Source organism: Segatella copri (assembly GCF_002224675.1).
Classification (GTDB): Bacteria; Bacteroidota; Bacteroidia; order Bacteroidales; family Bacteroidaceae; genus Prevotella; species Prevotella copri_U.
In genome coordinates, this window is record NZ_NMPZ01000001.1 from 115,343 (window position 1) to 173,013 (window position 57,671).

The 57,671-nt window shown below is 44.7% G+C and carries 53 protein-coding genes and 1 tRNA gene (2 of these 54 running past the window's edge); 34 read left to right on the forward strand and 20 right to left on the reverse strand.

Annotated features, from left to right (window positions below; all coding sequences use genetic code 11):
* The 7 genes from CFT61_RS00500 to CFT61_RS00530 all read left to right on the forward strand — a co-directional run.
* Positions 1-124, forward strand: the 3' end of a protein-coding gene (locus CFT61_RS00500) for a CatB-related O-acetyltransferase (RefSeq protein WP_142990518.1). It extends 548 nt beyond the left edge of the window; 124 of the gene's 672 nt are visible here — the last part of the coding sequence; its start codon lies off the left edge, out of view; its stop codon occupies positions 122-124.
* Between the two features lie 138 nt (positions 125-262).
* On the forward strand, positions 263-1,075 hold the full coding sequence (locus CFT61_RS00505) for a glycosyltransferase family 2 protein (RefSeq protein ID WP_089542543.1): 813 nt from the start codon (positions 263-265) through the stop codon (positions 1,073-1,075).
* Between the two features lie 6 nt (positions 1,076-1,081).
* The gene (locus CFT61_RS00510) at positions 1,082-2,230 is read left to right on the forward strand and encodes a polysaccharide pyruvyl transferase family protein (RefSeq protein WP_254918802.1); all 1,149 of its coding nucleotides are present in this window, start codon (positions 1,082-1,084) and stop codon (positions 2,228-2,230) included.
* 111 nt (positions 2,231-2,341) lie between these two features.
* Positions 2,342-3,430, forward strand: a complete 1,089-nt coding sequence (locus CFT61_RS00515) for a Coenzyme F420 hydrogenase/dehydrogenase, beta subunit C-terminal domain (protein WP_254918803.1) — start codon at positions 2,342-2,344, stop codon at positions 3,428-3,430.
* Between the two features lie 3 nt (positions 3,431-3,433).
* Entirely contained in the window at positions 3,434-4,429 is a 996-nt protein-coding gene (locus CFT61_RS00520) for a glycosyltransferase family 2 protein (protein ID WP_089542545.1), read from the forward strand.
* A gap of 15 nt (positions 4,430-4,444) precedes the next feature.
* Positions 4,445-5,734 carry a DegT/DnrJ/EryC1/StrS family aminotransferase gene (locus CFT61_RS00525; protein ID WP_089542546.1) on the forward strand — a complete coding sequence of 430 codons (1,290 nt, stop codon included), beginning with the start codon at positions 4,445-4,447 and terminating at the stop codon, positions 5,732-5,734.
* 6 nt (positions 5,735-5,740) lie between these two features.
* The gene (locus CFT61_RS00530; protein ID WP_089542547.1) at positions 5,741-6,331 is read left to right on the forward strand and encodes a sugar transferase; all 591 of its coding nucleotides are present in this window, start codon (positions 5,741-5,743) and stop codon (positions 6,329-6,331) included.
* A 56-nt stretch (positions 6,332-6,387) separates the two neighbouring features.
* Here CFT61_RS00530 and CFT61_RS00535 read toward each other — a convergent pair whose 3' ends face one another.
* Positions 6,388-6,594 (reverse strand): hypothetical protein, encoded by a 207-nt coding sequence (locus CFT61_RS00535; RefSeq protein WP_089542548.1) that lies wholly within the window; start codon positions 6,592-6,594, stop codon positions 6,388-6,390.
* A 359-nt stretch (positions 6,595-6,953) separates the two neighbouring features.
* Positions 6,954-7,208 (reverse strand): hypothetical protein, encoded by a 255-nt coding sequence (locus CFT61_RS00545; protein WP_089542550.1) that lies wholly within the window; start codon positions 7,206-7,208, stop codon positions 6,954-6,956.
* 363 nt (positions 7,209-7,571) lie between these two features.
* Between CFT61_RS00545 and CFT61_RS16730 the strand changes: the two genes are divergently transcribed.
* The 8 genes from CFT61_RS16730 (at position 7,572) to CFT61_RS00575 (ending at position 12,490) form a co-directional block, all read left to right on the forward strand.
* Positions 7,572-7,727 carry a hypothetical protein gene (locus CFT61_RS16730; RefSeq protein WP_176425456.1) on the forward strand — a complete coding sequence of 52 codons (156 nt, stop codon included), beginning with the start codon at positions 7,572-7,574 and terminating at the stop codon, positions 7,725-7,727.
* A 38-nt stretch (positions 7,728-7,765) separates the two neighbouring features.
* A complete protein-coding gene (locus CFT61_RS00550; protein WP_254918804.1) occupies positions 7,766-8,326 on the forward strand; it encodes a GNAT family N-acetyltransferase in 561 nt (186 codons plus the stop codon).
* A gap of 339 nt (positions 8,327-8,665) precedes the next feature.
* Positions 8,666-8,833 (forward strand): hypothetical protein, encoded by a 168-nt coding sequence (locus CFT61_RS16735; RefSeq protein ID WP_176425457.1) that lies wholly within the window; start codon positions 8,666-8,668, stop codon positions 8,831-8,833.
* Between the two features lie 626 nt (positions 8,834-9,459).
* A complete protein-coding gene (locus tag CFT61_RS00555) occupies positions 9,460-9,732 on the forward strand; it encodes a hypothetical protein (protein WP_089542552.1) in 273 nt (90 codons plus the stop codon).
* Position 9,733: 1 nt separating this feature from the next.
* Positions 9,734-10,132 (forward strand): type II toxin-antitoxin system VapC family toxin, encoded by a 399-nt coding sequence (locus tag CFT61_RS00560; RefSeq protein WP_089542553.1) that lies wholly within the window; start codon positions 9,734-9,736, stop codon positions 10,130-10,132.
* Positions 10,133-10,188: 56 nt separating this feature from the next.
* On the forward strand, positions 10,189-11,079 hold the full coding sequence (locus CFT61_RS00565; RefSeq protein WP_089542554.1) for a hypothetical protein: 891 nt from the start codon (positions 10,189-10,191) through the stop codon (positions 11,077-11,079).
* A gap of 355 nt (positions 11,080-11,434) precedes the next feature.
* Positions 11,435-12,010, forward strand: coding sequence for a Panacea domain-containing protein (locus tag CFT61_RS00570; protein WP_233905922.1), 576 nt, complete (start codon positions 11,435-11,437; stop codon positions 12,008-12,010).
* A gap of 3 nt (positions 12,011-12,013) precedes the next feature.
* Positions 12,014-12,490 carry a type II toxin-antitoxin system PemK/MazF family toxin gene (locus tag CFT61_RS00575; RefSeq protein WP_089542555.1) on the forward strand — a complete coding sequence of 159 codons (477 nt, stop codon included), beginning with the start codon at positions 12,014-12,016 and terminating at the stop codon, positions 12,488-12,490.
* A gap of 128 nt (positions 12,491-12,618) precedes the next feature.
* Here CFT61_RS00575 and CFT61_RS16740 read toward each other — a convergent pair whose 3' ends face one another.
* Entirely contained in the window at positions 12,619-12,855 is a 237-nt protein-coding gene (locus CFT61_RS16740; protein ID WP_089542556.1) for a hypothetical protein, read from the reverse strand.
* Positions 12,856-13,499: 644 nt separating this feature from the next.
* Between CFT61_RS16740 and CFT61_RS00585 the strand changes: the two genes are divergently transcribed.
* Positions 13,500-13,895: a pilus assembly protein HicB gene (locus CFT61_RS00585; RefSeq protein WP_089542557.1), complete on the forward strand. Its 396-nt coding sequence runs from the start codon at positions 13,500-13,502 to the stop codon at positions 13,893-13,895.
* A gap of 225 nt (positions 13,896-14,120) precedes the next feature.
* On the opposite strand, the gene CFT61_RS00590 is transcribed toward CFT61_RS00585, so the two are convergent.
* The 5 genes from CFT61_RS00590 to CFT61_RS00605 all read right to left on the reverse strand — a co-directional run bounded on the left by CFT61_RS00590 (position 14,121) and on the right by CFT61_RS00605 (position 18,336).
* The gene (locus CFT61_RS00590; RefSeq protein ID WP_089542558.1) at positions 14,121-14,555 is read right to left on the reverse strand and encodes an N-acetylmuramoyl-L-alanine amidase; all 435 of its coding nucleotides are present in this window, start codon (positions 14,553-14,555) and stop codon (positions 14,121-14,123) included.
* 79 nt (positions 14,556-14,634) lie between these two features.
* On the reverse strand, positions 14,635-14,733 hold the full coding sequence (locus CFT61_RS16745; protein WP_153089909.1) for a smalltalk protein: 99 nt from the start codon (positions 14,731-14,733) through the stop codon (positions 14,635-14,637).
* A gap of 213 nt (positions 14,734-14,946) precedes the next feature.
* The gene (locus tag CFT61_RS00595) at positions 14,947-15,558 is read right to left on the reverse strand and encodes a hypothetical protein (RefSeq protein WP_089542559.1); all 612 of its coding nucleotides are present in this window, start codon (positions 15,556-15,558) and stop codon (positions 14,947-14,949) included.
* A gap of 185 nt (positions 15,559-15,743) precedes the next feature.
* Positions 15,744-15,953: a DUF4248 domain-containing protein gene (locus CFT61_RS00600; protein WP_089542560.1), complete on the reverse strand. Its 210-nt coding sequence runs from the start codon at positions 15,951-15,953 to the stop codon at positions 15,744-15,746.
* Between the two features lie 262 nt (positions 15,954-16,215).
* Complete coding sequence (locus CFT61_RS00605; RefSeq protein ID WP_089542561.1) at positions 16,216-18,336, reverse strand: VapE domain-containing protein; 2,121 nt, start codon at positions 18,334-18,336, stop codon at positions 16,216-16,218.
* 840 nt (positions 18,337-19,176) lie between these two features.
* Between CFT61_RS00605 and CFT61_RS00610 the strand changes: the two genes are divergently transcribed.
* Positions 19,177-20,727 (forward strand): leucine-rich repeat domain-containing protein, encoded by a 1,551-nt coding sequence (locus tag CFT61_RS00610; protein ID WP_089542562.1) that lies wholly within the window; start codon positions 19,177-19,179, stop codon positions 20,725-20,727.
* 299 nt (positions 20,728-21,026) lie between these two features.
* Entirely contained in the window at positions 21,027-21,881 is an 855-nt protein-coding gene (locus CFT61_RS00615; protein ID WP_089542563.1) for an Rpn family recombination-promoting nuclease/putative transposase, read from the forward strand.
* A gap of 175 nt (positions 21,882-22,056) precedes the next feature.
* Here the strand turns inward: CFT61_RS00615 and CFT61_RS00620 are convergent, their stop codons facing one another.
* Positions 22,057-25,242 carry an efflux RND transporter permease subunit gene (locus tag CFT61_RS00620; protein WP_089542806.1) on the reverse strand — a complete coding sequence of 1,062 codons (3,186 nt, stop codon included), beginning with the start codon at positions 25,240-25,242 and terminating at the stop codon, positions 22,057-22,059.
* An 18-nt stretch (positions 25,243-25,260) separates the two neighbouring features.
* On the reverse strand, positions 25,261-26,358 hold the full coding sequence (locus CFT61_RS00625) for an efflux RND transporter periplasmic adaptor subunit (RefSeq protein WP_089542564.1): 1,098 nt from the start codon (positions 26,356-26,358) through the stop codon (positions 25,261-25,263).
* 162 nt (positions 26,359-26,520) lie between these two features.
* On the opposite strand from CFT61_RS00625, the gene CFT61_RS00630 reads away from it, so the two are divergent.
* Positions 26,521-27,741: a glycoside hydrolase family 27 protein gene (locus CFT61_RS00630; RefSeq protein ID WP_089542565.1), complete on the forward strand. Its 1,221-nt coding sequence runs from the start codon at positions 26,521-26,523 to the stop codon at positions 27,739-27,741.
* Positions 27,742-27,877: 136 nt separating this feature from the next.
* Here the strand turns inward: CFT61_RS00630 and CFT61_RS00635 are convergent, their stop codons facing one another.
* Complete coding sequence (locus tag CFT61_RS00635) at positions 27,878-29,320, reverse strand: alanine/glycine:cation symporter family protein (RefSeq protein WP_089542566.1); 1,443 nt, start codon at positions 29,318-29,320, stop codon at positions 27,878-27,880.
* A 260-nt stretch (positions 29,321-29,580) separates the two neighbouring features.
* Here CFT61_RS00635 and CFT61_RS00645 point away from each other — a divergent pair, with 260 nt between their 5' ends.
* A complete protein-coding gene (locus CFT61_RS00645; RefSeq protein WP_089542568.1) occupies positions 29,581-30,525 on the forward strand; it encodes a hypothetical protein in 945 nt (314 codons plus the stop codon).
* A 109-nt stretch (positions 30,526-30,634) separates the two neighbouring features.
* Here CFT61_RS00645 and CFT61_RS00650 read toward each other — a convergent pair whose 3' ends face one another.
* Genes CFT61_RS00650 through CFT61_RS00670 form a run of 5 tightly spaced genes read right to left on the reverse strand, consistent with a single transcriptional unit; the run spans position 30,635 to position 37,198 of the window.
* Positions 30,635-31,234, reverse strand: a complete 600-nt coding sequence (locus tag CFT61_RS00650; RefSeq protein ID WP_254918805.1) for an AbgT family transporter — start codon at positions 31,232-31,234, stop codon at positions 30,635-30,637.
* On the reverse strand, positions 31,224-31,949 hold the full coding sequence (locus tag CFT61_RS00655) for a DUF5932 domain-containing protein (RefSeq protein ID WP_089542569.1): 726 nt from the start codon (positions 31,947-31,949) through the stop codon (positions 31,224-31,226). The genes CFT61_RS00650 and CFT61_RS00655 overlap by 11 nt, the downstream gene beginning before the upstream one ends.
* A complete protein-coding gene (locus tag CFT61_RS00660) occupies positions 31,946-35,476 on the reverse strand; it encodes a sensor histidine kinase (RefSeq protein ID WP_254918806.1) in 3,531 nt (1,176 codons plus the stop codon). Before CFT61_RS00660 ends, CFT61_RS00655 begins: the two co-directional genes overlap by 4 nt.
* A gap of 5 nt (positions 35,477-35,481) precedes the next feature.
* Entirely contained in the window at positions 35,482-36,153 is a 672-nt protein-coding gene (locus CFT61_RS00665) for a bifunctional 4-hydroxy-2-oxoglutarate aldolase/2-dehydro-3-deoxy-phosphogluconate aldolase (RefSeq protein WP_089542570.1), read from the reverse strand.
* Between the two features lie 22 nt (positions 36,154-36,175).
* Complete coding sequence (locus CFT61_RS00670) at positions 36,176-37,198, reverse strand: sugar kinase (protein ID WP_089542571.1); 1,023 nt, start codon at positions 37,196-37,198, stop codon at positions 36,176-36,178.
* A gap of 385 nt (positions 37,199-37,583) precedes the next feature.
* Here CFT61_RS00670 and CFT61_RS00675 point away from each other — a divergent pair, with 385 nt between their 5' ends.
* From CFT61_RS00675 to CFT61_RS00695, 5 genes are all read left to right on the forward strand, one after another.
* The gene (locus tag CFT61_RS00675; RefSeq protein ID WP_089542572.1) at positions 37,584-38,648 is read left to right on the forward strand and encodes a LacI family DNA-binding transcriptional regulator; all 1,065 of its coding nucleotides are present in this window, start codon (positions 37,584-37,586) and stop codon (positions 38,646-38,648) included.
* A gap of 79 nt (positions 38,649-38,727) precedes the next feature.
* Positions 38,728-40,038, forward strand: coding sequence for a Na+/H+ antiporter NhaC family protein (locus CFT61_RS00680; RefSeq protein ID WP_089542573.1), 1,311 nt, complete (start codon positions 38,728-38,730; stop codon positions 40,036-40,038).
* A gap of 48 nt (positions 40,039-40,086) precedes the next feature.
* Positions 40,087-40,782, forward strand: coding sequence for a hypothetical protein (locus CFT61_RS00685; protein WP_089542574.1), 696 nt, complete (start codon positions 40,087-40,089; stop codon positions 40,780-40,782).
* A gap of 67 nt (positions 40,783-40,849) precedes the next feature.
* Positions 40,850-41,536 (forward strand): glycoside hydrolase family 25 protein, encoded by a 687-nt coding sequence (locus CFT61_RS00690; protein WP_089542575.1) that lies wholly within the window; start codon positions 40,850-40,852, stop codon positions 41,534-41,536.
* 117 nt (positions 41,537-41,653) lie between these two features.
* The gene (locus CFT61_RS00695) at positions 41,654-42,904 is read left to right on the forward strand and encodes a zinc ribbon domain-containing protein (protein ID WP_089542576.1); all 1,251 of its coding nucleotides are present in this window, start codon (positions 41,654-41,656) and stop codon (positions 42,902-42,904) included.
* 123 nt (positions 42,905-43,027) lie between these two features.
* Here the strand turns inward: CFT61_RS00695 and CFT61_RS00700 are convergent, their stop codons facing one another.
* Positions 43,028-43,807, reverse strand: coding sequence for a DnaJ domain-containing protein (locus tag CFT61_RS00700; protein ID WP_089542577.1), 780 nt, complete (start codon positions 43,805-43,807; stop codon positions 43,028-43,030).
* Positions 43,808-43,919: 112 nt separating this feature from the next.
* Between CFT61_RS00700 and CFT61_RS00705 the strand changes: the two genes are divergently transcribed.
* The 3 genes from CFT61_RS00705 (at position 43,920) to CFT61_RS00715 (ending at position 47,722) form a co-directional block, all read left to right on the forward strand.
* Complete coding sequence (locus CFT61_RS00705; protein WP_089542578.1) at positions 43,920-45,683, forward strand: bifunctional metallophosphatase/5'-nucleotidase; 1,764 nt, start codon at positions 43,920-43,922, stop codon at positions 45,681-45,683.
* A gap of 3 nt (positions 45,684-45,686) precedes the next feature.
* The gene (gene nudC, locus CFT61_RS00710; RefSeq protein ID WP_089542579.1) at positions 45,687-46,463 is read left to right on the forward strand and encodes an NAD(+) diphosphatase; all 777 of its coding nucleotides are present in this window, start codon (positions 45,687-45,689) and stop codon (positions 46,461-46,463) included.
* Positions 46,464-46,543: 80 nt separating this feature from the next.
* Positions 46,544-47,722, forward strand: coding sequence for an MFS transporter (locus CFT61_RS00715; protein WP_089542580.1), 1,179 nt, complete (start codon positions 46,544-46,546; stop codon positions 47,720-47,722).
* Between the two features lie 265 nt (positions 47,723-47,987).
* Here the strand turns inward: CFT61_RS00715 and CFT61_RS00720 are convergent, their stop codons facing one another.
* Positions 47,988-48,431: a DUF3127 domain-containing protein gene (locus tag CFT61_RS00720; protein ID WP_089542581.1), complete on the reverse strand. Its 444-nt coding sequence runs from the start codon at positions 48,429-48,431 to the stop codon at positions 47,988-47,990.
* Positions 48,432-48,738: 307 nt separating this feature from the next.
* Here CFT61_RS00720 and dnaN point away from each other — a divergent pair, with 307 nt between their 5' ends.
* The 6 genes from dnaN (at position 48,739) to CFT61_RS00755 (ending at position 56,370) form a co-directional block, all read left to right on the forward strand.
* Positions 48,739-49,860 carry a DNA polymerase III subunit beta gene (gene dnaN, locus CFT61_RS00730; RefSeq protein WP_089542583.1) on the forward strand — a complete coding sequence of 374 codons (1,122 nt, stop codon included), beginning with the start codon at positions 48,739-48,741 and terminating at the stop codon, positions 49,858-49,860.
* Positions 49,861-49,924: 64 nt separating this feature from the next.
* The gene (locus CFT61_RS00735) at positions 49,925-50,788 is read left to right on the forward strand and encodes a 3'-5' exonuclease (RefSeq protein ID WP_089542584.1); all 864 of its coding nucleotides are present in this window, start codon (positions 49,925-49,927) and stop codon (positions 50,786-50,788) included.
* 1 nt (position 50,789) lies between these two features.
* Complete coding sequence (gene coaBC / locus CFT61_RS00740) at positions 50,790-52,034, forward strand: bifunctional phosphopantothenoylcysteine decarboxylase/phosphopantothenate--cysteine ligase CoaBC (RefSeq protein ID WP_089542585.1); 1,245 nt, start codon at positions 50,790-50,792, stop codon at positions 52,032-52,034.
* The gene (locus tag CFT61_RS00745) at positions 51,970-52,935 is read left to right on the forward strand and encodes a DUF4835 family protein (RefSeq protein ID WP_089542586.1); all 966 of its coding nucleotides are present in this window, start codon (positions 51,970-51,972) and stop codon (positions 52,933-52,935) included. The genes coaBC and CFT61_RS00745 overlap by 65 nt, the downstream gene beginning before the upstream one ends.
* A gap of 130 nt (positions 52,936-53,065) precedes the next feature.
* Positions 53,066-54,724 (forward strand): DNA repair protein RecN, encoded by a 1,659-nt coding sequence (recN, locus tag CFT61_RS00750; RefSeq protein ID WP_089542587.1) that lies wholly within the window; start codon positions 53,066-53,068, stop codon positions 54,722-54,724.
* Positions 54,721-56,370 carry a tetratricopeptide repeat protein gene (locus CFT61_RS00755; RefSeq protein ID WP_089542588.1) on the forward strand — a complete coding sequence of 550 codons (1,650 nt, stop codon included), beginning with the start codon at positions 54,721-54,723 and terminating at the stop codon, positions 56,368-56,370. The genes recN and CFT61_RS00755 overlap by 4 nt, the downstream gene beginning before the upstream one ends.
* Positions 56,371-56,853: 483 nt before the next feature.
* Here CFT61_RS00755 and CFT61_RS00760 read toward each other — a convergent pair.
* Both CFT61_RS00760 and CFT61_RS00765 read right to left on the reverse strand, forming a co-directional pair.
* Positions 56,854-56,928, reverse strand: a tRNA-Arg gene (locus tag CFT61_RS00760).
* A 192-nt stretch (positions 56,929-57,120) separates the two neighbouring features.
* On the reverse strand, positions 57,121-57,671 hold the 3' end of the coding sequence (locus CFT61_RS00765) for a glycoside hydrolase family 2 TIM barrel-domain containing protein (protein WP_089542589.1). The gene runs 3,364 nt beyond the window's last position; only the last 551 of its 3,915 coding nucleotides appear in the window; its start codon lies off the right edge, out of view; it ends in the stop codon at positions 57,121-57,123.

Genomic DNA, 57,671 nt, shown 5'->3' on the forward strand with positions numbered 1-57,671 from the left:
CGAAATTTCTAAATTGCAGCAATTAAAATGGTGGTTTTGGTCGCAGGAAAAAATTAAAGAAAATCTGGAAAATTTTTCGAATATATTAGATTTTTTAGAAGTATATACAAAAAGTAATGCGTAGAGATCTGATATCGCAGTTAAAATATTGCCAGACTGCATTTCGACTATAAAAATTAATGAATCAACTGTTTCTTTGTGTTAATAATATTTTGTGTAAACAATTATATTATTACAAAATAAAAAATACAAACCAACAATTATGAATAATAAACCATTTTTTTCGATAATAACTGTATGCTTCAATAGTGCTACTACAATTGAGCGTACAATCAAATCCATTTTGAACCAAAACTTCTCCGATTATGAGTATATAATAGTAGATGGTGGTTCTACTGATGAAACTATTGGCATCATAAAAAAATATGAGCCTCTTTTTCAAGGACGCTTAAAATGGAAAAGTGAAAGTGATAAGGGTATTTATGATGCTATGAATAAGGGGATTCTTCGTTCGGAAGGAACAATAATTGGCATTGTGAATAGTGACGATTGGTTGGAGCCTGACACGCTTCAAACTGTATGGGAGGAGAATCGTTATTGTGAACATTCAAATAGAACTATTATAGCAGGTGAGATTTTATTTCACTATTCCACTGGCTTAACTCAGTTATATCCAATATCTCAAAAAATATATGAATCAAAATCCAGAAATTTTGAAATGGGATTAAATCATCCAGCAACTTTCGTTCCTAGATTAGTGTATGATACTGTTGGTCTATTTGATGTTAATTTTAAACTGAAAGCTGATGCGGATTTTATATTGAGATGCTATGAGAATAGAATACCAGTTCATTTTATCCCAAAAGTTCTCTCAAATATGTCTGATGGTGGTGCATCCAACAACAGATCAAAGAAGGAATTAACAGATACTGTATTGAAATATAAAAAACATATCAAGAGTAAGCCTTTATATTATATTTACTGTATTAAGAGTTTTGTCAATTGGTATGTTAAAGGGTTGGTTCCTATGTGTCTTGTCCGTTATTACAGAAATGTTCATAATAGAAAAAAGTAATCTTGTATGAATAAAAATATGCCTTTAAAGGATAATGTTTTATTGACGACACTCTTCTCTGGCTTTAATTTTGGTTCGAGTCTTCAGACTTTTGCAACGAAGGTCTTAGTTGAGAACTTGGGGTATAATTGTGAATTGATAGAACGTAAAAGCTTAGTAAAGGGTAGAGACGTTCGAATGGGCAAATTATTTACTATTTTGTTCCGCACGTTGCAAACCTTTGACACCAGGACTATTAAAGCTTATAGAAGTTCTTATCAAAAAAGTATATTCGGAGATTCTAAGTTAAGATTTGAAGAATTTACTGCACGATATTTGAACCCCCAATGCATGACATGGAAAGCTTTAAAGAAGGAGGCTAAGTCAGCAGTTGCTTCTATTGCTGGAAGTGACCAACTCTGGAATCCAACTTCTTTATATGTTGACCCTATGTATTATCTGCGATTTGCTCCCCAAAAGAAGCGTATTTCATTTGCAACTAGTTTAGGGCATGACTTTGTGGCAAAATATAATATAACAAAGTTGCGTAAATGGATTTCAGAAGTTAGATTTCTTTCTGTACGAGAAGATAGCGGCGTTAAATTAATACAGGAACTATGTGGGCGCAAGGCTTTGCACTTGTTGGATCCTACGCTTTTGCTTGATGGTGACACCTGGAGACATAAATTACAGATTCCTTCTCAGGAAGAAGTTTATATATTGGCATATTTTCTTGATTCTCCTTCGGAAAAGGCAAAGAGTTGTATTTCTTTATTGAAAGACAAATTGAATTGTAAGGTAATTGCTATACCTTATGAGCATGAAGATATGAACTATGCTGATATGATTGTTCCCGCAGGTCCTCTTGACTTTCTACGTTTAGTGGATAATGCTACTTATGTAGTAACAGATTCTTTCCATGGTACAGCATTCTCTATTAATCTTCATACTCCATTCTATGTCTTTGATAGAAATTATGGTTCTGCTCATTCTCAAAGTAGTCGTGTTGTATCATTGTTGAAGATGCTTCAACTATTAGAGCGATATGAGCCTGCTATGGAATCGATGTTAGATATAAATGTAGATTTTGAAAAATCAGATTTTATACTTAAATCAGAAAGAGAAGTAGCAAGGAAGTATTTAAAAGAATCTTTAGCTGCTTGTCAAATTGACTAATATAAATTGTACAACATGAGTTTTAGAAATAAAAGAGTTACTGATTTCGAGAGCAAAGATTGTTCTGGCTGTGCTCTGTGTGTTGCTTGTTGCCCAAAGAATTGCATTACAATGCAATCCGATGATTTAGGCTATATGCGTCCTGTAATTGATGATTCATTATGCATTGATTGTGGGCTTTGTACTAAAAAATGCATTATAGAAAATCCTGAAGCCTTGTCTCATCCTATTTTGACAGCTGCAGCGATACGTTCTGATGAAGAAAAGTTAATACTATCTTCTTCTGGAGGTGTGTTTGCTGCAATTGCAGAGCAACTTATTTCAAAAGGATGGATGGTAGCAGGTTGCATTATGGATGAACAACTTACTCCCCGTCATGTTCTTACTTCAAATATTCAAGTAGTAAAACAAATGTATGGTTCTAAATATGTCCAAAGTAACACCGAGGGTGTGTATAAGGATGTTGCAGAAGTTTTACAGAAAGGTAAGAAAGTCCTATTTTCCGGTACACCTTGTCAAGTCGCAGCGGTAAAACGTTTCACAAAAAATAATGAGAATCTTCTTACGGTTGAGGTAATATGTCATGGTGTACCTAATGTAGAAATGTTGCATTCTTATTTAGATCTTCACTCTAGAGCTTCAATAAAGAAAATGATCTTTAGAGATAAAAGACAAGGGTGGACATTTAATAATCTTCTTGAATTAAATAATGGTAAGACGAAAAAAATCAATCACCGTTTATCGTCTTATATGACATATTTCTTGGAGGGAGAAACGTACCGAGAATCTTGTTATGTATGCCCTTATGCAAAACCAGAACGTGTTGCTGATATTACTATTGGTGATTTTTGGGGTGTTGTGAATAGAAGACCAGACCTAAAAAACTTGATTGATATAGAAAAAGGTGTTTCTTGTCTCATCATCAATAATGAAAAAGGTAAAAGCATAGTAGATAATTGCAAAATCGAAAAATATCAGGTGTCTTATGAGGATATAAAAGATGGTAATGAACCTTTAAATCATCCTTCAAGGCATACTGAAAAGCGAACTGCAATTTTAGCAGAGTGGGCGAAAAATAAAAACTGGGCTGATGTTGATAATTATTGGAAGAAACATGACTTTAAATTTTCTTATCTAATTTGGAGTCGGGTTCCAACTAGTCTACAGCATAAAATTAGAATATTATTAGGAAAACGTTAGAATATGGAATACAAAGTCGCGGTAATCATCCCAACTCTTAACGAGGAAAAATTTATAGCTCGTTGTTTAGATTCCGTTATTGAACAATCTTATCCATTTAGAGATATGGATGTGATGGTTGTTGATGGCGGAAGTAATGATCGAACACGAGAGATAGTTGAAGAGTATGGAAGAAAATATATAAATATTCGTTTTATCCATAACCCGGGACGCATTCAGTCTATTGCGTTTAATATAGGTGTGGAAAATTCGGATGCTCCTTATATAGTTCGTTTAGATGCTCATGCTTTGTACAAGCCTTATTATATTGAAGGATGTATAAAGGGTTTAGAAGGTGATTCTAAAAGAGGCAATGTTGGAGGACAATGGGATATACAACCACAAAATGATTCGTTATGGGCAATAACTAATGCGATACTCAATTATTCAAAATTTGGAATAGGTGGTGCTTCATATCGTATAGGGGCAAAAGCTGGAGATGTCGACACGGTACCTTTTGGTTCTTTTCCTCGTACTATGATTGAAAAAATTGGTGGTATGCGTGATGATTTGCCTAGAGGTGAGGATAATGAGTTTAATTCTCGCATAAAAAGAGCTGGGTATAGCATTTATTTTGATCCGGCGATTGAGTGTATCTATTATGCTCGTCCAACATTGAAGGCATCATGTCGGCAGATGTACGCTAATGGGGAATCAATTGGGCATTTGTTCTATGTTGATAGGGATTCAATTGGTCTTCGCCATATGATACCATTGATCTTTGTTGTAGGAATTATAGGTGGAACCTTTTTGTCTTTAGTGTTCTTTCCTTTCGTTTATCTGCTATTAGCAGGATTATGCTTATATTTTCTATGTGATTTTGTTGCTTCTTTGCTAGCGGCAAAAGAGCATGGTTGGAAGTTCATGCTTCCACTCTTTGTTATGTTCTTCTGTGTCCATTTTTCATATGGTTGGGGAACCATTGTTGGTTTCTTTACTGGAAGAAAGTTGAAAAAATAAAAAAAATCAAATATTATGAGTACAGATTTGAAAAGAAGAAATGTGCCTTTCTCTCCACCTGATATGACGGAGGCAGAGGCTAGTGAGGTGCGTGATGCCATTTTGAGTGGATGGATTACTACGGGTCCTCGTACTAAGAAATTGGAAAAGGAAGTGGCTGAGTTTGTTGGTGTAGAGAAGGCTGCATGCCTTAACTCGCAGACTGCTTGTGCTGAGATGGCTCTCAGATTGCTCGGCGTAGGCGAGGGGGATGAAGTTGTCGTTCCTGCTTATACTTATACAGCGAGTGCTTCTGTAGTGGAGCACGTGGGTGCAACTGTCGTCTTCGTAGATGTACAGAAGGATTGCCTTGAAATGGATTATGAGGCTTTGGAGAAGGCCATCACTCCTAAAACCAAGGCAGTGATTCCTGTAGATCTCGGTGGTATCCCTTGCGATTATGACCGCATCTTCGCTATCGTAGAAAGCAAGAAGGAGATGTTTACTCCTAAGACTGATCTTCAGAAGATGATTGGTCGTATCGCTGTTTGCTGTGATGCAGCCCATGCCTTCGGTGCTTCACGTCATGGAAAGATGGTGGGTAGCATCGCTGACTTCTCTTCATTCAGTTTCCATGCTGTCAAGAACTTCACCACAGCTGAGGGCGGTGCTTTGTCTTGGAATCTTCCTTTCGGTAATGAGAAGGTGGTGAAGGATTTGGATAAGAATCCTGAGAATACCTTCAGCGGTGTGCCTGAGATTGAGGGAGAGACCTGGAACGAGAACTTGTATCGCAAGGCTCAGCTGTTGAGTTTGCATGGTCAGAACAAGGATGCCTTGGCTAAGACTAAGTTGGGCGCCTGGGAGTATGACATTATCGGTACTTGGTATAAGTGTAACATGACAGATGTTGTGGCTGCCATCGGTCTGGTTCAGATGAATAGATATAAAGGTATGTTGGAGCGTCGTCGTCAGATGATTGAGCGTTACAATGAGGCATTCAAGGATATGAATGTGGCTGTATTGCCTCACTATAACGAGGAACATACTTCTTCCGGTCACCTCTATATCGTTCGCCTCCTGGGTAAGACCCGTGAGGAGACAAACAAGGTGATTGAGATGATGGCAGAGCGTGGTGTGGCTACCAATGTACATTACAAGCCGCTGCCTATGATGACTGCCTACAAGAAGTTGGGATTCGACATCAAGGATTTCCCAAATGCTTTCCACATGTTTGAAAATGAGATTACTCTGCCTCTGAACACCAAGATGACGGATGAGGACTTGGAGTATGTAATCGAATGTTTCAAGGAATGCGTGAAGTAAGATTTTATGAAAAGATTATTTGATATCATTGCATCAGGATGCGGACTCATTGTTTTGAGTCCGCTTCTTTTGATTTTGGCTATCTGGATCAAGTTGGATAGCAAGGGTCCTGTGTTCTACCGTCAGGTGAGAGTGGGAAGACATAATAAGGATTTCCGTATCTTCAAGTTTCGTTCGATGAGGGTAGGGGCTGATAAAGGTTCCTTGGTTACCATCGGTGGCAGGGATCCTAGAGTTACCCGCTCTGGTTATTACATCAGAAAGTACAAGTTTGATGAACTTCCTCAGTTGATTAACGTGTTTGTTGGTGACATGAGTCTTGTGGGTCCTAGACCTGAGGTTCGCCACTATGTAAACTATTGGACTCCAGAGCAAATGCATGTGTTGGATGTAAGACCGGGCATTACTGATCCAGCTAGCATCAAGTTCAGAAATGAGAATGAATTGATGGAGAAGGCTGCTGATCCTGAGGATTATTATATCCATGTAATTATGCAGGAAAAGATTAAACTCTATCTAGAGTATGTGAAGAATGCCAGTTTCTGGTATGATATAAAGTTGATCTTCAAGACATTTGAAGTAATCGTGAAAGAGTAGATGCTCTTTCATAAAGCCTCTCTCTTGCCCAAAGAGAGAGGCTTTTTATTTAGCCATTATGAATGGTTGCGCTCTTTCCTTAGTCGTCTGACCTCTCTGATTTCTTCATTGATTTCATCGAGAGTCATTTCTGGGAATTCACCTCTTTCTGCCATAGCCCTAATTCCTTTGAATGCAGCTTTTGCTCTTGCAGTTACTTCGTCTTCTTCCTGCAGGGCTTTCTGCCGGTTATCCTTTCGGATGGTTTCTGATGTCTGTGTCATAAGCTTATCATTATTAACGTTTTACTTTCTGAGTGCAAATATACGGTATAATGGTGTAAAATGGTGAGAAGTGACTCTTGATTTAATAAATATTAAGCTTTTTGGAGGGTCACATCGCTCATCATGAGCATGTATAGGAGTTGTATAAGGTGGGCTGGATTCGCCTTGCTAAAGGTATGTAATACAATCTCCTAAACGAATTCTATATATATAACGATACCCAACAAGTTTCTTGCAGTTAGAGATATCTTGAATGCCTTTGGCTGCTTTAACTTCTACTATCGTACGTTTTAAAGAATCGAGCATCTTGCCAGAAAGACGTTTGGAAGCTTTGATAAAGGCTTTGGAAAATTCGACATTCATACGCCTAACCACTTTTCAAAATCTTCTTGTTCTTCTTTGTTGGCACGGATGAGACCCTCTGGCTGCTCTTTTCTTAATTTGGCATAGAGCTTCGCGTCTTCGTAATCCTCGGCTATACCATTAAGTATATCCTCTATATAGTTTTTGAGGTTGGTTCCCTTCTGAATAGCCATAATGGATAGGGTCTTAAAAGTATCATCTTTTAAGTCGATGATCTTTCTTTTAGAAGGTGTTACTGAAACTGTACTCATAATTGTATTTGTTTAAATGGTTCTATTTTGGTGCAAAGATACATAATATATTCCATATATATGGTATATCTCGATATAAAATTAATAAAGATTAATAGTAGAATGAGAATGAAATAACAGCTTTTTTGCGAATTTCTTGGTATTCTAAAAGATTCCCACAGATTTTTTTGACCTATGCGGTCGGATAAAGGGCACGCAGATGGCGCAGATGACGCAGATCTTGACCTGTTCGGTCTGGGATTTTGCAGATTTCGGGAGATTTTGCTGATGACTTGCAGAATTCTTTCTTTTTTCTTGGTAGTTTCGAAGAAAAAGTGTACTTTTGTGGCAAGTTAATAAACTAAATAATAGGAGATAAGAATTATGGCAATAGATATAAAGGTTATTCCAACTCTTCATGGTGATGAAGCTATGCGCTTTATCAATAATGCTGATGAGGTAATGAAAAGTAAAGAGCGTGTTGATTTTTCTGAGAAAATAGCTATAGCTCGTGCTATATTAAAAAAAGCAGGAATGTAATCATGGGATTTTTATTAGATAAGTGTAAACTTAAAAAGATGGATGACGAGATTCTTTCAACTTGCCATCCTTTTACTTGTGGAGATGAGGATTTGGATGATTTCTTTCTACACGATGCAATGCGTTATAAAGCAGAATTGCTTGGTAAAACTTATTGCTTTGTGCTGGATGATGATCCTAAAAACATTGTTTGTATGTTTACTTTGTCTAATGATAGTATTAGAGTAGATGTCATACCTAATAGTCGTGGTCGTAAACTGTCTCATGATATTCCTAGAGAGAAACGAATGCGTAGGTATCCTGCTGTACTTATAGGAAGGCTTGGAATTAATGTTGACTTTCGTCATCAAGGTATAGGGTCAGAATTATTGGATTTCATAAAATCTTGGTTTGTCGATGAAGATAATAAAACAGGATGTCGTTTTTTGATAGTTGATGCCTATAACTGTATGGTTCCATTGGATTTTTATCAAAAGAATGAATTCTTGTTTTTGTTTTCGACGGAACAGCAAGAAGCTGAGAATCTTGGTTATGACATGACCAAGTCGTTGCATACGCGCCTCATGTATTATGATTTGAAGAGGTTAACTTCAAATTGAAAAACGTATTAATACTATGCGCCATTTGTATTATCAGAAGTTTGACAAGACCCAGAGTTTTAAAGATTTGTGGACCAAGCAACATTGCAATCTAATATCAAAAAGATGAGATTTGAAAATATAGAAATTAATCAAGATTTTCGACCTATTCGGTCTTGAGATAAAGGTCACGCAGATTTCGCAGATGACGCAGATTTTGACCTGTTCGGTCTGGGATTTTGCAGATTTCGGGTATTTCGCTGATAACTTGCAGAATTTTTGTTTTTTTCTTGGTGGTTTAGAGAAAAAAGCATAATTTTGGCGGCAGAATTCAATTAAAGATTTTAATGGAAAACTATTATGGATACATTGGATAAGGATTTTTGGGAAAAACGTGAAGCTGCTATGAAAAGATTTATGGCGGCAAAAGAACGTAAAAAGGCTCGTGTAGCAGAAATTACTAAGAGCCTTTGTGAGGAATATAAGGAGCGCACGGGAGTATATCCTAAATATATTAACATTTGGTAATGAAACCTCTTTTTGGGGATATAATTGCCCTAATTTCTTTGAATGCTGCTTTTGCTCTTGCAGTTACTTCGTCCTCTTCCAGCTGGGCTTTCTGTCGGTTATCCTTTCGGATGGTTTCTGATGTCTGTGTCATAAAGCTTATCATTATTAACGTTTTACTTTCTGAGTGCAAATATACGGCAATATGAAGGAGAATCGTGCAGAAGGGCGAATCTTTTAATAAAGATTAATCTTTAAATGGAATCAGAAGCTTTTTTTCGAAAACCTACACGGCTTCCTTACCGTTAAGGAAGGGGTTTCTAAAATCATCCCGTCCTTCTTTACCATTAAAGAAGGCTCCACATCTCTCACCAAGCCTCTCTCTTGCCCGAAGAGAGAGGATGTAACCGCCCTCCGGTGCTCAGAACCGCTGCGCTTTAAGGTTGGCGGACCATCAGAGGTCTTCGCCATATTTTGCGGGCTGGGACCGCCTGGGGATAGCTTGCTATGGCTTACTATTATGGGGTTATAGATTACTGATATTGGATAATTTGCTGATAACTTGCAGATTTCTTTCTTTTTTCTTGGTGGTTTCGAGGAAAAAGCGTATTTTTGTGGCAAAGTTGAACGTTTAAAAGGAGAAGATTATGAATATGGTTGCTTTAAGTAATAGGCTTGCAAGTAAGGTTCCTCATTGGCATGAACTCGAAAAGTTAAGCAAGGAAGATAAGATAGAAGTTATTGCCTTACTTTCCATGTCGATAACAAATGCAGAGGAAATCAAAGCACCTGCCGACAGAACAACGGAAATGATAGAACGTTGCTGTGGTTCATGGGTTGGTGAACAGTCGGCAGAAGATATTATAGCAAATATCAACGAAAGTAAAATGTCAAAGTCAGAACCTGTTAAGTTTGGGTGATATGAACTACTTGTTGGATACTAATATTTGTGTATATTTTATGAGGGGTAAACGAAGTGTTGCTGCTAAAATTGCAGAAATAGGACTAGAACATTTCTTTATCTCTGAGATGACTTTAGGCGAATTACTTTATGGTGCTCAGTGTAGCGATAGACCGTCTGAGAATATAAAAGCAGTATCTGTGTTTTGCCAGTATGTAACAATACTACCAGCTGCAAATGTTTGGAATGAATTTGCTGTTCAAAAGGCTTTTCTTCGTAAAAAAGGTCAACTTATTGAAGATGCTGACATAATTATTGGTACTACAGCTATCATAAATAATATGGTTATGGTTACAGAAAACGTTAAGCACATAGGAAGGCTTAATGGTATTGTTGTTGAAAATTGGATGGAAAAATAAAAAATATATTATTGACGCTGTTTGCTGATTGCATTTTGATAGTTGGAGGATAGATTATGGTTGTTTATGTTGCAAACCCACTTTATGATGCAGTGTTCAAATACTTGATGGAGGATAATCGTATCTCTAAGACCATTCTGTCAGCATTGTTGAAGAAGAAAGTTGTCGATGTGAAGATTCGCAGGAATGAATATGCAAATCTGACTCGTCGTGAATCTATCTCCATGTTCAGAATCGATTTCGCTGCTACTGTTTTAGATGAAGACAATCAGCCACATTTGATGTTGATTGAGCTTCAAAAGACTTGGCTGCCAACTGAGACTTTGCGTTTCCGCCGGTATCTTGCTCTGCAATATAACAACGAGGAGAATATGCGGAAGGAAGAGCATGGAAAGTATGCTATTCCTATGGTTGCAATCTACCTCCTTGGACATTGTGTCGGTGAGATAGAAGAACCTGTTATATATGTCAACCATCATGCTTATAATTATGATGGTAAAAAAGTAGAGGCGGGAATTCCTGATCCTTTTGTTGAGAGTTTGCAGCATGATAGTATCATAGTGCAGGTTCCTTTGTTGCATGGTAGGGTTAACAATCGCTTAGAGAAGGTTCTTTGCTTGTTTGACCAGACGAATGTTGCGGATAATAAAAAGGTGATCAAGGTTGATGATAAGCAGTTTGAGGGTGACAATGATATGGAATATATTGTTCGTCGTCTTCAATCGGCTGCAGCTGATCCTGATATGAGGTATCAGATGAATGCTGAGGATGAATTCTTCTCAATCTTAGAAGAAAAAGATACCCTAATAATGCAATTGAATGAATTGAAGGAGAAGGATGAGATGCTTCGTAAGATGATTAAGGGAATGCAGGAAAATGGCATGTCGCTTGATGAAATTGCTAAGATGTTGAATAAGACAGTGGATGAAGTAAAACAGATTCTTTAGGTAGTATCTTGTAATTGACAGTTATGAAGATAAAAAGCATAAAGATAGAAAAATTATATGGTAAGTCAGATTATATTAGCTACGCATTCTTCTGGTATCATTATGGATGGATGGGAACAACTGGTTACTAATATTTCTGATTTGATTTCTATTTCTGATTAGATTTTGTATACGTATATGACAACTTTTTTCGTAAAGGTTTACGAAATATAGATATAGACCTATTCGGTCTTTGAATTTCGCAGATTTCGGGATAATTTGCTGATAACTTGCAGAATTCTTTCCTTTTTCTTGGTGGTTTCAAAGAAAAAGCGTATTTTTGCGGCAGAAGTGTTAAATATAGAAGGAATTGATTATGAGAAGTATGAATAAAATGTCGGCGGAGGATATCGCTAAGCTTAAGGCGGTAGCTTTGTATGTCTTAGACAAATGTGGTGAAACGGATTTCATTCATTTGTTTAAGATTATCTATTTTGCGGAAAGGAATCTCTATGCAAAATATGGTCAACATTTAGTTAAGGATACTTTTATCGCCATGGAACACGGACCGGTTCCCTCTCATCTTTATGATGCCTTGAAATTAATGAATGGCAAGGGAAACAATAAGGATGTCAAAGCTATTAGCGATTCTTTGTTACCTGCTGGTGGGGAATGCGCTTGGTTTTTTGTGAAAGCTGGCGAAAAGCCTGACTTGGACGAATTGAGTAAAGCTGAGATAGAAGCGTTGGATGCTGCCATTGATAAATACAAAGATATGGATACCAAAACTTTGTCTGAGCTATCTCATGATTCTGCCTGGCATGAGGCATGGGATAAGAATCATAATGCTGTTATGACCTCTCTGGATATTGCAAAAGCAGGTGATGCTTCTAATGAGTTTTTAGAGTATCTCCAGGAACAGGAATTTATAGATTCTATTTTGGAGGCTTAGGCTATGGTGAACTTCAAAGAATTGCTGGGAAATAATAATCAGCTTCAAAACTTGCTCCTTGATACAGTTGAGGAAGGTGAAGTTTATCGTCTTTGTATGACAAAAGAAGAAGGTATTATTCCTAAAAATAAAGGAGATGAAGGGAGAAAGAAGTTCTTTGTAGTTGTGGGTAAAGACCAAGAAGGAAATGCGATTGGTTTTGTACTTATCAACTCAGAAATCAATAAGCACCTTCCTGAAAGTAGAAGGAAATTGCACTATTTATTGAAGGCTTCTGAGTATGAATTTTTGGGTGACCAAGATAGATTTGTCGATTGCTCTGATTTTAAAAGAATTTCAAAGGAACGATTTGCAGAATTGTTTTCAATAGATAAGATGAAGGGAAAAATTAATAAGAATGATTTGGTAGAAATAAAAAAGGCTATTTGTTCTTATGAGAATGTTTCCATGAAGTTGTTGAAACGTTTTGGATTGATATAACAGGGAAATTTATTGTGATTTTCTTGGTGGTTTCGTAGAAAAAGCGTAATTTTGGCGGCTGAATGTTGAACTAGAATAAATAGGAGGAAGAATATATGGATACAACAAAGTTAACAAGGGAAGAGGCTCTACGCCGTTGGAATGCTTCTAAGGAAAACAAACAAATGGTTGCGCTCTTTCCTTAGTCGTCTGACCTCTCTGATTTCTTCATTGATTTCATCGAGAGTCATTTCTGGAAATTCACCTCTTTCTGCCATAGCCCTAATTTCTGCGAATGCTGCTTTTGCTCTTGCTGTTACTTCGTCTTCTTCCTGCAGGGCTTTCTGTGGATTGTCCTTTCGGATGGTTTCTGATGTTTGTACCATAGCTTATCATTATTAACGTTTTACTTTCTGAGTGCAAATATACGGCAATATGAAGGAGAATGGTGCAGAAGGGGGAATCTTTTAATATAGATTAAGGTTTTTCGACCTGCTCGGTCTTGAGATAAAGGGCACGCTGATTTCGCAGATGACGCAGATCTTGACCTGCTCGGTTTGGGATTTCGCAGATTTCGGGATAATTTGCTGATAACTTGCAGAATTTTTGCTTTTTTCTTGGTGGTTTCGAGAAAAAAAGGTAACTTTGGCGGCAGATTGCAATCAAAGAATTTAAAAAGGAGAACTATTATGGATAATTACAAAGTTATACGTTCTGATTGCAAATATACTTCATAATGGCGTAAAATGGTGCAAAATGGCATATAATTTAATAAAGATTAAACTTTAAATACAATTCACGGGGGCTTTTTTCATACCCAAATGTTAAAGTTTAGTTAATATAGCAAAAAAGCTACCTAAACATTTGGTAGCTTGTTGCTTTTTTGCTACCTTTGCATTGTCAAAATGACAAAGAGTTCATTGATTTTATGAAAACAAAAGATTTGATTATGAGATTGAGAGATGCGGGATGCGTCCTGTCTCGACATGGACTCTTTTTTATAAGATAACAATAAAAATATTATATTAATATGAAGGTACAGATTATAGTGGAGCAGGCATCTGATGGCAAGTTTTGGTGTTATACAGAGCAGGGCATCGGAGATGTTGGTCTGAGTGCCATTGGTGACTCTGTGGCAGCTGCAAAAGCTGACTTGATGGAGTGCTACGAGGAAGCTAGGCTGGATGCTGAGGAGAACGGCAAGACGTTTCCTGAGGTGGAGTTTGAATATAAGTACGACCTTCAGTCGTTCTTCAATTACTTCTCGTTCCTCAATGTCTCGGACATCGCAAAGAGAGCGGGCATCAACCCATCGCTTATGCGGCAATATAGCAGCGGTGTCAAAAAAGCTGGAGAGAAGACATACCAGCGACTCAGCGCTTGCATGAGCAATATTAAAGCGGATTTACAAGCAGCCGTCTTTTGATGGTTGTGTTTTCATAAAGTAATTAAATGAACTCTTAAGCCTCTGGTGCGTGATGCATCGGGGGCTTTTTTGTGCGGAATCTGCACGAAAATCGGGGCAGCCTGCGGAAAAAACGTTAAAATCGAACCAAACATAACATTTATTTGAGTGATATTATCAACAAAGCCCCAACCTTATGTGCGGGGACATAAGATTGGGGGAGGAAAGAGAGATGAGTACGGAAAATTATATGTGGAAATGGATGTTGGAAAGCCACTTCTTGACATCGAAACATGGACACTCCTTGTGGACACCGGGGAGATCTCTGTGGCCTAGAATCTCGGCTTCAGGATAGTCGGTGCAGAGGCTCTTCAGAAGCTCTCTCATCGCAGCCTTCTGCGCTGGCGTGCGGGTGTCGGCAGGACGACCATTGGCATCCAGACCACCCTCGTAACAGATGCCGATGCTGTGGGCGTTGTAATGACGGGCATGAGCGCCAGGCTCCGACTCCGGACGGCACGGATAAATCACTCCGTCCTTCGTGATGTAATAGTGATAACCGATGTCACGGAAACCACGCGCTAAATGACACGCCTCCAATTCGCCTACCGTGAAGTCCTGGGTGACTCGGGTGGCACTGCTGTGGATGACAATTAAATTGATCTTTCTGTTCTTGTTCATAGGCAACTCTTGTTAATGAATACTGAATACTGATTACAGAATACTGATAACTGATTACAGAATACTGATTACGGATTCATTACAGTCCCTTGCAGCTCTGCACACAGACGGCAGAAGCAATGGCGGTAAGTACTGTGATGATAAGATTGATGATCTTCTTGATGGTTTCTTTTCTCATGGTCTGATGATTTACTAAAATTTGATTTACTAAAACTTGATTCAACTGAAATGTTCATAACTAGGGAGATATCCTAAGAAGGAAGCCCTATCACCCAGACACCCGTTAAGAGCTTGCTTTTGATGATTGTTGCAGATGATTCCTGCCTCTTGATGCTCTCGGAATGCCCCTGACGCCATACGGCTCCCTTCTTTCAGATTTTACTATTCTCGGCTACAGACTTACGTTGTCGTCGCCGCCTCCATCTGTAGTTCCGCTATCCGTGGTTCCACCGCCACCCTGCTGGGTGTTATCGGTGTTGCCACCGCCGCCTTCAGTCTGGCTGCCACCACCTCCGGTAGTCTGGCTACCACCACCTGATGGATTATCTTTGCCGGTATCATCCGGATTCCCTGGATTCACCGGATTCTCTGGATTCTCCGTTACAGGAGCTGCCAGATTGATGAGCTTGATCGTGGTGTCAAGATTCTCGGTCTTGAGCTCGCCAGTGGCTCTGGCTCTCAACTTCAATCCCAGGATGTACTTCGCCACGTTGTAGTTCTCCTTGGTAGGTGCACCGCCCTTCACCTTCAGTCCGAGGGAGAAAATGGCGATGTCGGCAAATTTTACATTTTTACCCAAGAGGAGCAACTCCTTGGTGCAGGCTGCTGCATCGGTCAGCATACCGAGGATGGCACCCTTGCTGTAAGGGGTGTTGTGGCTAGCCATGTGAGCGGCGAGCTCTTCGAGTCCGATGGTCTCATCGGATACTACTCGTGGAAACCATTTGCCGCAAGCTTCGGCAATCTTCTGGTTCGTGTTCTGGTATAAGACAATTCTGATCATAACGTTTAAATGGTTAAATTATTAAAGTTAATCGGCGCTGCGCATTGCCCGTGGTTCTTTCTGAATCACAATGCAAAGATACAACATTCAGAATCCGCCATTCACGGTTTCTCACGTTTACTCACGTTTTCTCACTGATTTTCACGTCTTTTTCTGAAGATAAGCCCGGAAGAATGATTTTCTTCCTATGGCTCGCCCAGATAGTCGAAGATATGGGCTACCTGTATCGGGCTGAATTCCTTCGACCATTTGGTGTAGCCGCTCTTCACCAGAACATCGTGGAGAGGCTTGCAGCGGTTGATCCATCTTCTGAGATGGGCACTTGCCACTTCGGGAGTGGCATCAGGGAAATACTCAAGAGCTAACTCTTGCTTGGAATAACATTTCTGTTCCATATTGATTGAAATTTAAAAGTGACTTGTTTACGATGCCTAAGTGACTTACTTACGACCCGTAAGTGACTTGCTTAGGATGCCTGAGTGACTTACTTAGGATGCTGGGATGAGACTTACTTCCGGGTGACAGGGTGACACCGGTGACAGGCTTTTCTTGAAATCTCTCTCACGTAGGCGGGCGGGAGGCCTTTCTGGAAAATTTTTCCTGCCCGCCCGCGTGAGGAAAGTTTTAGAAAACAAGTGTCACCGCCGTCACCCGTCATCAGAATGGGAGATTGCTGCTGGCATCGATTCCCTGGGAAATCTGATAGTTCCTGATCTCTTCTGCCGTACGGATGATGGCGATGAAACCACGACTGTGCTTGGTGCGTAACCTGTTGAATCCCAGGTCGCTGAATGCCTTGCCGGTTTTCTGGCTGCTCAGCTTCTGAGTGATGTTGCAGCCGATGATCTGCATCGCCCGGGCTACGGACACAAACTCCCCTGTCTCTCCCTCCGAAGGCTTCCGGAAGTAGAGATCCACCAGTTCCTGTTCGAGGCGTGGCGTCTCGAATTTGCTGTTGTGCCGGTTCTGCCGCTCTATCTCTTCATCCGTAAACCAGTAGCGGTAGCCGCTCTTGTAGAGGGCATAAGCCTGGGCATAGATGCCGGGATGATTGAAGGGATGCTGGCGAGGGGAGACGATGCTCTCTACCTCGAAAGGCAGCCAGCGGCGGGTACCCGTAGGATCGTTCAGAAACTCGGGATTGTTGCCCGTACCGCAGAAGCTGTTGATATGCTTGCGCTGCTCGGCATAGTGGGCATAGGCGGCTCGCTCGTTGATATACTGCATCGTCACCGCAGCCTTCAGCTGGTTCATCTCCGAGGCAGACATCGTATCCAGCTCCTCGCAGCAGATGAGGGCGTACTGCGAGAGGGCGATGAGGTCATCCTTCGTCATTCGCTTGGCATTGGTCTTCGTGTAGAAGTACTGCTTCAGCTCCGGCGGAAGGAGATGGTTGAACCAGGTGGTCTTGTTGGCGCCCTGTCTTCCGATATAGACCAGGATGACATTGTTGACCGCCTCTGGATCCAGCCAACCGGCAATCATTGCCACGAGCCACTTTTTCAGGCATTCCTCGAAGCTCAGCACAGAGCTGTCGGTATCCTTCACTTTCACGGTGGCAGCGAGTTCGGCGATGTAGTCCTTGTCGCCCTCCTTCCAGGGCGGGAGATGGGCGAAGTAATCCTCGAAGGGATTGAATACTGGCGTATAATCGCTTTCGATGATATTGCGCATATCCAACTTATTTACCTTCACCGTGAGCGACATCTTGGTCCAGAGCGAGTTGACGTGTCGGTCGAGGAGTATCTGCCATCGTGGCGGCTTGTCGGAAGCGGCGGAAGATGATGCGCCTTCTGGGATTTCCAGGAACTCGTATCGCTGGGTGATGAGATTGTATCGGAGACGGATATGCCCATCGAGAAAATTCCTGATTTCCTCGACCGATGCGAAGCGGTTGTCACTGCCGCCATTTCCACCGCCGCCACCACCTCCTGATGCCTTTCTGGAGGCGCCTGGAGTGTTGTCGTAGCACGACTTAATGACCTGCTCCACATCATTATACTCGGGAAATTTCTGGAGAGCCCACTTCAGTACATCGGCATGGGCATAGCGCTTCTTGGCGAGCATATAGCCCACCCGCATCACATAGTTGTTGTGCTTGCCTGGCTCGTAAATAATCTTGTCGGCTGCGAGTTTCGGTTGGATGATTTGCTCGTAGTAGGTATTGATGCGGTCCTGTTTCTTCAGCTGCTGATTCTTCTTCGTTGCCTCGGTATGGAATTTTGAAATTTCCTCGGCGGTGAAGGGTTTGGCACAGGATTTGTAGTATGCTTCGGGATCGTAGGCGAGTCCGCTGAGCCGGTTGACATTCTTGCACTGGAAGTCGGCTTTTTTGCCAATGAGCTGCTGATAGTAGGCATTGCCCTTGGCGAAGGCAGCGGGGTAGTCATCTCCCTCATAGGGATAGATGACTCGGATACCATTGCCGCTCATCGTGATGTAGCAGAGCAGGGTGTGCGGATCGTCGCAGAGTTTCTGCTTCAGGGCGTTGAGAGCCGTGATATCGGGAGGCACCTCGGGGAAGAGTTCATCGAAATCTACGAGAGATAGGTGGGTGAGTTCCCGGATGTTGTCCTGACCCTTGCCTCCTTCGAGGTAGCAGGCTGGGGCAAAGAGGGGTGCATCTGCCTTGTAGGTTTTCTTGCCTGTAAGGCGGTAGGACTGGGTGAGGAACTTGAGTTTCTCATCGGTTTTCATAAATGAAACCAGGCTTTCGAGGTCTCCCAGTATGGGAGTCTTGCTGGTCATGTTTGCGAATTGTGATACTTTTTTCTTCATTTTATCATCTACTATTGTTGGTAAAGCGGATTGTTCCGTTTACATGATTTAGTGAAAGGAGTTGGGGATAGGCAGTATCTCGCTGGTTTCATATCGCAAAGTTACAAAAAAGGATAGAAATGGCGGTTCCCGTAGTGGGAACTGACAGTTTAAATACATCAATTTTTTAAGTTTTTTTAATTATGATCAAATCAAATTATCACGTTGACATGAGTCAATTTGGCAAAATTTTGGTTGAAGTAATGAGTAAGTATCATATTACTTATTCTGGTTTGTATCACACCACTGGTGTGAACAAGGGGTACATTTCCGCAGTCTGAGGAGGTCAGGCCGATTATCATCACAGCATTTATGTGAGAATTGTTGATGGGCTTGAGGGCTGGATTCCGGAGAAGGATTATCCGGATATTAGAGAGAAACTTATCCGTGCATCGTATGGGGATGAGGTATAAAATAAAAGAACGCAAGCCCGCTAGGCGTTCCGGCGGATTTGAAATCCGGCGTCAAAAAATGTCCTAACCTATTTAGGCTCTACGGATTTGCAATCCGCAGCAAAGAAGTATGCTTTTCCTTTTGTTGGGGGATTACAAATCCCCCGGTTTTTAATAGGTCGAACCTTTTTCTACGGCGGAGTTGCAAATCCGCCGGGACGGAAAGTGGGGATATGGATGTAGTGGGGCGTTGTCTTCATCTAGTAGATTTGCCTGAATTTTGATGATTTTTTGAGGAAATGGAGTAAGTCTTTCGAGATTTCTTTGCTGGTTTCTAAAATTAATTTGTATTTTTGCAATGTGTTGTTAAAATGCGACTATATAAAATGAATTAATAATTTTAAAAGTTATGAAGTATCCAAAAATATCAGAATATGTAAAGGCAATTCAAAATGCCGGAGCCAATCTTGGCAGGTTGGCTCACCTTTCTCCTGTGTTGGATGATCATGAAGAGCCCTATCACATGAGTGGTGATTCTTCCGTGGTATTCAAGATGCAGGACAAGAGTACTGGGAATTTTTATGTCCTTAAGTGTTTTACTATAGACCCTAAGGAACTCTCTGATGTTCATCTTCAGAATGCTGATGAGCAGAATATGACAGAGTCTTCCAACAGTAGTTCTGTGAAGTTTCTGGAGAAGGAGCTCTTGGTTTATAGCCGGAAGAAAGAGAAAAAATATCCGGTAGAGCTGATGGAATGGGTGGATGAAGAATCGATGGGTGCTTTTCTCGCAGCGGATGAAGAACTCCTTACAGTAGCAACAGACGAAGAGTTAAATGAGGCCATTATAGACGAATTTGGTGTGAAATATAGAAAAGATGGAAGAAAACTATTGGAAGCTCCACACGAACTTGATGGTTCTTATTCAATAAGAAAAGGTACAAAGATTATTTGTGACATGGCATTTTATGATTGCAAATCTTTGAGTAGTCTTGTTATTCCTGATAGCGTCATTGGCATTGGATATGGAGCTTTTGAAGGTTGCTCTTCTTTGCGTAGTCTTGTTATTCCGGATAGTGTAACGAACTTGAATGGTAATCCTTTTTGCAAGTGGGATGGTGAACTGAAATGTTTGTCACCTTACTTTATTTATGATAATAAAGTATTGTTTGATAAGGACAAAAGCACAATTATCTCATTCAGAGACAAAGATACTACATCATATGTCATTCCTGATAGAGTTTCCGGCATTGGGAGTGGTGCATTTTATGATTGTAAATTTTTGGAGAGTCTTATAATTCCTGATAGCGTTACCTATATAGGGTATTATGCATTTGGGGGATGTAAATCCTTGAAGAGTCTCGTTCTTCCCGATAGTGTCACTAGCATTGGGGCTTGGGCTTTTAGTCAATGCATTCTTTTGAGTTGCGTTGTTCTTCCCGACAATATAGCTCGTATAGAGGATAATGTATTTGATTGTTGTGCATCTTTGAATGATATTGTTCTTCCTGATAGCGTAACTCGTATTGGAAATGCTGCATTTTCTTATTGTTCTTCTTTGAGCAATATAGTTATACCAAATGGTGTGACTAGTATTGGGACTTGGGCCTTTAGTGGTTGCTCTTCTTTGAGTAATATTATTCTTCCTGATAGCGTAACTCGTATTGGAAATGCTGCATTTGTTGGTTGTAGTTCTTTGAAGAGTATTGTTATTCCCAATGGTGTAACTCGCATTGGGACGTGGACATTTTTGTATTGCTGTTCTTTGAGTAACATAGTCATTCCTGACAGTGTAACTCGTATTGGGAGTATAGCATTTCAATTCTGCTATTCTTTGAGTACTATTTCCATCCCTGACAGTGTTACTCGCATTGGTGGAAGGGCATTTCATGATTGCTATTTTCCAAACGATCTTAAACAGGAATTAATCTCCCGTTTTGGAGAAAAAATATTTGAGTAACTATGATAGGGGCTATTTTAGGAGATTGGGCTGTGTGAACTTGGGAACAGGACAAGGGGACTTTTTTTAAAAGTTGGTATCGTCAGAGGCATCTTCTTCATTGGTGGTCAAGATATCCCGCTCTCCCGATTTTCTGGAAGTAGCCTGATATCTGTGCGAGGAGCAGAAGTGCTGAATTCAAGAAAAAATCCCACGATTTTCTTGCTCAATAAGAATAAAAACCTTATCTTTGCAGCAGACTTAGAAGAAAACCGAATATCTCGGAACAAACAAGTGATAAATGATAAGGAGACAATTTTATGAAACAGATAGAGGAAAGATACATTAGCCTGCTGACCGATTTCGGCTTCAAGCGAATTTTTGGAACGGCAATGAACAAGGATTTGCTCATTTGCTTCCTCAACAGCCTGTTTAATGGCAGACAGGTTGTGAAGGATGTGTCGTATCTGAATCCGGAGCATGTGGGAGATGTCTATACCGACCGAAAGGCCATCTTCGACGTGTATTGTGAAGGAGAAAACGGCGAGAAATTCATCGTAGAAATGCAGAATGCCTATCAAACATATTTCAAGGACCGTTCACTCTTCTACTCGACTTTCCCTATTCGTGAACAGGCTCCCAAGGGTAGTGACTGGGATTTCAAGCTCAATCATATCTATACTGTTGCCCTTCTCAACTTCAACATGAACGAGGATGCCTTCGACAAGGAGAAAATCCGCCATCATGTACAGTTGTGTGATACCGCTACCCACAAGGTATTTTATGATAAGCTGGAGTTTATCTATGTTGAGATTGCCAAGTTCGACAAGACCCTGGAAGAATTGGAAACGCTATATGACAAATGGCTTTATGCGCTGAAGAACCTCTATAAGCTTACCCAGCGCCCGAAAGAGCTGTGCGATAAGATTTTCGACCGTCTCTTTGAGGAAGCCGAGATCGCCAAGTTTACCCCGCAGGAAATGAGGGAGTATGAAGCAAGTAAGATGGCATATCGTGACATCAAGAATTCCATTGATACTGCGAAAAGAGAAGGTAAAATAGAAGCTAATACAGAAACAGCCCAACGTTTGCTGGCTATGGGACTTTCTCCAGAACAGGTTGCTAAGGCAACTCTGCTACCCTTGAAAATCATTGAGAATCTTCGTAACTCATAAAAAAGCATATTACTGAGTATAAGAAACTAAGAGTTCATCGGATTATTTTTGGTAAGCTGAGGTATAGAGTCCCACAGTATAAAAAATTAAAGGCTGGTAGGAATTTTTCCTGCCAGCCTTTTTTGCTTCTTCTTTATTTGCCTTTTACCTTGCTTTTTGATACTGTATCTTCTGCTTATTCACAGGCTGTCTTTTTCCTCAAGCTATACTTTCCGTGCTTATCGAATACAATCCAATAGAGCACAGGAAGGATGGTGGCGATGAGCACCATCGAGATAAGGGTTCCGAAGAAGATGACGGCTCCCATCGGAGACCACAATGTGTTGTTCTCTATCATCATCGGCAATACGCCTACCGAAGCTGCTGCTGAGGTGAGGAAGATAGGACGCATACGGCGCTCACCAGCCTGGAAGGCGGCATCTCTTACTGAGAGTCCCTTGTCGCGGCGAAGTTCCTCGGCATAGTCGAGCATGATGATACCGTTTCTTACCAGAATACCCATCAGACTCACGACACCCAGAATGCAGGTGATGCTGACATCGAAGCCGGTAATCAGGAGTCCTATCGCAGCACCGAAGATGCAGAGCGACATGGAGGAGAGATTCACCAGAGCCAGGCTGATGCGCTTGAAATGGAAGAGCAGAATGAAGAAGATGATCAATACCGCTATCAGCACTCCCGATATCACCTGTGGCATGGTTTCGCCATCCTTTTCTGCCATACCGCCAATCTCCCAATCCAGATCGGTACCGAGCGGGAGTTTCGATACTTCCTCTTTCAGCTTGTTGGACAACTGGTTGGCATTATAACCTCTCAACGGTTCACCGACGATGGAAATGGTGCGTATGCCATTGCGTCTGACGATGCAGCCATCGTGCCAGTCGGGAGAAATCTTGGCCAGCTGACGGAGCGGCACACTTGATGTTCCGCCCATCACAGGGATGTATTCGTTGGCAAGGTCGCTGTCGTTCTCCGACTTCAGTACCATCTTCACCGGATAATCGCCTTCCCAGAGGGTGGACATCGGAATGCCATCGCCAAAATGAATGGCAAGATCGGCAGAGAGCAGCGTCTTGTTCACACCCAGACGGTTGGCCTCGGTAGCATCCGGCGTAACCCGGATGCCCGGCAACGGCTCCTCGAAATTGGTGCGGATCAGATTGATACCTTCTATCTGATGCATGCAGGCGGCTATCTTCCTGGCAGCTGCCTTCAAATCGCTGATGCTGTCGCCGCTCACTCTTACTTCGATAGGGTAGCTGGCATTGTTGTAATCCATCTGCTTGAAGCGGATGTAGCAATCCGGGAAGTAGTTGGAGTAGCGGTCGGCATATCGGTCGAGTACCTCTTCGGTGGCACCGTTATCTACTGTATTCACGATGAACTGGGCAAAGTTGGGACCTCCAATCTGCGGAGCGTAGGTGGTATGGAAACGGGGTGAACCCTGTCCGATAAACGTGGTTACCGCCGTTACCTGCGAGTCGCGCTGCAGGATGTGAGCCATCGAATCTGCCACCTGTGCAGTTCTATCGGCTGTGGTTCCGTTAGGAAGATAGAACTCCACGGCAAACTGGTTTCTCTCGGCAATAGGCATCATTCGCTGCGGAAGATTCACGAAGATGACGGCACCGATGCTTACCAGTACCACGCCCACGATGAGGGTGATGCGAGGACTGGCGAAACAGTGCTTCAACAGCCAGGTGTAACCCATCTGCAGATAATCGAGCGGCTTCTTCCGGGCGTTGGGGGTAGCCTTACTGCTGATGCCCTGATGGATCACCCTATATTGTAAATAAGGTGTAAGCAGCAACGAAACCGTGAGCGAGATGCTCAGGATGATGAACATTGCCCAAGGGAACGATTTGACGAAATCGCCCATGTCACCATGCATGGTAAAGAGGAACGGGAAGAAGGTGAGCGAGATGCTGAGCGTGGCGGAGAGTACCGACATGAAAAACTCACGTGGGGCAGCGATGGCTGCGTGCCAGCGCGACATGCCGTGGCCCAGCTTCTCCATATAGTTGTCGATAATGACAACGGAATCATCCACCACCATACCCAAGGTTACGATGAGGGCTGCCAGGGTGACGGTGTTCAGTTCCATACCGAAAAGATAGAAGATGCCCAGCGAAGAGAAGATGGTGATCGGGATGCTGAGGGCGGATACCTCTGCCACGCGGCGTGGCATAAGCAGGATGACCACGATGATGACGGAGATGACCGAGACGAGCAGTTCGCGAAGGAAGTTGAGCACTGATTCGCTCACCACCTTGCTCTGGTCGGTGATGGTATTGATATGCACATCATCGGGCAGGGTCTGTTCAAACTCATCCATCGCCTGGTGAACGTCTTTTCCCATCTTCACGATATCATTGCCCGGTCGCATCTCTATGGAGAGGAGCACGCATTTGTTGCCGTTGCTCTTGATGTATTTGCTCAATTTGGGATATTCTCTCCTGATTTGGGCAATATCCTTCAGGCGCACGATGTTGCCCTTGGGGTCGGAATAGACAATCTGCTCTGCCACATCGCGCTCGTTGTTGTAGGAGTCGGTGATGTGGATAGGCAGGTTGAGGTTGCCCAACTCCAGGTTTCCACTCATGGTGGTGAAGCCCTGTAGGGCGAGCTGGTTGAGCACCTTGTAGGAACCGATGCCGTATTTGGCCAGCTTGTTCTGGTCCAGATAGATACTGATCTGCTCGTTCTCCAGTCCGTAGGTGCGGAGGTTGGAGATGGCATCGATGCGGCGCAGGCGGTCCTTCAGCCGGTCGATGTAGGTGTTCAGTTCCCGATAGGTTTTCTGCTTGCTTTCCATCGTGATGAGCAGGGCAGAGGTATCGGCGATGTCGTCCACTGCCTGCAGGGCGAGAACGCCTGATGGGAGTGATGCCTTGAAGGCCTGCAGTCCGTGCTTGAACTTGCTCCAGAAGGCATCCCTGTCTTCTACATCATCGTTGAGTTCCAGGAATACGATCAGCATGCCGTCCTTGCTCTGGGTGTAGGTCTTCTTCTTGTTTACTTCCTTGTATCCGAAGATGAAATTCTCCAGGGGTTTCGCCACCCGTTCTTCCACCTCATCGGATGTGGCACCGGGATATACGGCAACGCATGCACCCTGGCGGATGGTGAATTGCGGCATTTCCTGCTTAGGCATGATGCAGATGCCCAAAATGCCCACGAAAACGAGCATACCCATGAGGAGCATCACGATATTATGGTTGCACATCGCCGATTCGATGAACGAACGCTTGATGATGCGGTTGGGTTTTCTCGTAATGCGAGCCTTGATATGGTCGTGAAGAGCGGTGTCCTTCTGCGGAATCCTCGGCTTGTTTGTCTCTTGATTTTTGTCTTGATTCATATCTTTTCCCTCCACATTTTATCGGTTGTTACTCTTTCCGGTATCCACCTTCATACCTTCTGATACCTTCTGCTGACCATTGATGATAACCTGGTCGCCAGTATGAAGTCCCGAGAGAATGATGATGCCATCTCCCTCGAAATCGCCTATGGTTACAGGTTGCTGGTGCGCCTTGCCGTTTACTACGGTCCAAACGAATCGGGAGTTATCTACATCCAATTCAACGCTTTGCGGCGGAACGATGATATGAGCCGGTGCTGCTGCGCAGCCCTGAATCTGGGCGTTGCAGACCATACCCGGGAGCAGACGACCCTGCGGATTGGTGATACCCACCTTGATGTCGTAGGTATGCGAGATAGGGTTGGCATCGATGCCTTTTTCTGAGATGGTTCCATAGAAAACGGCTCCGGAAAGAGCGGCAACCGTCAGCTTCACCTTGTCGCCTACGTGGAGAAGCGAGATTTCAGCTTCGGGTACGGAAACCTTGGCATTGACCTGAGCCACATTGGCGAGTTTCAGCACGGGCTGACCAGGAAGCACGTAGGTTCCCATATCCACATTCTTGGCAGCAATGACGCCAGAAAACGGAGCTGTGAGTGTAGAGTGGGAGAGTTGCTGACGGGCGATGCTTTCGGCAGCCTTCGCCTGTTCCAGTTTACTTTCTATCTCCACCCATTTCATATCCGAGATGGTTCCCGACTGATGGAGGGGCAGGAATCTCCTGTAGGCATCTTCTGCCTGCTTCAAGGTGGTGAGGGTAGCCCGGTGAGCCTCCTTCACGGTAGTAGGGTTGATGGTGGCGAGCAACTGACCTTTGCTGACTCTGTCACCCTCATCTACACGGATGGAAGTGATATTTCCGGCGATTTCGAAACTGAGTGTTGATCCCATCTTTTCCTCGATGGTACCCACATAGTCTTTCGTTCCCCCCAGGTTTGTATTTCCTACAGAGATTGTTTCCACCTTGATATTCTTCTTTTCCACCTTCCTGGCTTTTTCCGTACATCCTGTCAACAGCAGGCAGAATCCCATAATCATCAGACTGCATCTCATGAATGTCAGACAGCTGCTACTGCATTTCATGAGCCATCCTGTCATACCATCTTTCTTTTTCATATCTTCTTCTTTTTGTTATTTTTTTGCAAAGGTATGAAATAATGGCGAATGTAAGGGGAACAAAGTATTAAAAAAGTATTAAATAAGTTTAAGAGCTAACGTTTTTTTAGAAAAAAGATGTAACTTTGTATGCTGGAATAAACCATATAATTAAAATTCAATATGAAGAAAATCTTATCTATTGCTTTTGCTGCCTTATTGGCAACATCTTCTTTTGCCCAGAAAAGCGAAACGCTGCTGGAGCGCAACCAATTAGCAAAAACTCCTCCTATGGGATGGATGACATGGAACCTCTTTAAAGGTGACATCAGTGAACAGCTGATCAAGGAAACTGCCGATGCTATGGTAGAACACGGTTTCCGCGATGCCGGTTACGAATACATCTTTATAGATGACTTGTGGCAGGGAGGTCGTGACCGCCATAATAACATCATTCCAGACCCAAAGAAGTTCCCGAATGGTATCAAGGCACTTGCCGACTATGTTCACTCCAAGGGATTGAAGTTGGGTATCTATTCTGATGCCGCCCAGCTTACCTGCGGTGGATGGACAGCCAGTTATGGTTTCGAGGAGCAGGATGCCCGCACCTTTGCTTCGTGGGGTATCGACTATCTGAAATATGATTACTGCAATGCTCCGGAGGACAGTGCCACAGCCCGTAAACGCTATCATACGATGGCTCTGGCTTTGAGCAAATCGGGTAGAAACATCGTTCTCGGTATCTGCGAATGGGGACAGCGCAACGGCGAAGAATGGTGTGAGCAGGTAGGCGGTTCGCTCTGGAGAACCAGCTATGATGTAAGAGATATGTGGAAAGATATCGTGAAGCAAGGCGGTATGGGTATTCTCGATATCGTGAATATCACAGCACCGCTCGCCAAGGATGTTCGCCACGGACAATGGCCTGATATGGATATGCTGGTTGTGGGACTGAATGGCAAGGGCGGACCATCCAGTGATCTGGGTGGAGTTGGCTGCAGCTATACTGAGTATCAGACCCAGATGAGTATGTGGTGCATGATGTCATCAGTACTGGCATTAAGCAACGATCTCAGAAAGCTTTCTGCTGAGGATAAGCGCATTCTCCTGAACAAGGAAATCATCGCCATTGATCAGGATCCGTTGGGCAAGGCTGCTGAGCGCAAGGTAAATCAGGCTGATCATCAGATTTATGTTCGTCCTTTGGCAAATGGTTCTCATGCCGTTGCCATTCTTAACTGTGGTGATAAAGATAAGTCTATTCAGGCAGATTTCAAGCAGTTGGGCTTAAACGGCAAGTATCTGGTAAGAGATGTATGGCAGCATCGCGACATTGCCAAGAAGGCAAACAGATGGAAAGGCACCGTGAAAGCTCACGAAACCAAGGTATTTGTATTGAAATAAGCTACAGGTTGGGCTCTCTTTCTAAGTATGAAGAGAGCCCCTACTTTTTTCTTTTAAGGGACGTTATGATAAATAGCGTTTATGGTAACATCAAACTTATTAATAAGTAGAACGGATAAACTGGTGGCATGGTGAATTACCATGCCTCCAGTTTATCTGCTATCTCAGGCATCTTTTTCTTGTTGAATACAGGATTCTTGCCTTCCTTCTTCTGCTGGCGGTAATCCTGTAACAGGAAGACTGCCTGGCGAGAAAGTAAAACGATGGCAGCAAGATTACAAAGGGTAAGAAGTGCCATGGTGATGTCTGCAAAGCTCCAGGCAAAATCCAGTGACACGATGGCTCCAATCATCACCATCGCTGCCACGGCAAGGCGATAGATAAATACGCCCAGTCTGGAATCCTTGATATATCTCACGTTGGTCTCACCATAATAATAATTGCCGATGATACTGCTAAAGGCAAAGAGCCATATCATAACTGCTACAAAAGGATTTCCGATGCTTCCGATTTCGTGGGTCAAGGCATCCTGAGTCAGTTGGATACCATTGGAAGCAGTGACATCTACCCCGCTCATAAGGATGATGAATGCTGTGCAGGAACATACTACCAAGGTATCCGTGAAGACACCCAGCGCCTGAATCAATCCCTGTTTTACCGGATGGCTCACCGTAGCCACCGCAGCAGCATTAGGAGCACTACCCTCGCCGGCCTCATTGCTGAACAAGCCTCGCTTGATGCCCTGAATCACTGTGACACCCAGTACTCCACCTGCAGCCTGATTGAATCCGAAGGCATTTTCAATAATGATTAATAATACCTTAGGCAAACTGGTGATATTCCAAATCACCACGCCAACGGCTATCAGGAGATAGACAACCGCCATGACAGGAACCACCGTAGAAGAGAACTTTGCTACTCTCTGAATACCACCAAAGATGATGAGCAATGTAAGCGCCGTGAGAATGATGCCCATGGTGGCAGGCTCGATACCAAAAGCCTTCTGCCATGCCAGACAGATGGTGTTGCTCTGAACGGAATTGTAGGCAAAACCAAAGGTAATGATCATGAAAACGGCAAAGAGGATACCCATCCAGCCCTTTCCCAATCCATATTTCATATAATAGGCAGGGCCACCATAGAAGGAAGTCTTACCTTTGCGCTTATAGAGTTGGGCAAGCGTTGATTCGATGAAGGCTGAAGCAGAACCCAGCAAAGCGAGCATCCACATCCAGAAGACAGCTCCCGGACCGCCGATGCTGATGGCTGTAGCTACTCCTGCAAGATTACCTGTACCAATTCTACTGGCCAATGCCACCACGAAAGCCTGGAAGGAAGAGATGTGCTTCATCTCACCATCCACCTTTACATCCATAGACAGTTCTTCCTGGCCAATTTCCTCTGGTTGAACCTTATCGGGATGCAGCAGGAGCCTGACCATCTCGCGGATGAGACGAAACTGCACGAAACGGGTACGCCAAGTGAAAAACACGGCACAGCATATCAAGATGGTGATGATGATATACGACCAAAGAAAATCGCTAACCTGAACTAAAATATTCTGTATTGAATCTATCATTTTATTTATTTAAATCACTCTAAGTTATCTATTTGAATCACTCTAAATGTTCTTTCCGACTGCAAAATTACTATTTTTTTTCGAAAAAAAGCATCGTTTAGGGAAATTCCTCTATCGGTTTAGGGAAAATCCTTACTATACCTCCATAAATCGCCTTATCTTTGCAGCAGAAATCAGAAAGATGACAGAATTGACGATGATTCTGGAATCTGATGGTTTCCTGGAAAATGGAAGTTTAACATATAAAATAAGATAAGATTATGAAGAAGTTTATCATAGCACTAGTAGCAATGTTCATGATGACATTCACTTCTGCATCAGCAATGAGTTATGAACAGGCTCGCCAGCAGGCTCTGTTTCTGACAGACAAAATGGCTTACGAGCTGAATCTGACAGATGATCAGTATGAGGCAGCCTATGAGGTGAACCTCGACTATCTGATGGGCGTGGATACTTACGACGATCTCTACGGCATCTATTGGCGTCAGCGTAATCTCGACTTGAGCTACATCCTTCTGGATTGGCAGTATCGCTCATTCTGTGCCGCAAGCTATTTCTACCGTCCTCTTTACTGGGATGGTGGTTACTTCCACTTCGGCATCTATGCACGCTACCCACGCAGAGATTACTTCTTCTTCGGAAGACCTCATTTCTATGCTGTATATCGTGGTGGACACAGCTGGAGAATGAATGGTGGCAGAAGCTGGTATCACGGACGTGAGTTCGGCGGTCCGCGCCCTATCGGTGTTCGAGGTCAGGAACCAAGATTCGGTATGCGCGATGGATTCAATCGTGGCGATTATGGTCGTGGCAAGACGTTCGGCAATCTCAATCGTCAGAGCAGTACAAGAACTACGGTTACACGTGATCATTCTTTCGGCAACAGTCGCCAAAATAATGCTACCTTTGGAAACGGTGTCCGTGGCGGAGGTTCTTTCGGAGGTTATAACCGAAGCGGATTCGGCAGTGGCTCTACCAACAACAGCCGTTCGTTTAATAATGGTTTCACTCCACGTTCCAGCACTCCAAGCAGGGGATCTTTCGGCGGAAACCGTGGCGGCAATTCGTTGAATAACAGCCGTTCATTCAACAGTGGAAGCCGTTCCTTTGGCGGAGGCAGCAATGGTGCCCGCAGTTCCTTTGGAGGTGGTTCTTCCCGTAGCAAGAGCCATAATGGCGGCGGTTCATTCGGTGGCAGAAGATAGTTAGACCAATTTATCAAACCAAATATATACCAAAAGAAGGGACATTCCAAGTGATTGGGATGCCCCTTTGATTTTTTAGTATGATGAATTGATGTACTATCAAAGATCATCAAAAAAGATAATCTACAGAACTATATAATTGAATGACAAATATATAGATGATAAAGAGAGGAGCAGACAGGCGAACTCCATCCGCCATAGCCTCTCCCATTGCCTCAATACTGTTCAGTCTTTGGCTGACTACGCCGAAAGACTGTGCCATGACAATGACCATAAAACAGATATAGGGCAAGATGCTTCTGGAAAAACTGCTGGAGGCATATCCTCCCATTACATTGAGCAGGATGGCATGAGGGATGAGCGTGAGCAACAGCATCACACCGATGAACAGGACGAATTCCAGGCAAACCAACCTCAAGGCATTGCGCTGTCGGTAAACCTTATGGTCGTATTTTAACAAGCCGCTAGCCCGTAGCGTTCCCCAGGCAATGCTGATCAGCAACAGCCATACCAGCCAAGGTGACTGCAGGTTGGCGGTGAAAGTGCCGAAGAACCATCGGATACCTTCCGGGCTGAGCAATGACCGGGGAAAGACATCGGGCATAGCGGCAGTGATGAGCCATGAAGCCAGCACCAGTACGATCTGTGCCAGTATCAGCAGGAACATGGCATAGCCACATATCCTGCTGAATGTATGACTATTCTTCATCAGCCTGCAAATTATCAATATCGATGATGCGTAACTCGCAGGCGCGTACCACGAGTCGGGTCGCATTCACGCTCATGCCGTTATTACCATCAGGGAAGAGCTTCTGTACGAGTTCATTCTGCCGCTTTTCCAGACTCTTCACTCCGAATGGCATACCTCGCAGGTTCGTGATCTGCTCCTTGGTATAACCCAGGGCGAGATGGCGGAGGAATCGCTCGTCGTACTCATCAATCTCGTAATTGATCATCGCCTCCTGATGCATCAGCTGGCTTCCTACGCTCTGCTTGAATCTATCTACTATCTTCTGGAGAATCGGCTGGTTGAAAACCAGCTTCTTTCCACTCATGCAGGAAGCCACGTCACCACGGGTCAGCAATTCTCCGCTCTTGAGGATGATGCCTTCACATCCTGCATCGAGCACATCTACCCATAACTTTTCGTTGAGAATCTCGCCGGTAAAGATCAGGACCTTCACATCAGGATACTGTTCCTTTGTACTACGGCAAATTTCTACTCCAACAGTGGTGGAGCCACCCAGGCCAAGATCAAGCAGAACAAGGTCTGGCTTTTGCTGTTTGATGAGTTTCCAATAAGCGATTTCACTATCCGCAGTGCCGATGATTTCAGCTTCGGGTATGTCGTTCTTGAAGATTCCTTCTGTGCCTTTCAATTCCAGAGGCACATCTTCTACTATAATAACCTTAAATTTATTCATGTCTTTGTCTTTATTATTTTTTCAGGTAAAACGATTTCTATCATGAGTTTGCCATCAGATGACGGCTTGGCAAGAATGCCACAGCCACGCAGGTTGGTTGCCTCCCCTATTTCTCTCACAATCTGGCGGGCCACCAGATACTTCATATCGCTGGTGAGCGGTGTGAAGAGATGTGGATGCCGGGTTGCGTCAAATGGAATATCGTGAAGGATATACTGGCAGGTAACATAGGCGGATGATGCGGCTGCTTCCTGATAAGTGAAGTTCTTCACTCCGCCAGTGATCAGTTTCCTGAGATATGCCAGCAAGTCAGCGTCGCATTTCACGGTTCCTTCCACCTGCTCCATTGCCTGTGCGCTGAGCATCGTGTATATTGCCTTGTAGTAATCCACCAACTCCTGCAGGGAAGTAACATCCTCCGGTGTACTGTCGATGAGCTGTCTGATTCGCGATGGGTAATACATCGTTTCGTGCTTGAGCGTAGAGAGACAGTTGTCGAGTACGGAATTGGCAATGTGCAACTTTCCGTTTTCATACTCGGCACGATGCAGCTCATCTTCAGCCATTTCTATATTCGTAGCCTCATTCTGCTGCATATCAATGCTTTGCTTCAGTGCCTGCGAGATACGTTCCACCACCTCGTTGAGCTGAGGGAAAAGCTGAACGTTACGTATGTTGTTGCTGCCGGATGGAGTCCAGATTCCGGTAATCTGTTTCAGCTTATCCGTGTTGGAATCACCACTGAGCAACACCTTGTTAATACCATTGATCTTTTCTACGGCATAGCGATAACGGAGGATGTGGCGATAGTATAGCAGATAATATGCCAGTGGCAATTGTAACAGCAGGATAATCAGCAAGACGATGGCTACAGCCTTCGAGTTTTCTGAAGTCTGCATGGTTCTTACGTAGTTATCGAGCGAATTATCCGCACTCCGTTCACGGAAGAGCTGTGTATATACCTTGTTGTTACTATCGTATAGTTCCCATTTGTGGAGTGCCAGCGCAGCCACGGCACTCTCATTGCGGATATCGAGTATGATCTCGTAGTTGGTTGGCAAACTGTCGTGCAGCCATTGGATTTCGGCAGCGGTTCCTTTCATGGGATGTGCCACCATCAGATATTTCCCATCTGGATTCAATGTCAGATAGTATCGGTTGAGATAGCTGCGAGACGAATCTGCCATAGCCAGGGTCCGCTCGTAGGTACCATTGATATTACTGAAATAGGCACTGTCGGCATAGGATGCTGCTTTTTGCAGCAATCGCGATGTCTGCTTATTGCCCCAGTGCCTGTCAGTTCTGTGCTTGTCAGTTCTGTGCATAGAGACATTTTCCCGAGTGCTTCCCAGTACAACAGATGGGATATTACAACCTATCAGCATCAAGGCAAGCATCAGTATCATTTGCATTTTCCGAATACCGCAAGGCAGTCGGAAAGTGAACTTACTACCCTTTCCCGGCTCACTCTCTGCCTGAATATTACAAGGAGAGAAGAGCGAACTGATTTTCTTGTACTTATCGATGATGCCCTTACAGTTGAGCAATCCGAATCCATGTCCGCCGGTATAGGTACGGTCGAAGATATGTTCCAGTGTTTCTTCATCCATACCTTTTCCCGTATCTTCTACAGATATTTCCACAAATGTCTGATGGCTCTTGGCGCTTACCACGACCTCACCTCCTGCAGGTGTAAACTTCCTGGCGTTGTCGGCGATGGTGTTAATCATAAATAGTGTCAGCGTACGGTCTGCCTTTACCGTGGCATCTGTAGGTTGTATGGTCAGTTTGACCCCACGCATTTGAAAACTCATTTTTCCTTTGGCTACAATATCGAAAAGTGGCTGGAGCGGGAAACTCTCTATGCGGAGATTGATGGCTCCCTGACGCATCTGTATCCAATCGGTGAGAATCGAATTATATTGATTGATTTTATCAGTCAACTCTGAGATATAGGTATATCGCTCCTGTTTCACTTCTTCTGGATCATCTCCCTTCATCAGCCTATCTACCTCATGAATCATACGGTCGATAAATGGGGTGATGCTATTGACCAGAGAAAGCTTGGCACGCTGTTCCAGGTTGCGGCGCCTATTGTCAGATATATGAAGCTGGACCATATTCTTGGCTTCTTCTAATTCTTCATGCTTTTCTGATAACGAATTGATATGCTGCATGTTCTGTTCTTCCCATTCATGTAAAGGTATCAGCAGGGATTCTACAGAACTTTCCTTGGTATTGCGGCGCTTCATTCTGTCGAATACATAGAGCAAGACCACAACCAGGACAATCATAAAGATTACCGCAGCAATCATCGTGTTCAGCTGGACGGCATTGTTGTCCAACTGAGTGGCACGCGCTTCCAACTGCCTGTCCTGCCGGCTCTGCTCCTGCAAGTCGAGGTAAATATTGCGGTTGTAATCGCTTTCCGGCTTATCATCGATGGCGGAATAAACCAGGCTGAGTCTTTCCCGGATAGAAGCCACCAGGTCGGGCGCCTGCTGGATGGCTCTGTTCTGGTTGAGTGCCCTATTCAGGCAATCGCCTGCCGATTTATAATCCTTGATCTGCCAGTAGCATTCTGCCAGTGTGCGGTATGCTCCTGCCGTCTGGTAAACGTCTCCATATTCAGAAAAGATATTGAGTGCGCGTTGCGCAAAGTTTCCTGCCAGAAGTTCCAAAGGCATCTGTTCAACATTGAGATACTGGAAAGCCGGCAGATTGTTTTTTACCAGGAAATCGCGCTGTTCCGGATCCTGAATATGTTCGCTGATAGATTGCAGTGCGTTTGCCTGCCAGTATGGATAAGGATTGCTGCCACTTGCCAAAAAGTAGAGGCGAATGAGCATATCAAATTCCGCCTGACAGATTTCCTGTGGGGTGCCATGAGTGATGGCGCCACCAGCTCCCATATTATAAAGATAGTTGAGATACTGTGCCGTATCCTGTTCCACTTCATCCGGGTCAAGATCTGCCAGCGCATTGAGCATCGGCTTGTCTAGCTGTACATAATAAAAATAGGTGGCAGCTACGATATCAAACTCACTCTTCGCATAAATGGCGCGATGACGCTCCCGAAGAGGAAGGTTATCTATTTCCTCACCGATTCTTCGCAGTTTACGGATGGCTTTTTCTCTAAAGCTGTAGAAATCCTTGTTGCGGGCCTCACGCTGACAGAGTCGCATATTCTGAACGTCGGCAATAAGGAGTTCTATCTGGTTGTCACTGCGTTCGTTTACCTTGTCAAGCCATCGCTTGGCAGTATGGTAATCCATCTTGGCAATAGCCACAAAAGCCAGGTTGTTGCAAGCCTCCGCGTATCCGGCAGGATAGTCTTCGGAAAGAGCCAAAGCCTTCTCTGCCAATACTTTAGTGGAATCAAGGTTACGATAGTGAAGCGCATAAGAAAGATAATTCAGCTCATCTACTTCGCCCTTATGCGATGGCGAACAAGCTGAAAAAACAAACATCGCCACCATCATACAGATGATGGCGATGTCATAAATATGATGAAATCTTTTATGCATCCTGATTATGCACGTGCCTTAGCAATGTAGCCCAAAGCTTCCTGGCACTTGGCTGTGATGGCAGCCCAATCTGCTGCAGCAACAGTCTCCTTAGGGAAGAGCTTAGAACCCATACCTACACAGAAAACACCCGCCTTGATCCAAGGAGTAAGGTTCTCCTCTGTTGGCTCTACTGCACCTGTTACCATGATGTTGCTCCAACGCAATGGTGCCATTACATTCTTAACGAATGAAGGACCACCTACATTACCTGCAGGGAATACCTTGGTTACATCGCAACCTGCTGCCTGAGCATTGTTGATCTCTGTTACAGAACCACAACCTGGTGAATAAGGCACCAAGCGACGGTTACATACAGGAGCAATGTCAGGGTTGAAGTTAGGACCAACGATGAAGTTTGCACCCAACTGGAGATACAAGGAAGCAGTACCAGCGTCAACCACTGTACCAGCACCCAAGATCATCTCAGGGCACTCCTTATCAGCCCACTTTACCAACTCTCCGAAAATCTCGTGAGCGAAATCGCCACGGTTGGTGAATTCAAATACGCGAACACCACCCTCGTAGCATGCCTTGATCACGTTCTTGCAGATTTCGATATCTTTATTGAAGAATACAGGAACCATACCAGTCTCTTTCATAGCTGCCATGACCTGCATTTTGCTAAACTTTGCCATCTTCTTGTTTTAATGTTAAATGTTATCGCTGTACACGACCATTAGCATTACCGCCAGCAAGGCTCTCAACCTCGTCAACAGAAACCAAGTTGAAGTCGCCAGGGATAGTGTGCTTCAAGGCAGAAGCAGCAACAGCGAACTCAAGAGCCTCGCCCTGAGTCTCCTTAGTCAGGAGACCATGGATCAAACCACCCGAGAAAGAGTCACCACCACCCACGCGGTCGATGATAGGGTTGATGTCGTAGTGCTTGCTCTGATAGAACTCCTTACCATCATAGATAAGAGCCTTCCAGCCATTATGAGAAGCAGAAAAAGACTCACGGAGCGTAGAAACGACATACTTGAAGCCGAACTCTTCCATCATACTCTTGAAGATGCCATAGTAACCCTCAGCATCAGTCTTGCCGCCTTCTACGTCTGCATCTGGCTTGAAGCCCAGGCAAAGCTGAGCATCTTCCTCGTTACCGATGCAAACATCTACATACTGCATCAATGGGCGCATCACAGAGATAGCCTTCTCTGATGTCCAGAGCTTCTTGCGGAAGTTGAGGTCAACAGATACTGTTACGCCATGACGCTTAGCTGCCTCACAAGCCAACTTGGTCAATTCTGCAGCCTTGTCGCTGATAGCAGGAGTAATTCCGCTCCAGTGGAACCACTGAGCACCCTCCATGATCTTGTCAAAGTCGAAATCAGAAGGATCAGCCTCTGCGATAGCGCTGTGAGCACGGTCGTAGATAACCTTAGATGGGCGCATAGAAGCACCTGTCTCTGCATAGTAGAGACCTACTCTATCACCACCGCGGGCGATAAACTCAGTATTGACGCCATAACGACGAAGACCATTTACTGCAATCTGGCCAATCTCGTGCTTTGGCAACTTTGATACGAAATATGCATCGTGACCATAGTTAGCAAGGCTAACAGCAACGTTAGCCTCACCACCACCAGGGATGATGCGAAGTGACTCACTCTGGATGAAACGATCGTTGCCTTCTGGTGACAAACGAAGCATAATCTCGCCTAATGTTACAATCTTTGCCATTGTTTGATAGTTTTAATTTCTTTGTTTTTATTGTTTGTTTACTAATAGACAATTTTGTAGTAGTTGTCCTTAACCGTTGGCAAAAATAGCTATAATTTCTCGAATACCAAAATTTAATCGCAGTTTTTTTCATTTATCGCCCTATTTTTTCGTATTTTTCTCACTTTTTTCCTTTTTTTCTCCTTTTTTTTCGTTTTTTGTGCAAAAAAAGAGCTGTGCATTCGCACAATTCAAAAAAATGTTGTATATTTGCGCCCGAATGCTGATGGTGTGACCGCACACAAACCAGCAGTTCAACAAAACATAGTAAAAAAGCACAGTTTGTGCGCACAGTTATTATATAATAATGTACGTGCGATGTGCTCTAACCATAAACTTAAAAACAATGGCCGAAAGAATCAGAATCAAGGATATCGCCGAAAGAGCAGGCGTATCTGTAGGAACAGTGGACCGTGTGCTCCACGACCGCCCGAACGTGTCGAAGCCGGCTCGTGAGAAGGTGGAACAAGCGCTCAAGGAAATGAATTATCAACCTAATATGTATGCCAGTGCATTGGCATACAACAAGGCTTATACTTTTTGCCTTCTGATACCGAAGCATGAGTCGGAAGCCTATTGGGAAGAGATAGAAGAAGGTGCAAGAAAGTGCGAAGACCAGCGCCGGGATTTCCATATTGATTTAGAGATTCGATTCTACGAGCGTTCCAATGAGGATTCTTTCAAGGCTGTTTCACAAGAGATTCTTGATGCCAATCCGGAAGGTGTTATCGTAGTACCATCATCTTTGGAAGAGACACGTGGTTTTACAGACCAATTGCATCAAAAGGGTATTCCATTTATCCTACTCGATTCTTATATGCCAGACTTGCGCCCTCTCTCCTTCTATGGACAGGATTCGTTCTGCTCTGGCTTCTTTGCAGCCAAGATGCTGATGATGCTTGCGGGCAATGAGAAAGAGGTGATGCTGATGAGACAGACCAAGGATGGTCATGTGGTCAGCAAGCAGCAGGATAACCGTGAGGTGGGATTCCGTCATTATATGCACGATCATTTCCCACAGATTGTCATCAATGTGCTTGATCTTCCGCTCAATGGAACCCGCAACGAATACCAGAAGATGCTGGGTCAGTACTTTGATGAACATCCTGCTACACATCATTGTATTACACTGACATCGAAGGCGCATATCGTGGGAGATTATCTGCTTAAGTCCAATCGCCGTGATGTACAGATCATGGGTTATGATATGGTGGGCAAGAATGCGAAATGTCTGCGCGAAGGCAGCATCTCGTTCCTCATCGCACAGCATGCCTATATGCAGGGCTACTATTGCGTGGATACCCTCTTCCGTGCCATCGTTCTCAAGAAGAAGGTGAATCCGGTAAATTACATGCCTATTGAGCTGCTGATGAAGGAGAATATCGATTTCTACCGCAGAACGCAGATCTAAGCTCGCAACGAGTACAACGGCTATCGTGAGATTTCCATTTTCAAGAATGGAGTAACATTGCAATAACTTAAAAAGAAACATGAGTAATAAGAAAGGATTGTTGGCGTTGTCGCCATTGTTTTTGTTGATTGTCCTCATCGTAGCATTCACCGTCTATTCGGTAGATGCCAGTCATAAGGATACCAATTTGTCGCTCACCGTGGCATTTATGATCTCCAGTATCTATGCCATTGCGATTTCTGGTGGTATGCCCATCAAGAGTCGTGTAGATACCTATAGCAAGGGTGCCGGCGCCAACAATCTGATGCTCATGCTGTGGATATATGTATTGGCAGGTTCCTTCGCAGCTTCGGCTAAGGCGATGGGAGCTGTCGATGCAACGGTCAATCTTGCACTCAGCATTCTTCCCGCCAGCATGATACTGCCGGGACTGTTTCTGGCAGCCTGCTTTATCTCCGTATCCATCGGAACAAGTGTAGGTACCGTTGTGGCACTTGTTCCGATAGCTGCGGGACTCGCCCACTCCATGGACGTAAATATAGGTATGATGACAGCTATCATCGTTGGTGGAGCTTACTTTGGAGACAATCTCTCCTTTATCTCTGATACCACGGTAGTAGCTACCCAGACTCAGAATTGCAAGATGAGCGATAAGTTCCGTGTCAATTCTCTTATCGTAGTACCTGCCGCCGTTATTGTACTGGCTATCTATGCCGTGATGGGTATCGGTCTGCAGGCACCTACTGATATTCCGGAGGTTGAATATGTCAAGGTGCTCCCTTATCTGGTAGTACTTGTCACGGCTGTGGCGGGTATGAATGTGATGGCGGTTCTTACGATGGGAACATTGCTCTGTGGGGTGATTGGTGTGAGCTGTCAGCTTCTGGGTGCTACCGGAGGTTACGATCTCTTCGGTTGGTTTTCGGCCATGGGTAACGGAATCATCGGTATGGGCGAACTGGTCATCATCGCAATGATGGCGGGTGGCATGCTCGAAATCATCCGTGAGAATGGCGGTATCAATTATATCATCGACAAGATTACGGCACACGTCAGTAACAAGCGAGGAGCCGAACTGTCTATTGCTGCACTGGTTTCCATGGTCAATGTATGTACTGCCAACAATACGGTTGCCATCCTCACGGTAGGCAACATAGCCAAGAAAATCGGTGATAAGTTTGGAGTTGACAACCGCAAGGCAGCCAGTATCCTCGATACTTTCTCCTGTACGGTTCAGGGCTTGATACCCTACGGAGTACAGATGCTTCTGGCAGCAGGTCTTGCCAAACTGAGTCCGATGGATATCCTTCCATACCTCTATTATCCTCTGGCTATCGGTATAGCTGCGCTGTTTTCGATACTATTTCGTTACCCGAAGCGATACAGCTAGAATGGAAGTAGCTTATTGCCAATTGTTTAACTTTTAAATGAATACACGATGGATTTTTTACAGAGAAACCTTTTTGTCAAGCTGCGTTCCGATCACTTTCATACGAAGGAGGAGATGGAACCGATGACTACCTTCAAACAGAAGAAGATAGCCCAGATGATGAAGAACCTCAGCGATGTGCCTGCGGGTGAAGTACGCATGAACAATGGTTTCCTGAACCGACGTTTAGCCAGCATACAGGAAAATGAGCGTCATGCCATCGACACCTCTATTGAGACCATTTATTTACTTCGCATCATCGTATCCAATATCAATGGAATATTAGCCAATGGCATTAATCTTGGCGGTATCATCGAGATGGGAAACTACCTGCGCACCAAGGGCGACAAGGTAGATTTCGTAAAACTGGAAAAATGGCTGCGCAAGCTCCGCATCCAGCGTATGGCGCAGTTGCAGGGCAGTGTACTTATCCTTTTCTTCGAATTTGAACAGGATGAGATACCTTTCGTGCGCCGTGTAGAACGTGGTGCCTACAAGCTGACCCTCCGTTCGCTTTATTATAACAGTCTCGATCAGCAGGAAATTTTATTCGAGCAGACTCAGGCTGGATTCGTTCGCACCACCGGCGGCACGATGCGCAAAAACCTGCGCCGCAGTATGCGGTATCTGGAATATGCGCCCATAGAAACTATCAGCAATTTCTGCAATAACTTCTACCGCTCGCTCTCAGAAATCGAAGAATAATATAAAATATATAAAAAATAAGCATACTCTGTGACGAATTTCAAGCGATTTTCGTACCTTTGCATCTATGAAACGATTTTGTATAACAATAATATCATCTATTATAACACTATGCGCAAGTGCGCAGGTGCAATGCGAGGATACCTGCAGTCATGTGCATGGCATAGACCTCAGCCACTATCAGGGCAATGTATTCTGGGAAACGGTGGGCGATAACTCCAAGATGGCGTATGTCTATCTGAAGGCTACCGAAGGTGGAACCAATGTAGATAGCAAATATAAGCAGAATATTGATCTGGCTCATAGATATGGACTCAAGGTGGGTTCATACCACTTTTATCGTGCCCGTATTCCTCAGGAAACTCAGTTGAAGAATTTCAAGGCACAGTGCCGCCCTGGCGACCAGGATCTCTTGCCGATGATCGACGTAGAGACCAAGAGTGGATTGGAAACAGAAGAATTTTGCGACTCACTCTTCAAGTTCCTGCGTCTCGTGGAAAAGGCATACAGGCAGAAGCCGCTCATCTATACGGGTGCCAACTTCTATGACCATTATCTCTTGGGAAAGCTCGACAGCTACAAGCTGATGATAGCACAATATACCAAGCGAGAACCAGTGCTCAAGGATGGAAGAGACTTTGAAATGTGGCAATATACCGGTAAAGGAAAACTGAACGGTATCAATGGCTACGTGGATAAGAGCAGATTCATGGGCAGGCATCGATTGAGAGAGATTAGATTCAGACACAGATAAGGCATTGTAACTTTGAACTTGGAGCTTTGAACTTGATGATTAGTTTCAAGGTAAAGAGTGAATAAGGTCTGAAAGCATAGAAACGATTTTAGTAAAATATAAACTTTAAATAAAACTATGGCAATTATTAAATGTCCAGAATGTGGCCGCCAGATCAGTGATAAGGCTCCAACCTGTCCTAGTTGTGGCGTTGAGATAGCTGGAAAAATCACCAAATGCCCTCATTGCGGTGAGGTTTATTTCAGCAGTCAGGAGATGTGTCCAAACTGCCATGAGATAGCAGTGGGGGTAACTCGTCCTCTTGCGGAAGCAACATCACCGGTGTCGTCTGCAGCATCGTCTGCAACACCGCAGGCTCCTGCGGCTCCAACAACTCCTTCAGCCCCTCCTACCCCTCCTGTCCCACCAGTACCTCCTGTACGTCGTCCTGGTGTTGCTGCGAATGGAAATGATGGCGGAGAGGGCAATACTCCTCAGGAACCACAGAAGAAAAAGAACACCCGCTCTATCTTCATCATCTCATTCATCTTTGCTGCCTTGGCGTGTGGCATTATGTATTACTTCTACGACAGTGCCAATCGCAACAAGGAGATGGAAGCTTATGAGTATGCGATGCAAAGCAGCGATCCGATGGTACTGCAGAGTTATCTCGATACCTACAAGGATGCAGATGAAGCACATCGCGATTCCATCATGGCTCATCTAGACCTGTTGAAGCAGAACGACCAGGATTGGACCAATGCGGTAGTGAGCGGATCGAAAGAAGCTCTGGAGGATTATCTCCAGAAGTATCCTAACAGTTTGCACAAACAGGAAGCTTTGCTTAAAATAGATTCCCTCGACTGGAATGTAGCTAAGGCTGCAGATACAGCTGATGCCTATCAGGCATACCTGAATGCTCATACAGATGGTGCTCATATCGAAGAGGCTGAAAATGCCTTGAAGAAGGTGAAGAGCCGTGACCTCCAGCCAGAAGAAAAGCAGATGGTGAGCGGATTGTTCCGTCAGTTCTTCCAGAGCATCAATTCCCGTAATGCGGATGGATTGACAGCTACCTGCGAGGATATTCTCTCTTCCCTGCTTGGTAAGAACTCGGCTACCAAGGCTGATGTCGTTACCTTTATGGATAAGCTCTATAAAGACAATGTTGCCAATATGAACTGGCACATCAACAACGACTACCAGATCAAGAAGCGCGAGGTTGGCGATGAGGAATATGAGTATCAGGTACAGTTCTCTGCCCGTCAGGACGTAGATATGACAGATGGCTCGAAGAAGGAACAGCTCTTTAAGATTTCTGCAGTTGTTTCACCTGATGGCAAAGTTTCTGCCTTCAATATGAACAAGGTTTCTGAGCCACAGCAATAGAATTGTTCTGATTAAAAGATTCGTAGTTCTAAAACAATATAAAAGAATCATAAGATTCAAAAACAATATAAAAAGAAAGCTCCGATGGATTTGTTGAGTCCATCGGAGCTTTCTTTTTTCCTTTTACTTTGCTTCCTTCATCTGTCGGAGCAATTCCTTCTGTTTTTCATTCAGACCAGTAGGCAACTTCACGTTATAGGTAATCATCAGATCGCCGAAGGTTCCATCACCTCTGTCATAACCCTTGCCGCGAACACGTACCTTGGTACCATTCTGGGTTTCCGGTTTGATTTTCAGTTTAATCTTTGAACCATTGCTCAATGTGATGATACCCTCACCACCGAGCAGTGCGGTGTACATGTCGATATTCACATTCATGTTCATCTCGCCGGTATTCGTTCTGCCGCTACGGCCACCGCAGCCGCCGTTACATCCGCCTGTACCATATTCAGCACCGGCACCGAAACCAGCACCTGCTCCGCCGAATCCGCCAAAGCCACCGAAACCGGCACCTTGTGAACCACGGGCACGACCTCCGCCGAAGAGATTTTCGAAGAAGCTGGAGAAACCGCCTCCTCCACCACCGAAGCTGCTGAAGTCGAAGCCTTCGAATGGATTTCCACCAGCGGCACCTCCGCCGGCAGCACCATCATAGCCTCCACCACCGAAGCCTCCTACATTCTTCCACTGTTCACCGTACTGGTCGTACTTAGCACGCTTGTCCGGATCGGAAATCACCTCATACGCCTCGTTCAGCGCCTGGAACTTAGCCTTTGCCTTTGGGTCGTTAGGATGCAAATCCGGATGAAACTGTTTAGCACGCTTGCGATATGCAGCGCGCACATCCTTCTGCGGGATGTTCTTATCTACACCGAGAATCTTGTAATAATCTACAAATGCCATAGTATAATACCTCCTATTTTTATGATTTTTATAAGAATCCAACAAAAAGTATGCCGTAATTGCCAACTTTTTTGTAATTTTGCAGTTGAAACAAATAAATTCGAGAAAAAGTATGAAAAAGTTATTCGCAGCGCTCTTGTTGGCGCTCACTTTTAATTCGCAGGCAATGGCTCAGCCGCGCACCGTCAAACTCAGAGTGATTCAGACGAGTGATGTCCATGGTTCTTTCTTCCCATACGATTTCATCAATCGCAAACCGAAGGCAGGAACCCTGGCACGTGTATCCTCTTATGTAAACGATCTGCGCAAGACCTATAAGGACAATGTCATCCTCCTGGAGAATGGCGATATCCTTCAGGGACAACCTACCTGCTACTTCTATAATTATATCAACACCCAGGCTCGTAATGTAGCAGCTGATGTAGTCAACTATATGAAGTATGATGCCCAGGCTTTCGGTAATCACGATGTAGAGACAGGTCATGCGGTTTATGATAAGTGGATCAAGGAGTTAAACTGCCCGGTGCTGGGTGCCAACATCATTGATACCAAGACCGGTGAGCCTTATGTGAAGCCTTATATCATCCTGAACCGTGAGGGTGTGAAGATAGCCGTTCTCGGTATGTTGACTCCAGCTATTCCTAACTGGCTGACAGAGAATCTCTGGAGCGGAATGAAGTTTGAGAATATGGTGACCTGTGCCCGTAAATGGATGAAGATTATCCAGGAGAAGGAGAAGCCGGACGTTGTCATCGGAGTCTTCCACAGCGGTAAGGATGGCGGTATTGTCACTCCCGAATATGAGGAGGATGCCTCCCTGCGGGTAGCAAAGGAGGTGCCAGGCTTCGACATGGTACTCTTCGGACATGACCATACCCGCTGCAATGAGACGATCCTGAATGTGGAAGGTAAGCCTGTGGTGTGTCTCGACCCTGCCAATAATGCACTGAATGTGGCAGATGCCGAGGTGACCATTACCCTGAACAAGAAGAAGGTGAATGGCAAAAAACAGTATGTTGTGACAGACAAGAAGATAGTTGGCAGTCTGCCAGATGTGACAAAATGTCCTATTGATGAGGATTTCATGAAGGCATTCGAGCCTCAGATTGCAGAAATCAACAAGTTTGTCAGCAAGCAGATCGGAACTTTCAAGAATACCATTCACAGCCGCGAGTCTTTCTTCGGCAGCTGCGCCTTCAATGACTTCATCCTCAACCTGCAGCTACAGATCACGAATGCTGATATCGCCTTCAATGCGCCCCTCCAGTTTAATTCCACCATTAATGCGGGACCTATCTATGTTGGTGACATGTTCAATCTCTATAAATATGAGAACCAGCTCTATGTGATGCGCCTTACAGGTGAGGAGATCCGCAAGCATCTGGAGATGAGCTATGATCTCTGGGTGAATACGATGAAGAGTCCTGAAGACCATCTGCTCCTGCTCGATACCCAGACCAAGGGCGATCAGCAGCGTCTGGGCTTCAAGAACCTCTCCTTCAATTTTGACAGTGCTGCCGGCATCGATTATGAGGTAGATGTTACCAAGCCAGACGGCGAGAAGGTGAAGATTCTGCGTATGAGCAATGGTCAGCCTTTCGATGAGAAGAAGTGGTATAAGGTGGCAGTGAACAGTTATCGCGGCAATGGCGGCGGAGAGCTCCTCACCCGTGGTGCCGGTATTCCAAAGGATAGTCTGGATAGCAGAATCATCTATCGCAGTGAGCGCGACCAGCGTTACTATCTGATGGAGGCCATCGAAAAGATGGGAACCGTGGATGCCAAGCCAAACAACAACTGGAAGTTTGTGCCGGAAGCATGGGCCAAGCCTGCAGCCCAGCGTGACTATGAGTTGCTTTTCGGAAAGAAAAAATAATAGATTATGAAGTATTGGTTTATATTTTGCAAGACAGATATCTTGCTCGAGAAGAGAGAAGATGGAACCTATACGATTCCATGTAGTGAGGAAAGTCCGGTAGCAACCAAGCCTTGGACCCATATCCTCAACATCACACCGATGAATGACGGTACGGAAGTGAAGACTTTCACCATTCCAGAGCCCGTAACCGACAATCCGAAATATGAGATGTGCGGTTTGCGTCCTAGCTTTTACAAGCTCTCCCCAGAGTTGTATCAGAAAGCGGGAAAATGTCAGGAACTGAACTATTGGGATATGAACACCCAGTTTTGCGGTGTATGCGGTTCACCTATGAAGATGTCAACGGATATCAGTAAGAAGTGTACCGAGTGTGGCAAGTCTGTCTGGCCCTCTCTCGCTACAGCCATCATCGTTCTTATCAAGAAGGGCGATCAGGTGCTGCTGGTTCATGCCCGCAACTTCAAGGGTAACTTCGATTCCCTGGTAGCCGGTTTTGTGGAAACAGGTGAGAGTCTGGAGGAAGCTGTTCATCGTGAGGTGATGGAAGAAACCGGTCTGACCATCAAGAACCTCAAGTATTTCGGTTCCCAGCCATGGCCGTACCCAAGTGGCTTGATGGTAGGATATACAGCCGAATATGTAGATGGTGAGATTCATCTTCAGAAGGAAGAGCTTTCCCGCGGCAAATGGTTCAGCAAGGACAATCTCCCTGTTCTGCCGGAGAAATTGTCGATTGCCCGCAAACTCATTGATGCTTGGCTAGAGAATAGAATATAAACTTTCGCAAGCAGACTATACTCGCCCTAGACTAATGATAAGTATAGGGTAGAATCTTGAAATTAAGAAATACAGAAGAGATGAAAGAAAAACTTTGGAATGCGAATTACATCAAGGTGATGACCACCAACTTTCTGCTCTACTTTTCCTTCTATCTCCTTACCCCACTCCTCCCACTCTATCTGAGTGAAACTTTCGGGGCTACGAAGGATGTGATAGGCATTGTTCTGAGCGGATATACGGTGGCGGCACTCATCATCCGTCCGTTTAGCGGATATGTGGTGGATGGATTTTCCCGCAAGAAAGTGCTGATGGTCTGTCTGACGGCTTTTGCCATCTTCTTTGCAGGATACATAGCAGCCAGTACCATCCTGATGTTTGCCATCTGCCGAACCCTGCATGGTGGACCTTTCGGAGCGGTAACTGTTGCCAACAGTACCTGTGCCATCGATGTCTTGCCATCGAGCAGACGCAATGAGGGTATCGGTCTTTATGGATTGAGCAATAACTTCGCCATGGCGATAGCCCCTTCCATCGGTATCTATCTGCACAATCTGGTGGGTAGTTATATGGTACTTTTCTGGATAGCCTTTGTGGTAGCCATTGCTTCTGTAGTGATAGCTGGAACGGTGAAACTCCCAGAGAAGGAAATCATCAGAAACAAGGAGAAGCTCTCGCTCGACCGCTTCTTCCTGACCCGCGCCTGGCTGTTGGCCATCAACATCTGTATGTTTGGTTTCTGCTGGGGTGTATTGAGCAACTATCTCGCCATTTACAGTAAGGAGGAATTAGGCATTACCGGAGGAACGGGTACCTATTTTGCAATCCTCTCTATGGGATTGTTCATGAGCAGATTGCAAGGCAGAAAGGCTTTGAGTCAGGGTAAGCTGACCCAGAATGCTGCCGAAGGAATGCTGATATCGCTCGTTGGTTTTACGATATTCGTAGCCATCAAGCATCCGATTGCCTACTATCTTTCAGCTGCATTGATAGGATTGGGAAATGGTCACCTGTACCCAGCCTTCTTGAATATGTTTATCAATGTAGCCCGCCACGATCAGCGTGGTACAGCCAACAGCAGTATTCTGACCGGTTGGGATCTGGGATTCGGAATCGGTTGCCTTCTGGGTGGTGTTGTAGCCGAGCATTTCGGTTATAGTGGTGCCTTCTGGATGGTAGCGGTCGAAAATGCCGCCGCAGTGGTATTATTCTTTGCTGCCTCCCGGACATTCTTTGAAAAAAGAAGACGAAACGATTAGCAAAGGAATAAAAAAGTATAAGTTTTTTCCAGGTAAAAGTTTAGCTTCCATTAAGGGCTAAACTTTTACCCTTAAGGCTAGAAATATTTTCCCTTAAGGGAAATTATATTTTTCCTTAAGGATAAATCTTTTTTTCCTTAAGGGTAGTTTACTGCTGGTTTTAAACCGGTATAGAAGTCCAATTAAAGAAAAAGAGCATTCGTAAGGATTGTGGAAACAAACCCTTTCGAATGCTCTTTGCATTTTTCTTACATGCAGTTCTCTCTTAGAATGGGAGATCATCTGCGCTGCCACCTGCTGCAGGAGCTGCTGGCTGAGCTGGAGGGAATGGAGCTGTTGCACCCTGAGCAGGAGCTGGAGCTGCCTGAGGAGCCGCACTTACTGGAGGGAATGGAGAACCAACAGGCTGCATGCCACCCTGCATAGCAGCAACAGCATTAGGATCTACACGCTGAATATTCCAAGCGCGGACACTGTTGAACCAACGACCATTATATTCGTGTGCATCCAAATCAAAAGAAACCAAAAGTTCCTCACCACTCTGGATGTTGAACTGAGCAATACGGTCTGCACCGAAAACATCGAAGCAAAGCTTCTTTGGATACTGCTCATGAGTTTCAATGACATAAGACTGAGCCTTCCACTCACCTCTTGCTGAAACGCCGCTTTTTTCTGGTAAAACGGCAATTACCTTTCCTTGTAATTCCATATTATTATTTTAAAAATTGTTTCAATCCTTCGCCTGCCAAGCCCCATTTTCATCGAGAATCAAAAGATGTATGAAGAGGCTCAAAAACGAGTGAATCTATCTGTTATTTTTCTTTCTGACTGCGAAATTACTAAAAATAGTTTTAAAACAAAAACATTTCTTCGATTATTTTTGTCTATCCCCAATATTTTTTGTATTTTTGTGCTCATAATTGCGCAAATGCTCCAATTTACCCATCAAGTAAGGAGCATCAGCAATGAAAATGAGATAAGTAATATAGAAAATTAATAATATAAAATAACGACTCATGAGATTTACAGTTTCAAGTTCAGCATTGAACAGCAAGCTCAATATGCTTGCTAAGGTGATTGGCAGCAAGAATTCTCTGCCTATCCTTGACAATTTCCTGTTTCAAGTTGCCAACGGCGAGATGACCATCACCGCAAGCGACAGTGACAACATCATCAAGAGTACCATCGCTCTCACTGACTGCGATGGCGAAGGCGAGTTCTGCGTTGCCAACCGCGTCATCCTGGATGCATTGAAGGAGTTGCCTGAGCAGCCTCTCAGCTTCGATGTAGATACAGATAGTTATGCCATTAAGATTGTATATCAGAATGGTCTCTATAATTTCACAGGCTTGAATGCTGAAGACTATCCTCCAACACAGGATATGGGTGATGCCTGCACTACCCTCGTCTTGCCAGCACAGGTGCTGATCGACAATATCAACCGTTCTCTCTTTGCAACAGCCAGCGATGAGCTGCGCCCAGTAATGAATGGTATCTATTTCGACCTTACTCCCGAATCGCTTGCCATCGTTGCAAGTGATGGCCATAAGTTGGTAAGAAGCAAGAACTTCACTGTCAAGAGTGAGACTCCTTCTTCATTCAACCTGCCAAAGAAGCCAGCATCATTGCTGAAGAACATTCTGAGCAAGGATGATGAGGCAACCATCAAGTTTGATGCACGCAGAGCTGAGATTCAGTTTAGCGATGGCGTATTGAAATGCCGCCTCATTGATGGTCGCTATCCTAATTACAACTCAGTGATTCCAGCCAACAACCCATGTGAGATAACCGTAGATCGCAAGGGCTTGCAGAGTGCATTGCGCCGTGTTTTGCCATTTGCCAGCGAGAGCAGCCAGCTGATCCGTTTCCATATCGAAAGCGGCCGTTTCGAGGTTTCTTCAGAAGACATCGACTTCTCTACTTCTGCCAAGGAAGTTTTGGCTTGCGAATATAGCGGTTCCAGCATCAGCATCGGTTTCAAGGGTAGCAGCTTGATGGAAATCCTGGGTAATCTGAACAGCGATCAGGTTGTCTTCCACTTGGCAGATCCTAGCCGTGCTGGTATTATTGTACCAGCTGAGCAGCCAGAAGACGAGGACATCCTCATGCTCATCATGCCAATGCTCCTTAACGAATAAGGAGCTTGGTTCATCTAAACACCCCTTCCCTATCAGTAATATATAGTAATAAATACTAGAAGTAATGAAATTAAATCTTACTAAGCCTCTGATCGTGTTCGACCTAGAGACTACCGGTCTTGACATGGTAAAAGACAGAATCATCCAGATCTCCTATATCAAGGTGTATCCAGATGGAACAGAGGTTCGTAAAAACCAGTTTGTCAATCCAGAGAAGCCAATCCCTGAAGAGGTGGTTGCTCTTACAGGTATCAGCAATGATGATGTGAAGGATGCACCAACTTTCAAGCAGTTGGCGGCTACCTTCAACCAGGAGTTCTCCGGTTGTGATTTTGCTGGCTATAACTCCAATCATTTCGATGTACCTATGCTTGCAGAGGAATTCCTGCGTGCAGGCATCGATTTCGATTTCTCTAAGTGTCGCCTCATTGATGCCCAGAACATCTTTATGAAGATGGAGCGTCGCAACCTGGCTGCTGCCTACAAGTTCTATTGCGGCAGAAAGATGGAGGAAGACTTCGAGGCACACCGTGCCGACCAGGATACCGAGGCTACCTATTGCGTGCTGAAAGGCGAGCTGGACCGTTATGCCCCTGGTGTTCAGGAGGAAGCCGACCGTGTGCTCAATAATGACATGGACGAGCTTGCTGAGTTCTCCAAGCGCAACGACAATGTAGATTTTGCCGGCCGCATAGTCTGGCAGGAGTTGAAGGATGCCGACGGCAATGTGATACTCGACGAAAAGGGCAATCCTCGCAAGCACGAGGTATTCAACTTCGGCAAGTACAAAGGATGGGATGTGGCAGAGATTCTGACCAAGGATCCTGGTTACTTCACCTGGGTATTGGGAAGCGATTTCACCAACAATACCAAGCAGGTACTCACCCGTATCCGTCTGCGCGAGTTCAACAAGAGAATGGGAAAATAATATGTTAAAAGGAAAGAAAATCGTATTGGGCATTACGGGTTCCATTGCAGCCTACAAGTCATGTCTTATCATCCGTGGTCTCATCAAGAAGGGAGCTGAGGTACAGGTGGTCATTACGCCTGCCGGTAAGGAGTTCATTACCCCTATCACTCTCTCGGCGCTGACCCACAAGCCTGTGGTAAGCGAGTTCTTCTCACAGCGTGATGGTACCTGGAATTCGCACGTGGATCTCGGTCTCTGGGCGGATGCGATGGTCATTGCACCATGTACGGCATCTACCATGGGCAAGATGGCGCATGGCATTGCAGACAACATGCTCATCACCACCTATCTCTCCATGAAGGCACCAGTCTTCATTGCTCCTGCCATGGACCTTGATATGTACAAGCATCCTTCTACCCAGGCTAACATGAAGACCCTTCTCGGCTATGGTAACCATATCATTGAGCCGGAAGTGGGATTCCTAGCTTCTGGATTAGAGGGAAAGGGACGCATGGAGGAACCGGATGTCATCGTGAATTACCTGGACAGATACTTCAATATGATGGAGAGTGCCGATGAGGTTGCTGATGCAGAATCAGAGAACCAGAAGAATACGGAGAAAGACCTCTGCGGTAAGAAAGTGATGATTACAGCTGGACCGACCTACGAGAAGATAGACCCAGTGCGCTTCATCGGCAATTATTCTTCAGGAAAGATGGGATTCGCACTTGCCGAAGAATGTCTTCGCCGTGGTGCGGATGTTACTTTGGTGGCAGGTCCTGTTTCATTAGACTGTAGTCCTGCTATCCACCGCATCAATGTGGAGAGCTGTGAGGAGATGTATCAGGCAGCCACAGCAGCCTTTGCTTCATCTGATGCTGCCATTCTCTGTGCAGCCGTAGCAGACTTCCGTCCTGCCAATGTAGCTGATAAGAAAATCAAGCGCGAAAAGGATGACCTGGAGTTGACACTGGTGCCTACCCATGACATCGCAGCAGCTTTGGGACAGATGAAACAAAAGAATCAGCGAATCGTAGCTTTCGCCCTGGAAACCAACGATGAAGAGAGTAATGCACAGAAGAAGAGAGTGAAGAAAAACGCCGACTTCATCGTGCTCAACTCTACCCGTAATCCGGGCACTACTTTCGGCACTGACGACAATCAGATTACCATCATCTCTGAAAAGGGAAAGAAAGAATATGAAAAGAAACCGAAGACTGAGGTGGCTCGCGACATCATTGACGAGCTGGCTCTCCTGTTTTAGTCCGGTATCTTTAGCTGGTGGCCTCCTGTGCTGCAGTCCTTCTACGATTTCAGCACAGGAGCTGCAAGCTAAGATTACCATCAACCATGCCCAGATTTCGGGCACGGAGAAAGGCGTATTCGACAATCTGCAACAGACCTTGCAGCAATTCGTCAACAATCGCCAATGGACTCATCTTCAGTTTCAGAAGAACGAACGCATCATCTGCAACTTCAATATCACCGTCACCAAGTATGACAGAGACCAGAATCTCTTTACCTGCAAGGCGCTGATACAGGCCAATCGCCCCGTCTTCAATTCGGCATACACCTCCACCTTATATAATAATGTGGACGATAACTTCACGTTTCGTTTTGCAGAATACGACCAGTTGGAGTTCAATGAGCAGCAGATAGACAATCAGCTTACAGCTCTCTTTGCCTATTATGCATATCTTATCATCGGCATCGATCTGGATAGTTTTGCACCCAAAGGTGGTGAAGACATCCTGCAGCGCTGCATGAATCTGACAAACAATGCCCAGAATCTGGATTATCCCGGATGGAAGGCTTTCTCTGATGACCGTAACCGATATGCCATCATCTCAGACTATCTGGATGGAGCGTTGGAACCCTTCAGACAGTTGCAGTATGACTACTATCGGAAAGGACTCGACGAGATGGCGAATAATGCGGAAAGAGGTCGTACCGAGATAACCGCAGCCCTGGAAACAGGACTGAAGAAGGCGAAGGAAAACCGCCCGCTCAGTTTGTTGCCACAGATATGGACTGATTTTAAGAAGGATGAACTTGCCAACATCTATCGCGGCAAAGGAACCCAAAAGGAAAAGGAGAGCATCTATGAACTCCTCTTCTCCATCAATCCTTCACAGAATAAATATTGGGATCTGGTCAAGGAATAATCTTTCAGGAATCATCTGTCTGGATAGATTTTTCAGGTTGGAATCTTCATGAGAGCATCTTCCAGAACAGAAGCTTCTGATAATCAGAATCAGCTTTCCCTTTATATCTTTATCAAAAAGTAGAATAAATATGCTCAAGCAATTATATATCAAGAACTTCACGCTCATCGACGAGCTGAACATCTCTCTCTATCCTGGCTTCTCCGTCATCACGGGTGAGACAGGAGCAGGAAAGAGTATCATCCTCGGTGCCATCGGACTGCTTCTGGGTAACCGTGCCGACAGCAAGGCGATCAAGGCAGGAAGAGACCGTTGCGTGATAGAGGCTCACTTCGATCTCTCCAGATATGGTATGCAGAAATTCTTCGATGATAACGACATCGACTATGATGCCGATGATACAATCATCCGAAGAGAGTTGACTGCAGCCGGCAAGAGCCGTGCCTTCATCAATGACACCCCGGTGCCTCTCACCCGTATGAGAGAATTGGGAGAGCAACTCGTGGATATCCATTCGCAGCATCAGAATCTTCTTCTGCAGAAAGAAGACTTCCAGTTGAATGTGGTGGATATCATCGCTCAGGATGCCGACCAGCTCAAGGTTTACCAAAAGGAGTATTATGCCTATCGCAAAGCCAAGGAACTTCTGGAAGAGCTGAAAGCCGAAATTGCCAAGAACCGTGAGAACGAGGAGTTTATGCGCTTCCAGCATAAAGAGCTGGATGATGCAAATCTACAGGAAGGCGAATTGGAACAGCTGGAACAGGAAGCTGAAACCCTGAGCCATTCGGAGGATATCAAGACCGCTCTCTTCGAAGCAGACAATGCGCTTTCTGGAGAAGACGACAGCATACTTGACAAACTGAAGAACGCCACTCATCAACTGGAAAATATCTGTGATGTCTATCCAAGCATGGCTGATGTGGCGGGCAGAATGCAGAGCAGCTATATCGAACTGAAGGACATCGCACAGGAAATCAGCAGTAGTGTAGATCACGTGGAATTCGATCCTAACCGATTGGATGCCATCAATACCCGTCTGGACAAACTCTACACCTTGCAGCAGAAGTTCCATGTGGAAACGGTGACTGAACTCATTGCTACCCGTGACCGCATAGCAGAACAGCTTTCGCATATCGATAATGGCGATGAAGACATCGAAGAGAAGGAAAAAGAAGTTGCAGCTCTCCTTGCCAAGGCTAAAAAGCAAGCTGCCCTACTCACTTCCATCCGTCAGAAATCAGCAAAGGCCATCGAAAAAGAGATGAAGGGCAGACTCATCCCGCTGGGCATTCCGAATGTGAGATTCGAGATTGCCTTCGCAGATAAACCACTGTCTGGAAATGGTGCCGATAAGGTCAGCTTCCTCTTCAGTGCCAACAAGAGTACCCAGCTACAGCCTGTCAGTCAGGTAGCTTCGGGTGGTGAGATTGCTCGTGTAATGCTCTCGCTGAAGGCTATGATCAGTGGAGCCGTGAAGTTGCCAACTATCATCTTTGATGAAATTGATACCGGTGTAAGCGGAAAGATAGCTGAAAAGATGGCAGATATCATGGAAGAAATGGGACTCCAGAACCGACAGGTACTCTCCATCACTCATCTGCCACAGATTGCTGCCAAGGGTAGCCATCATTACAAGGTGTTGAAGGAGGAAACCGAGAATGGAACCATCTCGCACATGAAAGAACTCAACAACCAGGAACGCATTGAGGAAATTGCCCAGATGCTCAGTGGCAGTGACATCACGCAGGCAGCTCTTGCCAATGCCAAAGAATTATTGAGAATATGAAAAGAATAAATATGATACTGATGGGACTGATGCTGGGTGCATCATCCCTCTTCGCTCAGCCAGGCTCTGTACAGAAAGCCGCCAAGAGCGTATTTACACTCACCACCTTCAACAAGGATGGTAACATCATCTCTTCTACACAAGGTGTATTTATTGATAACAAGGGAACGGCTATCGGTACCTTCAAACCGTTTATCGGTGCTGTGAAGGCTACCATTGTGGATGCCAGCGGAAAGTCGATGGACGTGGATGCCATCCTCGGTGCCGATGAACTTTACGATGTGGCTAAGTTCAGGGTACTGGGTAATACCACGGCTGCCAACATTGCTACGGCAGAATCACCTGCGGGCAGCAAGGTCTGGCTCGTACCTTATTCTATCAAGAAGTCACCTTTCCAGCAGGAGGATATCGCAAGCGTTGAGAAGTTTAAGGAAACTTACAATTACTACATCTTCTCCAACACCGTACCGGACAATGCAGTGGGTTGCCCATTCGTCAACAAAAGCGGTCAGGTGATTGGTATCATGCATAGCAATGGTCAGGTAACTGCCATTGATGCCAACTATGCCAAGGAGTTGAAGGTGACGGGTCTTTCTACACTGGATGCAGCCCTTCGCCAAACAGGCATCCGTACTGCTCTTCCTGATACCGAACAGGAGGCGATTACGATGATGACGCTCAATAAGTCTCAAGTGTCCCGCGACATCTATGACAAGTATGCAGATGAGTTTATGGCAAAGTTCCCAGCTTCAGCATTCGGCTATAAGGAAAAAGCAACTCTTCTTGTAGATAAGAACGAGTTTGCCGAGGCAGCCAAATGTATGGAAGATGGAATCAAGAAATCTTCAGCCAAGGATGAAGCCCACTCCAATTATTCTGATGTCATCTATCAGAAACTGATTTATAAGGGTGATTCAGCCTATACAGCCTGGACTTACGACAAGGCGATAGAAGAGGCACAGAAGGCATACGCCATCAATGCCAATCCTGTATATCAGCATCAGGAGGCACGTATCATCTTTACCAAGGGTGATTACCAGAAGGCATACGATATGTTCATTGCCCTGACCAAGACTTCAGTCAAGAACTCGGAAATCTTCCTGGAGGCAGCTCAGGCTAAGATTCAGCTCAAGGCTCCAGCTACAGAGATCAAGGTCTTGCTGGACAGTGCAGTCAATGAGGCTAAGAACTCGGGCACCATGGCTGGTCCTTACTATCTGGCTCGTGGTGATTTCCAGGCGGAACAGGGAGAGTATCGTAGTGCTATAGCCGACTACAATATGTATGATTCTATTGTCCGTCCTGTTAATCCTGCATTTTTCTATGCAAGATACAAGGCTGAAACCAAGTTGCGCATGTGGCAGCCAGCGCTGATTGATATTGCCCGTACCTGCTACCTCGCTCCTAATGAGCCTACTTATTTTGCAGAATGGGCTAGTCTTGACTTGCGAGTGAAGCGATATGCAGAAGGCATCAGTGCAGCCAAGCATTGCATAGAGATTGCTCCAGAATATGCCGATGGCTATCTCCTCCTCGGTTTGCTCCAGATGGAGAACAAGCAGAAGGAAGAGGCTCGCAAGAACCTGGAAAAAGCAAAGGAACTGGGTGATACCCGTGCTGAGGGTTATCTCAAGAAACTGAAATAATCAGATTAATTGAAATAACAAAATTGAAGGTGGTAATAATTGCACTTTCAAACGCCCTGAAAGGGCAAAAGCTCATAGGAGGGTGTGTCAAAAGTCCAAGACACACCCTCTTCTTCGTTTCTTCAAGAACGCAAGCCCGCTAGGCGTCTCGGAGAATTTGAACACCGCCCCCGCTAGGCGTCTCGCCGGATTTGCAATCCGGCGTTAAAAAATGTCCTAACCTATTTAGGCTCTGCGGATTTGCAATCCGCAGCAAAGGAGTATGCTTTTCCTTTTGTTGGGGGATTACAAATCCCCCAGTTTTAATAGGTCGAACCTTTTTTACGGCGGATTGCAAATCCGCCGGGACGCCTAGCGGGATTCATACATCCCCAGGGCGTTGCCCTGGGCTAGGAGCTTTTGGGCCTTCAGCCCGTTCTTAAGCCACAAGTGAAAGTTCTATAAAACAAAAAGTGGATTAACCTTTCGATTAATCCACTTTTGTGATTCCGTTGGGGTTCGAACCCAAGACCCACAGCTTAGAAGGCTGTTGCTCTAATCCAACTGAGCTACGGAACCAACGCTGCTAATTTTCATTAGCGAGTGCAAAGGTAATACTTTTTTGCGAAACTACCAAATTTTCCCGCATCTTTTTTACAATAAAACCGAATATTATGCAACTTTTCTCCTTCTATGAATTGAAAAGCGCATAATATTCGGTATTCCTCATTCTTTTATGCATCAAAAAGAATGAATATCATCTTCTACTTACTATTCAGTAATCAGTGTAAACTCTGAACCTGAAGCATAATCCTGACCATTCTGCTCATTCAATGCACGCAGACGGAAGTAGCGAGCCTTGACAGGCTTGTTCAACATCACCTTCTGCAGCTTGGCTGTCTTCTCAAAATGACCCTTCAGGATTGGCTCACCCCAAGTCTTGTTGTCGTTGCTGACGTAGATTTCATAATCCTTGATGCAACCATTCAGAGAACCATCCTGGCGTGCCAGATAAGTAAAGCCCTTGATGACCTTCTGCTTGCCAGCATCGAAGTCAACCCAGTGAGGATACTTAGCCAATGTAATGGAATACATCGTATGCCAGAATGTAGAAGGATCGCCATCTACCAAGTAGGCAGCATCACCCTCGTCTGGCTCCTGACTGGAAGCAAAGGCAATCTGAAGATTAGATGTCTGCTGATTCTGCTGCATCTTCTTCATAACCTCCTTCATCATTTCACGACCGGTAGCTGAAACCTTCACGATATTTCCAAGCTCTGACTTCACCGCTGGACGGATGATGAATCCGAATGTGGTAGGAG

Bases quoted from the DNA above. Each gene is read 5' to 3' on its own strand.
- CFT61_RS00525 (WP_089542546.1), top strand. From the start codon at position 4,445: ATGAGTACAGATTTGAAAAGAAGAAATGTGCCTTTCTCTCCACCTGAT.
- CFT61_RS00595 (WP_089542559.1), bottom strand. From the start codon at position 15,558: ATGATCAGAATTGTCTTATACCAGAACACGAACCAGAAGATTGCCGAA.
- CFT61_RS00720 (WP_089542581.1), bottom strand. From the start codon at position 48,431: ATGGAATTACAAGGAAAGGTAATTGCCGTTTTACCAGAAAAAAGCGGC.
- CFT61_RS00755 (WP_089542588.1), top strand. From the start codon at position 54,721: ATGAAAAGAATAAATATGATACTGATGGGACTGATGCTGGGTGCATCA.
- CFT61_RS00715 (WP_089542580.1), top strand. From the start codon at position 46,544: ATGAAAGAAAAACTTTGGAATGCGAATTACATCAAGGTGATGACCACC.
- CFT61_RS00605 (WP_089542561.1), bottom strand. From the start codon at position 18,336: ATGAAGAAAAAAGTATCACAATTCGCAAACATGACCAGCAAGACTCCC.
- CFT61_RS00670 (WP_089542571.1), bottom strand. From the start codon at position 37,198: ATGGCAAAGATTGTAACATTAGGCGAGATTATGCTTCGTTTGTCACCA.
- CFT61_RS00545 (WP_089542550.1), bottom strand. From the start codon at position 7,208: ATGAGTACAGTTTCAGTAACACCTTCTAAAAGAAAGATCATCGACTTA.
- CFT61_RS00615 (WP_089542563.1), top strand. From the start codon at position 21,027: ATGAAACAGATAGAGGAAAGATACATTAGCCTGCTGACCGATTTCGGC.
- CFT61_RS00630 (WP_089542565.1), top strand. From the start codon at position 26,521: ATGAAGAAAATCTTATCTATTGCTTTTGCTGCCTTATTGGCAACATCT.
- CFT61_RS00680 (WP_089542573.1), top strand. From the start codon at position 38,728: ATGAGTAATAAGAAAGGATTGTTGGCGTTGTCGCCATTGTTTTTGTTG.
- CFT61_RS00590 (WP_089542558.1), bottom strand. From the start codon at position 14,555: ATGAACAAGAACAGAAAGATCAATTTAATTGTCATCCACAGCAGTGCC.
- CFT61_RS00585 (WP_089542557.1), top strand. From the start codon at position 13,500: ATGAAGGTACAGATTATAGTGGAGCAGGCATCTGATGGCAAGTTTTGG.
- CFT61_RS00655 (WP_089542569.1), bottom strand. From the start codon at position 31,949: ATGAATAAATTTAAGGTTATTATAGTAGAAGATGTGCCTCTGGAATTG.
- CFT61_RS00550 (WP_254918804.1), top strand. From the start codon at position 7,766: ATGGATGACGAGATTCTTTCAACTTGCCATCCTTTTACTTGTGGAGAT.
- CFT61_RS00530 (WP_089542547.1), top strand. From the start codon at position 5,741: ATGAAAAGATTATTTGATATCATTGCATCAGGATGCGGACTCATTGTT.
- CFT61_RS00535 (WP_089542548.1), bottom strand. From the start codon at position 6,594: ATGACACAGACATCAGAAACCATCCGAAAGGATAACCGGCAGAAAGCC.
- CFT61_RS00600 (WP_089542560.1), bottom strand. From the start codon at position 15,953: ATGGAACAGAAATGTTATTCCAAGCAAGAGTTAGCTCTTGAGTATTTC.
- CFT61_RS00510 (WP_254918802.1), top strand. From the start codon at position 1,082: ATGAATAAAAATATGCCTTTAAAGGATAATGTTTTATTGACGACACTC.
- CFT61_RS00620 (WP_089542806.1), bottom strand. From the start codon at position 25,242: ATGAATCAAGACAAAAATCAAGAGACAAACAAGCCGAGGATTCCGCAG.
- CFT61_RS00745 (WP_089542586.1), top strand. From the start codon at position 51,970: ATGAAAAGAAACCGAAGACTGAGGTGGCTCGCGACATCATTGACGAGC.
- CFT61_RS00515 (WP_254918803.1), top strand. From the start codon at position 2,342: ATGCAATCCGATGATTTAGGCTATATGCGTCCTGTAATTGATGATTCA.
- dnaN (WP_089542583.1), top strand. From the start codon at position 48,739: ATGAGATTTACAGTTTCAAGTTCAGCATTGAACAGCAAGCTCAATATG.
- CFT61_RS16745 (WP_153089909.1), bottom strand. From the start codon at position 14,733: ATGAGAAAAGAAACCATCAAGAAGATCATCAATCTTATCATCACAGTA.
- CFT61_RS00520 (WP_089542545.1), top strand. From the start codon at position 3,434: ATGGAATACAAAGTCGCGGTAATCATCCCAACTCTTAACGAGGAAAAA.
- CFT61_RS00625 (WP_089542564.1), bottom strand. From the start codon at position 26,358: ATGAAAAAGAAAGATGGTATGACAGGATGGCTCATGAAATGCAGTAGC.
- CFT61_RS00505 (WP_089542543.1), top strand. From the start codon at position 263: ATGAATAATAAACCATTTTTTTCGATAATAACTGTATGCTTCAATAGT.
- CFT61_RS00610 (WP_089542562.1), top strand. From the start codon at position 19,177: ATGAAGTATCCAAAAATATCAGAATATGTAAAGGCAATTCAAAATGCC.
- CFT61_RS16730 (WP_176425456.1), top strand. From the start codon at position 7,572: ATGGCAATAGATATAAAGGTTATTCCAACTCTTCATGGTGATGAAGCT.
- CFT61_RS00645 (WP_089542568.1), top strand. From the start codon at position 29,581: ATGAAGAAGTTTATCATAGCACTAGTAGCAATGTTCATGATGACATTC.
- CFT61_RS00685 (WP_089542574.1), top strand. From the start codon at position 40,087: ATGGATTTTTTACAGAGAAACCTTTTTGTCAAGCTGCGTTCCGATCAC.
- CFT61_RS00700 (WP_089542577.1), bottom strand. From the start codon at position 43,807: ATGGCATTTGTAGATTATTACAAGATTCTCGGTGTAGATAAGAACATC.
- CFT61_RS16735 (WP_176425457.1), top strand. From the start codon at position 8,666: ATGGATACATTGGATAAGGATTTTTGGGAAAAACGTGAAGCTGCTATG.
- CFT61_RS00660 (WP_254918806.1), bottom strand. From the start codon at position 35,476: ATGCATAAAAGATTTCATCATATTTATGACATCGCCATCATCTGTATG.
- CFT61_RS00675 (WP_089542572.1), top strand. From the start codon at position 37,584: ATGGCCGAAAGAATCAGAATCAAGGATATCGCCGAAAGAGCAGGCGTA.
- recN (WP_089542587.1), top strand. From the start codon at position 53,066: ATGCTCAAGCAATTATATATCAAGAACTTCACGCTCATCGACGAGCTG.
- CFT61_RS00665 (WP_089542570.1), bottom strand. From the start codon at position 36,153: ATGGCAAAGTTTAGCAAAATGCAGGTCATGGCAGCTATGAAAGAGACT.
- CFT61_RS00735 (WP_089542584.1), top strand. From the start codon at position 49,925: ATGAAATTAAATCTTACTAAGCCTCTGATCGTGTTCGACCTAGAGACT.
- CFT61_RS00635 (WP_089542566.1), bottom strand. From the start codon at position 29,320: ATGATAGATTCAATACAGAATATTTTAGTTCAGGTTAGCGATTTTCTT.
- CFT61_RS00575 (WP_089542555.1), top strand. From the start codon at position 12,014: ATGGTGAACTTCAAAGAATTGCTGGGAAATAATAATCAGCTTCAAAAC.
- CFT61_RS16740 (WP_089542556.1), bottom strand. From the start codon at position 12,855: ATGGTACAAACATCAGAAACCATCCGAAAGGACAATCCACAGAAAGCC.
- CFT61_RS00570 (WP_233905922.1), top strand. From the start codon at position 11,435: ATGAGAAGTATGAATAAAATGTCGGCGGAGGATATCGCTAAGCTTAAG.
- coaBC (WP_089542585.1), top strand. From the start codon at position 50,790: ATGTTAAAAGGAAAGAAAATCGTATTGGGCATTACGGGTTCCATTGCA.
- CFT61_RS00565 (WP_089542554.1), top strand. From the start codon at position 10,189: ATGGTTGTTTATGTTGCAAACCCACTTTATGATGCAGTGTTCAAATAC.
- CFT61_RS00555 (WP_089542552.1), top strand. From the start codon at position 9,460: ATGAATATGGTTGCTTTAAGTAATAGGCTTGCAAGTAAGGTTCCTCAT.
- CFT61_RS00695 (WP_089542576.1), top strand. From the start codon at position 41,654: ATGGCAATTATTAAATGTCCAGAATGTGGCCGCCAGATCAGTGATAAG.
- CFT61_RS00690 (WP_089542575.1), top strand. From the start codon at position 40,850: ATGAAACGATTTTGTATAACAATAATATCATCTATTATAACACTATGC.
- CFT61_RS00560 (WP_089542553.1), top strand. From the start codon at position 9,734: ATGAACTACTTGTTGGATACTAATATTTGTGTATATTTTATGAGGGGT.
- CFT61_RS00650 (WP_254918805.1), bottom strand. From the start codon at position 31,234: ATGAAGAATAGTCATACATTCAGCAGGATATGTGGCTATGCCATGTTC.
- CFT61_RS00705 (WP_089542578.1), top strand. From the start codon at position 43,920: ATGAAAAAGTTATTCGCAGCGCTCTTGTTGGCGCTCACTTTTAATTCG.